The sequence below is a fragment of the Solitalea lacus genome, assembly GCF_022014595.1.
Classification (GTDB): Bacteria; Bacteroidota; Bacteroidia; order Sphingobacteriales; family Sphingobacteriaceae; genus Solitalea; species Solitalea lacus.
Genome location: NZ_CP091740.1, coordinates 2,249,187 through 2,306,857, shown reverse-complemented (window position 1 = coordinate 2,306,857; position 57,671 = coordinate 2,249,187). Strand labels below are relative to the sequence as shown.

49 protein-coding genes and 1 riboswitch (2 of these 50 cut by a window edge) are annotated in these 57,671 nt (G+C 36.2%); of the genes, 23 read left to right on the top strand and 26 right to left on the bottom strand.

Going from position 1 to position 57,671, the window contains the following annotated elements:
* From L2B55_RS09775 to L2B55_RS09765, 3 genes are all read right to left on the bottom strand, one after another.
* A protein-coding gene (locus L2B55_RS09775) for a GIN domain-containing protein (protein ID WP_237844504.1) crosses the window boundary here: on the bottom strand, positions 1–168 show its start. 528 nt of this gene lie to the left of the window's left edge; only the first 168 of its 696 coding nucleotides appear in the window; it begins with the start codon at positions 166–168; its stop codon lies off the left edge, out of view.
* A 271-nt stretch (positions 169–439) separates the two neighbouring features.
* The gene (locus L2B55_RS09770; protein WP_237844502.1) at positions 440–820 is read right to left on the bottom strand and encodes a GIN domain-containing protein; all 381 of its coding nucleotides are present in this window, start codon (positions 818–820) and stop codon (positions 440–442) included.
* 247 nt (positions 821–1,067) lie between these two features.
* On the bottom strand, positions 1,068–2,975 hold the full coding sequence (locus L2B55_RS09765) for a RecQ family ATP-dependent DNA helicase (protein ID WP_237844500.1): 1,908 nt from the start codon (positions 2,973–2,975) through the stop codon (positions 1,068–1,070).
* Positions 2,976–3,163: 188 nt separating this feature from the next.
* Here L2B55_RS09765 and L2B55_RS09760 point away from each other — a divergent pair, with 188 nt between their 5' ends.
* Both L2B55_RS09760 and L2B55_RS09755 read left to right on the top strand, forming a co-directional pair.
* On the top strand, positions 3,164–4,027 hold the full coding sequence (locus tag L2B55_RS09760; protein WP_237844498.1) for a fructosamine kinase family protein: 864 nt from the start codon (positions 3,164–3,166) through the stop codon (positions 4,025–4,027).
* A gap of 116 nt (positions 4,028–4,143) precedes the next feature.
* Positions 4,144–6,321, top strand: coding sequence for a bifunctional alpha,alpha-trehalose-phosphate synthase (UDP-forming)/trehalose-phosphatase (locus L2B55_RS09755; RefSeq protein WP_237844497.1), 2,178 nt, complete (start codon positions 4,144–4,146; stop codon positions 6,319–6,321).
* Positions 6,322–6,337: 16 nt separating this feature from the next.
* Here the strand turns inward: L2B55_RS09755 and L2B55_RS09750 are convergent, their stop codons facing one another.
* The 3 genes from L2B55_RS09750 to L2B55_RS09740 form a co-directional block, all read right to left on the bottom strand.
* Positions 6,338–8,116: a glycoside hydrolase family 15 protein gene (locus tag L2B55_RS09750; protein ID WP_237844495.1), complete on the bottom strand. Its 1,779-nt coding sequence runs from the start codon at positions 8,114–8,116 to the stop codon at positions 6,338–6,340.
* Between the two features lie 110 nt (positions 8,117–8,226).
* Positions 8,227–9,456, bottom strand: coding sequence for an MDR family MFS transporter (locus L2B55_RS09745; protein WP_237844493.1), 1,230 nt, complete (start codon positions 9,454–9,456; stop codon positions 8,227–8,229).
* A gap of 118 nt (positions 9,457–9,574) precedes the next feature.
* Positions 9,575–10,042, bottom strand: coding sequence for an Lrp/AsnC family transcriptional regulator (locus tag L2B55_RS09740; RefSeq protein WP_237844491.1), 468 nt, complete (start codon positions 10,040–10,042; stop codon positions 9,575–9,577).
* A gap of 148 nt (positions 10,043–10,190) precedes the next feature.
* Here L2B55_RS09740 and L2B55_RS09735 point away from each other — a divergent pair, with 148 nt between their 5' ends.
* Entirely contained in the window at positions 10,191–11,348 is a 1,158-nt protein-coding gene (locus L2B55_RS09735; protein WP_237844489.1) for a histidine decarboxylase, read from the top strand.
* A gap of 187 nt (positions 11,349–11,535) precedes the next feature.
* On the opposite strand, the gene argS is transcribed toward L2B55_RS09735, so the two are convergent.
* Positions 11,536–13,302 carry an arginine--tRNA ligase gene (gene argS, locus L2B55_RS09730; RefSeq protein WP_237844487.1) on the bottom strand — a complete coding sequence of 589 codons (1,767 nt, stop codon included), beginning with the start codon at positions 13,300–13,302 and terminating at the stop codon, positions 11,536–11,538.
* 284 nt (positions 13,303–13,586) lie between these two features.
* Between argS and L2B55_RS09725 the strand changes: the two genes are divergently transcribed.
* The 5 genes from L2B55_RS09725 to L2B55_RS09705 all read left to right on the top strand — a co-directional run bounded on the left by L2B55_RS09725 (position 13,587) and on the right by L2B55_RS09705 (position 19,666).
* A complete protein-coding gene (locus L2B55_RS09725; protein ID WP_237844485.1) occupies positions 13,587–15,044 on the top strand; it encodes an arginine deiminase family protein in 1,458 nt (485 codons plus the stop codon).
* An 85-nt stretch (positions 15,045–15,129) separates the two neighbouring features.
* Positions 15,130–16,044: a citrulline utilization hydrolase CtlX gene (gene ctlX / locus L2B55_RS09720; protein WP_237844483.1), complete on the top strand. Its 915-nt coding sequence runs from the start codon at positions 15,130–15,132 to the stop codon at positions 16,042–16,044.
* A gap of 202 nt (positions 16,045–16,246) precedes the next feature.
* Positions 16,247–17,635, top strand: a complete 1,389-nt coding sequence (locus tag L2B55_RS09715; RefSeq protein WP_237844481.1) for a type III PLP-dependent enzyme domain-containing protein — start codon at positions 16,247–16,249, stop codon at positions 17,633–17,635.
* Between the two features lie 160 nt (positions 17,636–17,795).
* Positions 17,796–18,251 carry a hypothetical protein gene (locus L2B55_RS09710; protein ID WP_237844479.1) on the top strand — a complete coding sequence of 152 codons (456 nt, stop codon included), beginning with the start codon at positions 17,796–17,798 and terminating at the stop codon, positions 18,249–18,251.
* An 86-nt stretch (positions 18,252–18,337) separates the two neighbouring features.
* Complete coding sequence (locus L2B55_RS09705; protein ID WP_237844477.1) at positions 18,338–19,666, top strand: alpha-L-fucosidase; 1,329 nt, start codon at positions 18,338–18,340, stop codon at positions 19,664–19,666.
* A gap of 55 nt (positions 19,667–19,721) precedes the next feature.
* Here L2B55_RS09705 and L2B55_RS09700 read toward each other — a convergent pair whose 3' ends face one another.
* The 5 genes from L2B55_RS09700 to gatB all read right to left on the bottom strand — a co-directional run bounded on the left by L2B55_RS09700 (position 19,722) and on the right by gatB (position 24,427).
* Positions 19,722–20,441 (bottom strand): RluA family pseudouridine synthase, encoded by a 720-nt coding sequence (locus tag L2B55_RS09700; RefSeq protein ID WP_237844475.1) that lies wholly within the window; start codon positions 20,439–20,441, stop codon positions 19,722–19,724.
* An 85-nt stretch (positions 20,442–20,526) separates the two neighbouring features.
* The gene (locus tag L2B55_RS09695) at positions 20,527–21,564 is read right to left on the bottom strand and encodes a sensor histidine kinase (protein WP_237844473.1); all 1,038 of its coding nucleotides are present in this window, start codon (positions 21,562–21,564) and stop codon (positions 20,527–20,529) included.
* On the bottom strand, positions 21,561–22,247 hold the full coding sequence (locus tag L2B55_RS09690) for a response regulator transcription factor (protein WP_237850284.1): 687 nt from the start codon (positions 22,245–22,247) through the stop codon (positions 21,561–21,563). Before L2B55_RS09690 ends, L2B55_RS09695 begins: the two co-directional genes overlap by 4 nt.
* Positions 22,248–22,348: 101 nt before the next feature.
* Complete coding sequence (locus L2B55_RS09685) at positions 22,349–22,885, bottom strand: TlpA family protein disulfide reductase (RefSeq protein ID WP_237844471.1); 537 nt, start codon at positions 22,883–22,885, stop codon at positions 22,349–22,351.
* A gap of 75 nt (positions 22,886–22,960) precedes the next feature.
* A complete protein-coding gene (gene gatB, locus L2B55_RS09680) occupies positions 22,961–24,427 on the bottom strand; it encodes an Asp-tRNA(Asn)/Glu-tRNA(Gln) amidotransferase subunit GatB (RefSeq protein WP_237844469.1) in 1,467 nt (488 codons plus the stop codon).
* 200 nt (positions 24,428–24,627) lie between these two features.
* On the opposite strand from gatB, the gene L2B55_RS09675 reads away from it, so the two are divergent.
* Both L2B55_RS09675 and L2B55_RS09670 read left to right on the top strand, forming a co-directional pair.
* Positions 24,628–25,965, top strand: coding sequence for a sensor histidine kinase (locus L2B55_RS09675; protein WP_237844467.1), 1,338 nt, complete (start codon positions 24,628–24,630; stop codon positions 25,963–25,965).
* 7 nt (positions 25,966–25,972) lie between these two features.
* Complete coding sequence (locus L2B55_RS09670) at positions 25,973–26,344, top strand: diacylglycerol kinase family protein (RefSeq protein WP_237844466.1); 372 nt, start codon at positions 25,973–25,975, stop codon at positions 26,342–26,344.
* A 43-nt stretch (positions 26,345–26,387) separates the two neighbouring features.
* Here L2B55_RS09670 and alaS read toward each other — a convergent pair whose 3' ends face one another.
* Positions 26,388–28,997, bottom strand: coding sequence for an alanine--tRNA ligase (gene alaS / locus L2B55_RS09665; protein WP_237844463.1), 2,610 nt, complete (start codon positions 28,995–28,997; stop codon positions 26,388–26,390).
* 375 nt (positions 28,998–29,372) lie between these two features.
* Between alaS and L2B55_RS09660 the strand changes: the two genes are divergently transcribed.
* From L2B55_RS09660 to L2B55_RS09650, 3 genes are all read left to right on the top strand, one after another.
* Positions 29,373–30,344, top strand: a complete 972-nt coding sequence (locus L2B55_RS09660; protein WP_237844461.1) for a M23 family metallopeptidase — start codon at positions 29,373–29,375, stop codon at positions 30,342–30,344.
* Between the two features lies 1 nt (position 30,345).
* Positions 30,346–30,690: a MerR family transcriptional regulator gene (locus L2B55_RS09655; RefSeq protein WP_237844459.1), complete on the top strand. Its 345-nt coding sequence runs from the start codon at positions 30,346–30,348 to the stop codon at positions 30,688–30,690.
* Positions 30,691–31,006: 316 nt separating this feature from the next.
* On the top strand, positions 31,007–31,477 hold the full coding sequence (locus tag L2B55_RS09650) for a hypothetical protein (RefSeq protein WP_237844457.1): 471 nt from the start codon (positions 31,007–31,009) through the stop codon (positions 31,475–31,477).
* Positions 31,478–31,791: 314 nt separating this feature from the next.
* Here the strand turns inward: L2B55_RS09650 and L2B55_RS09645 are convergent, their stop codons facing one another.
* On the bottom strand, positions 31,792–31,968 hold the full coding sequence (locus L2B55_RS09645) for a hypothetical protein (protein ID WP_237844456.1): 177 nt from the start codon (positions 31,966–31,968) through the stop codon (positions 31,792–31,794).
* A 251-nt stretch (positions 31,969–32,219) separates the two neighbouring features.
* Between L2B55_RS09645 and L2B55_RS09640 the strand changes: the two genes are divergently transcribed.
* A complete protein-coding gene (locus L2B55_RS09640) occupies positions 32,220–32,753 on the top strand; it encodes an outer membrane beta-barrel protein (protein WP_237844454.1) in 534 nt (177 codons plus the stop codon).
* 590 nt (positions 32,754–33,343) lie between these two features.
* Here the strand turns inward: L2B55_RS09640 and istB are convergent.
* The 3 genes from istB to L2B55_RS09625 form a co-directional block, all read right to left on the bottom strand.
* Positions 33,344–34,099, bottom strand: coding sequence for an IS21-like element helper ATPase IstB (istB, locus tag L2B55_RS09635; RefSeq protein WP_237844452.1), 756 nt, complete (start codon positions 34,097–34,099; stop codon positions 33,344–33,346).
* A gap of 6 nt (positions 34,100–34,105) precedes the next feature.
* A complete protein-coding gene (gene istA / locus L2B55_RS09630; RefSeq protein WP_237844450.1) occupies positions 34,106–35,614 on the bottom strand; it encodes an IS21 family transposase in 1,509 nt (502 codons plus the stop codon).
* A gap of 275 nt (positions 35,615–35,889) precedes the next feature.
* Positions 35,890–36,417, bottom strand: a complete 528-nt coding sequence (locus L2B55_RS09625) for a transposase (RefSeq protein ID WP_237844448.1) — start codon at positions 36,415–36,417, stop codon at positions 35,890–35,892.
* 618 nt (positions 36,418–37,035) lie between these two features.
* Here L2B55_RS09625 and L2B55_RS09620 point away from each other — a divergent pair.
* The 5 genes from L2B55_RS09620 to L2B55_RS09600 all read left to right on the top strand — a co-directional run bounded on the left by L2B55_RS09620 (position 37,036) and on the right by L2B55_RS09600 (position 44,747).
* Entirely contained in the window at positions 37,036–37,662 is a 627-nt protein-coding gene (locus tag L2B55_RS09620; RefSeq protein ID WP_237844446.1) for a hypothetical protein, read from the top strand.
* 50 nt (positions 37,663–37,712) lie between these two features.
* Positions 37,713–38,561: a hypothetical protein gene (locus tag L2B55_RS09615; RefSeq protein ID WP_237844444.1), complete on the top strand. Its 849-nt coding sequence runs from the start codon at positions 37,713–37,715 to the stop codon at positions 38,559–38,561.
* Positions 38,562–38,746: 185 nt separating this feature from the next.
* A complete protein-coding gene (locus L2B55_RS09610; RefSeq protein ID WP_237844441.1) occupies positions 38,747–41,143 on the top strand; it encodes a GAF domain-containing protein in 2,397 nt (798 codons plus the stop codon).
* 800 nt (positions 41,144–41,943) lie between these two features.
* Positions 41,944–43,485, top strand: coding sequence for a Fic family protein (locus tag L2B55_RS09605; RefSeq protein WP_237844439.1), 1,542 nt, complete (start codon positions 41,944–41,946; stop codon positions 43,483–43,485).
* 239 nt (positions 43,486–43,724) lie between these two features.
* Positions 43,725–44,747, top strand: coding sequence for an AraC family transcriptional regulator (locus L2B55_RS09600; RefSeq protein ID WP_237844436.1), 1,023 nt, complete (start codon positions 43,725–43,727; stop codon positions 44,745–44,747).
* 5 nt (positions 44,748–44,752) lie between these two features.
* On the opposite strand, the gene L2B55_RS09595 is transcribed toward L2B55_RS09600, so the two are convergent.
* The 3 genes from L2B55_RS09595 to L2B55_RS09585 form a co-directional block, all read right to left on the bottom strand.
* A complete protein-coding gene (locus L2B55_RS09595; RefSeq protein ID WP_237844434.1) occupies positions 44,753–45,646 on the bottom strand; it encodes a c-type cytochrome in 894 nt (297 codons plus the stop codon).
* Positions 45,633–46,373 (bottom strand): hypothetical protein, encoded by a 741-nt coding sequence (locus tag L2B55_RS09590; RefSeq protein WP_237844432.1) that lies wholly within the window; start codon positions 46,371–46,373, stop codon positions 45,633–45,635. The genes L2B55_RS09595 and L2B55_RS09590 overlap by 14 nt, the downstream gene beginning before the upstream one ends.
* A gap of 766 nt (positions 46,374–47,139) precedes the next feature.
* Complete coding sequence (locus L2B55_RS09585; RefSeq protein WP_237844430.1) at positions 47,140–47,685, bottom strand: hypothetical protein; 546 nt, start codon at positions 47,683–47,685, stop codon at positions 47,140–47,142.
* Between the two features lie 786 nt (positions 47,686–48,471).
* On the opposite strand from L2B55_RS09585, the gene L2B55_RS09580 reads away from it, so the two are divergent.
* Positions 48,472–49,248: an enoyl-CoA hydratase/isomerase family protein gene (locus L2B55_RS09580; protein WP_237844428.1), complete on the top strand. Its 777-nt coding sequence runs from the start codon at positions 48,472–48,474 to the stop codon at positions 49,246–49,248.
* A 71-nt stretch (positions 49,249–49,319) separates the two neighbouring features.
* A complete protein-coding gene (kdsB, locus tag L2B55_RS09575) occupies positions 49,320–50,045 on the top strand; it encodes a 3-deoxy-manno-octulosonate cytidylyltransferase (protein WP_237844426.1) in 726 nt (241 codons plus the stop codon).
* A 59-nt stretch (positions 50,046–50,104) separates the two neighbouring features.
* On the opposite strand, the gene L2B55_RS09570 is transcribed toward kdsB, so the two are convergent.
* From L2B55_RS09570 to L2B55_RS09555, 4 genes are all read right to left on the bottom strand, one after another.
* The gene (locus L2B55_RS09570) at positions 50,105–50,488 is read right to left on the bottom strand and encodes an acyl-CoA thioesterase (RefSeq protein WP_237850283.1); all 384 of its coding nucleotides are present in this window, start codon (positions 50,486–50,488) and stop codon (positions 50,105–50,107) included.
* Entirely contained in the window at positions 50,488–50,730 is a 243-nt protein-coding gene (locus L2B55_RS09565) for a cysteine-rich CWC family protein (protein ID WP_237844424.1), read from the bottom strand. The genes L2B55_RS09570 and L2B55_RS09565 overlap by 1 nt, the downstream gene beginning before the upstream one ends.
* Positions 50,730–51,218 (bottom strand): PAS domain-containing protein, encoded by a 489-nt coding sequence (locus L2B55_RS09560; RefSeq protein WP_237844422.1) that lies wholly within the window; start codon positions 51,216–51,218, stop codon positions 50,730–50,732. Before L2B55_RS09560 ends, L2B55_RS09565 begins: the two co-directional genes overlap by 1 nt.
* Before the next feature lie 107 nt (positions 51,219–51,325).
* Complete coding sequence (locus tag L2B55_RS09555; RefSeq protein ID WP_237844420.1) at positions 51,326–52,183, bottom strand: uroporphyrinogen decarboxylase/cobalamine-independent methonine synthase family protein; 858 nt, start codon at positions 52,181–52,183, stop codon at positions 51,326–51,328.
* 156 nt (positions 52,184–52,339) lie between these two features.
* A riboswitch (cobalamin riboswitch) is annotated at positions 52,340–52,537 on the bottom strand.
* A gap of 351 nt (positions 52,538–52,888) precedes the next feature.
* Between L2B55_RS09555 and L2B55_RS09550 the strand changes: the two genes are divergently transcribed.
* Both L2B55_RS09550 and yidC read left to right on the top strand, forming a co-directional pair.
* Positions 52,889–54,517: a CTP synthase gene (locus L2B55_RS09550; RefSeq protein ID WP_237844418.1), complete on the top strand. Its 1,629-nt coding sequence runs from the start codon at positions 52,889–52,891 to the stop codon at positions 54,515–54,517.
* A gap of 18 nt (positions 54,518–54,535) precedes the next feature.
* On the top strand, positions 54,536–56,317 hold the full coding sequence (gene yidC / locus L2B55_RS09545; protein WP_237844415.1) for a membrane protein insertase YidC: 1,782 nt from the start codon (positions 54,536–54,538) through the stop codon (positions 56,315–56,317).
* A 131-nt stretch (positions 56,318–56,448) separates the two neighbouring features.
* Here the strand turns inward: yidC and L2B55_RS09540 are convergent, their stop codons facing one another.
* Both L2B55_RS09540 and L2B55_RS09535 read right to left on the bottom strand, forming a co-directional pair.
* Positions 56,449–57,105: a CoA transferase subunit B gene (locus L2B55_RS09540; protein ID WP_237844414.1), complete on the bottom strand. Its 657-nt coding sequence runs from the start codon at positions 57,103–57,105 to the stop codon at positions 56,449–56,451.
* Positions 57,106–57,237: 132 nt separating this feature from the next.
* Positions 57,238–57,671 carry the 3' portion of a CoA transferase subunit A gene (locus L2B55_RS09535; protein ID WP_237844412.1) on the bottom strand. 265 nt of this gene lie beyond the right edge of the window, so the window shows 434 of its 699 coding nt (coding positions 266–699); the start codon falls outside the window, past its right edge; the stop codon is at positions 57,238–57,240.

The window sequence follows — 57,671 nt, the reverse complement described above, 5'->3', positions numbered from 1 at the left end:
GGTAATTACTACCCGGACATTACCTTGTACTTTTAGCTTTGAGAATTGTTTTAATTGTTGTGTGGTTTTAGAAGGTTTAACACAATTGTCTGCCATGGCATTACCTGCCCAGAAAAAGGTCATTGAAGTCACACAGGAAATGATAAATAATTTAGAGAGCGTTTTCATTGTTTTAGCGTTTTTTATGATTTTAAGTTTCAGACGTTAAATAGTTTTATCAGGTTACAGTTTGTTTTTTTATCACCTATAAACCAGTTATTTACCGACCCAAAATTGTTTAAAATATGATAACCTAAACAGCGTAATTATACCTAAAGTTGATCTCATACAAGGGAGTATTATTACGTTTAAGTAGGAGTAGTTTTGAAACTATTATTAAAAAAATGCCGTTAGAAGCAGCATTCCCAACGGCACCCGAGCATTTCATTTAGAGATGCGATTAGTTTTTAACTACCTTAACATCTCCGTAGGTACTGATGTTATGAATATCTTTTAATGTAATCCAAAGTGTAATTTTTTTCTTATTAACTCCATTGGTAAAAACATTCAATTCATTATCTACAATGAATGACTGCACCATACCATTTAACTCCTCAGGAGCATCAACTACTACCTTTTGCTCGTCACCTTGAGTCAAGATTACTTTAAAATTGCCACTCACTTTGACTATTTCAAAAGGAGCAACGTTCATATCTCTTTTAATTGCAGTTACTTCTTTCTTTTCTTTTTTAGACTTGATTTCGTCATTTAAAACTGTAAATGACATTAAGTTCATCGATAAAAGTACAACTGCTACAGCCGCACCTAGTTGTTTGATCATTTTTTTCATAATTTTCAGGTTAACGTGTTATAAGTCGATTATTTATTTTTTGTTTATGACTCAAATTGATAACCCAAAGTTGCAGATGAAACTGGGCAAAATTGTAACAATAGCAGTAACATGCTAACTACTTTGCTGTAAAAACGGGGCTACGGAGAAATAGAAAAATTACAGAGAGTTAAGATTTTTTAACATTTGGGAAAGATGCTATTAACAAAAATACTGTAATATGAAAAACAATCAGATACTAATAAAGTAGGGTCAAAACACCATTATCCTCCATATAAAGTGTGCCTTCATCTATTAGCAACCTTATATAATCTGTTAAGTTATCTTCAGAGATAGAATTAAATTGGGAACGAATAGCTGAAAACTGAACAGGACCAGCAGAAAGAATGGCAACAATCGAGTTACGAAACAACTCTAAATCAATCTCTTTTGTCTCCAGTTTTTTACGAACAATACAAATATCACACACACCACATTCACTAACCTCACTTTCATTAAAATATTTCCTTATAAAAACACTCCTACAAACAGACGTTTCTTCGGCATAATTCAACATTTGTTGAAGCTTATCCAAGAGATTCTCTTTCCGCTCCTCAATATAAACTTTATTAATGAACATTGTTTTAGCATCAGCACGGGGAGTGAGAAAAGTAACTCTGGGCCAATCGGATTGTGGCAGATAATGTATAATGCCCAATTCATCCAGCTTTTTCAAAAGTTGAACATAGGTGGAGTAGTCTGTATTGGTACGATAAGCCAATAATTTTTCATCTATTGGAACATACCCATCAAACAAACCACCATAAGAACGCAGAATAATTTTTAAAGGAATATCAAACTTAGCATTAGCTATTTGAAACTTATACAATTCTTCATTACTAATTAAAAAACGAATACGAGAAGGAAGAGAAACGCTTTCAGAAAAATTCAGGTATCCTTCTTTCTCCAAAAACTTTAAACAATTTAAAACATTTAAAGCCTTTAAGTTAAATCGAGAGCAAAACTCATTAACATTTAAATCATAACTTAAAAATTCTCCGGCACCAATTGCCAACTGAAAGTAATTACCTAAAGCCTGATAAGTCGCTCTTATATCTTCTGCTTCAGGAAAAGCAGCTAATTGCTTTTCAATCATTTCATTTTTATCAGCATTACAATACAGTAAAACTGCAAATGCTTTTTTTTCGTCACGACCTGCCCTTCCTGCTTCCTGGTAGTAAGACTCAATGCTATCTGACGGCTCAAAATGAATCACAAACCGGACATCAGGTTTATCGATACCCATCCCAAAAGCATTGGTAGCTACCATTACCCTAACCTTATTATTAATCCATGCTTGTTGTTTTTTAAACCTTTCGTTTGTAGGAACTCCAGCATGATAAAACTCAGCACTTACCTTATTCATCCAAAGAAACCGAGCAAGTTCTTGTGTTTCCCGTCGGTTACGAACATAAACGATTCCACTTCCAGGTACCTTTCTAACAATCTCAAGTAGTTTTTCGTGCTTATTTTCCGCATTTCTAACCACGTATGTCAAGTTCTTACGCTCAAAACTCCTTGTAAATACTTTTGAGTTCTTAAACAGGAGTTTCTCCTGGATATCTTGTTTTACTTTCTCTGTTGCTGTTGCCGTAAGTGCTAAAAACGGTTTACCTGGCAATAACTCCCTTAAACTGGCTATTGTTAAGTATGAAGGTCGAAAATCATAACCCCATTGCGAAATGCAGTGCGCTTCGTCAATAGCCACAAAGTTTACTTTCATTTTTCTTAACCGAACTTTCACAATTTCGGTTGATAAGCGCTCGGGAGAGAGATAAAGGAACTTAACATCGCCATAAATGCAATTATCAAGTGCTATATCAATTTCACGATAACTCATACCCGAAAATATAGCAACAGCTTTTATATCTCTTTTTTTCAGGTTTTCAACCTGATCTTTCATTAAAGCAATTAACGGAGTAACCACAATACAAACGCCTTCTTGCAATAATGCAGGAACTTGAAAACAAATAGATTTCCCACCACCGGTCGGCAAAAGTGCCAATGTATCAATACCATTCAAAATGGAATTAATAATCTCCTCTTGTAACGGTCTAAATGATAAGTGGCCCCAATAATGTTTTAATATTTCGTGGATGGTTTGCATTATGGCAACAATCTTTCTATTGACGATGAAAATACTGTTTAATCGTACTCAGTCCAACACTGAAAATTTCTTTGGTGTGCATTATACTGATAATATGAAACATAAATAATTCTGGTTTTTATATTGAAATACGAAAAGATTGGTTTCCAGATGCCTATGATACATAGGTATTTTTTATATTTAATAAAATGAAAAACACACTTCAACAAGCAGCAAGTCAGGCACTACATGAAGAAATACAGTTAATTAATATACATCCTGTCAATGGAGGTTCAATTAATAGTGCCGCTAAATTAATAACTAGCAACGGAATCTATTTTATAAAATGGAATGACGCGTCTGAGCACTTATTATTTGAAGCTGAAGCATTCGGATTAAAACTTTTGAAAAAAAACATCCCAGAATTAATTCCTGAATTAATTGGTTGGGGTGTGATAGATTATACTGTTTTTTTGATGCTAGAATGGATAGAACCTATTTCGCAACTTTCAAATTACTGGAAAGACTTTGCAGAAAAGCTATCAAAACTACACCGTTCATCAAATTCATTCTTTGGTCTCGATCATAATAATTTCATTGGTAGTTTACCACAGTTTAATAATGCCACTAATTCATGGGTTGATTTTTTCATAACCAACAGATTACAGACACAAACAGAATTGGCTTTCAATAATAACCTTCTGAATAACAATCATCTAAAATTAATTTATAACTTATATAGTAAACTTTACAACTTACTTCCAGAGGAACCTCCTGCTTTAGTGCACGGTGACTTATGGAATGGAAATGTATTATGTGGTAGCAATGGCTTGGCTAGAATTTTTGATCCATCGGTTTATTACGGTAATAGAGAAGTAGATTTAGCCATGACCACTTTATTTGGAGGATTTGATCCTGAATTTTATTCAGCTTACAATGAATACTATCCTTTACAACCTGATTATACCGAGCGCTTTCCAATTTACAACCTGTATCCATTATTGGTGCATTTGAACCTTTTTGGAAACAGTTATTTAAGTCCAATTGAGGAAATTTTAAAAAGATATGCCTAAACAACAAACGCAACAACGTAATTTTAATCAAATTTTCGAGTTATAAATATATCAAATCAACCTGATCAAGTATTCCTTGCATTTAACAATACCCTAACCTTTTAGAAATTAAGCTTATGAGCAATATCAAAACCATTATTGTCTCGAACCGTTTACCCATTAAAATTAGCATATCAGGGAATCAAATTAACTACCAAAGTAGTGAAGGTGGACTTGCCACAGGACTGGGAAGCATTTTTAAAAACGGCGACAATCTTTGGATTGGGTGGCCGGGAGCTTTTATTTCTTGTGAAGGTCAACAAGCCGAAGTGACTCAAAATTTGGCCGAACGAAATCTTATACCAATTTTTTTAAGTCAGGATGAGATTAACATGTATTATGAAGGGTTTTCTAATGAAACTTTATGGCCATTATTTCATTATTTCCCTTCTTATGCAACTTACAGTGAAGAAAATTGGGAAACATACAAAGCTGTAAATCAAAAATTTGCCAATACAATCATAAGTAATAGTAACCCAGACGATAAAATTTGGATTCATGATTATCAGTTAATGCTGGTACCGCAAATGGTGAGAACGAAGCTCCCAAAGGCAAAAATTGGTTTCTTTCTCCATATCCCTTTTCCTTCATTCGAAGTGTTCCGATTGTTACCATGGAGGGAAGAACTATTGCTTGGCGTATTAGGAGCAGACCTAATCGGGTTTCATACCTTTGACGATTCTAACTATTTCATTAATTCTTGCCAACGCGTTTTAGGAATAACTAGCATAAATAATCAAATATTACTTAATGATAAGCCAATTATTGTTGATGCGTTTCCGATCAGTATTGACTTTCAAAAATACCATAACCTTGCCTGTGACCCCTTACAAAAAAACCACGAGGAAAATATTGCAAAAAGAAAGGGAGCAGCCAAGCTTATGCTTTCTGTTGACAGACTGGATTACAGCAAAGGACTTATAAACCGATTAAAGGCTTTTGATATACTGCTTGATAAATTCTCTGAATACCTTGGTAAAGTGGTGTTTGTGCAACTTGTTGTTCCATCAAGAGATACAGTAAAACAATATAGTGAATTAAAAGAAGAGGTTGACAGATTGGTAAGCAATATCAATGCTAAATATGGAACCTTATCATGGCAACCTATTCAATACTTTTATCGGTCTTTTACAATTGATTTACTATCTGCATTATACAAAAATGCTGACATTGCCCTTGTTACTCCCATGCGTGATGGAATGAATTTGGTAAGCAAAGAATACGTTGCCAGCAAAATTGATGAAACAGGTGTACTTATTTTAAGTGAAATGGCTGGTGCCTCCCGAGAATTAAACGATGCGCTAATCATCAACCCTAATGATTTAGAACAATATGTAAATGCACTAGTAGAGGCTTTGGAGATGCCGAAAGAAGAACAAATTCGGCGAATGAGGGCTATGCGAGAAATCGTTTCAAAATTTAACATTCAACATTGGGTTAAAGTATTTATGCAAAGGCTGGATGATGTGAAGTATATTCAACTGAAACTTTCTGTTCGTGAAATCTCTCCAGTTATTAAGGACATGATTAAGGAGCGTTATTTAAATCAAGAAAAACGCCTTTTATTTTTAGATTATGACGGAACATTAGTTGACTTTCACAACAACCCACTTTTAGCTTGGCCCGATGCTGATTTATTTGAGCTGTTACAAAAGCTTATTAATGACCGCAAAAATACGGTTGTATTAATTAGCGGTAGAAAACATGAAACATTAGAGGAATGGTTTGGTCATCTGAACCTGAATATTGTTGCCGAGCATGGAGCATGGATTAAAAGAAAGGGAAAAAACTGGCAGCACCATGAGATTGAAACAAATTGGAAATCTGACGCTTACTCCATTATGCATACTTTTGACGAACGTACCCCCCGTTCATTTATTGAAGAAAAGAGTTATTCAATTGCTTGGCATTACAGAAATGTTGAGAACGACCTGGGAGAATTAAGAGCAAAAGAATTGGTCGAAAACTTAAAATATTTAACCGGTGATAAAGGGTTGCAGATTATGCAAGGCAACAAAGTTATTGAAGTAAAAAGTACTGAAGTAAATAAAGGAAAAGCAGCTAAGAAATGGATAGATCATCATCATTATGATTTTATTCTAGCCGTAGGTGACGATTATACAGATGAAGACACATTTAAAGCTATGCCTAAGCACGCTATCACAATTAAAGTAGGTGGCACAAGCTCCGAGGCTAGTTTTTACCTCCACTCTCCTACCAGTGTCAGAGAGCTCTTAAAGTCACTTTGCAGCTAAATGCTATAAAAACCAATTACAAAAAGTCGGGTTTATCAACTTTTCGTGAAATACGATAGGCTGCATTCATTAGTCCTACATGACTATATGCTTGTGGAAAGTTACCCCATTGACTACCGTCACTAGAAAGTACATCTTCGCTTAGTAATCCCAAATGATTGGTATATTTTAACAAACTTTCAAATTGCTGAACGGCCTCTTCAATCCTATTTACACATGCTAAAGCCTCAACATGCCAAAATGCAGTGATTAAAAAAGTAGTTTCAGGTACCCCAAAATCATCTTTATGCTTATACCTGTAAAATAGACCTCCCGGAGCTTTCAATTCCTTTTCGAGCTCCATTAAATGTTTCTTAGCTTTATCACTTTTGGGGTCTAGATAATTCATCACGATCAATTGCAATGTACTGGCATCCAAATGTGATACTCCTTCTGCCTGAGTATAAACTTGGCGAACAGGATCATAACACGCTTCAATATGCTTTTGGGCTCGCTCGGCTAGGGTAATAGCTATCTTTTCAAGGTGGAAGCTTTTAATATGCCTGGCAATTTTTATTGCTGCCTGACAACCAGCCCACTGAAACAGATTAGTGTAAGTATGACGTTGGGTCAAATGCCTAAACTCCCAAATACCAGCATCCTTCTCGTCTATAGTATTTTCAATCTTTCGTAATAAATATTCTAACCATCGTGCTGAGTCATGTCTTTCAGCATAAGTAAATCGCTTGTCTGTATAAAGAGGTAATAACGAAAGCAACATTTGTCCGTACGCATCATTTTGAATATGTTCTGAAGCCTGGTTACCTATACGAACAGGCTTATTACCCAAATACCCTTTAAGATCCACTTCTCGCTCAGTTAAATTGGCATCACCGGTTATGCTGAACAATGGCTGATAACGTCCTTTCTCATTCTCCGAAATATTAGCCAGATAATGAAAATAACGTTCCATCTCTTCAAAGTGCCCAATATTGTTAAATGCCTGCAAAATGTAATATGCATCCCTAAGCCAGCAGAAGCGATAGTCCCATGTCCGTCCACTTTTATGGTACTCCGGCAAACTGGTAGTACTGGCTGCAATTACAGCTCCGGTATCTTCGTACTGATGAATTTTCAGTGCTAATGAGGATCGGATTACTGACCCTTGATACATATTCCCAATACCAGTATTTTTTATCCATTGTTGCCAATACACTGTTGTACGACGCAAAAAATCCTCAACTGTACTTTCCAATGGTGCTTCCATTGGCCGACCATAAGTAAGAACAAGGTATTTTATTTCGTTTAAGGCCGAATATCTTCCTTCAAGTATATGACTTAACGGAAAATTGGTAGTCAGTCGAATAGGATTTTCTAACCCATAATATTGCAAATGATTACTACCGCTATAAACTTCGAGTTCTTTGTCTCCGTAATCTTTTGTTGGTCGACAAGTTACCTTCACCCTTGGATTGCCAGATAAGACCTGAACTTTACGAATCAAAATTAATGGACGATAATATCTTTCATATTGATAAAATCTGGGAGCAAAGTCTGTGATTCTATATATACCTTCCGTACATTCTACTTCAGTGCACAAAACATTGGTGTTTTCAATATAAAACTGTCGTGAGGTAAATGGGCCTTCTGGTAGAATGGTAAATGAGCCTCCTTTATCCTTATCAAGTAAACTTCCAAAAACAAAGCTACTATCGAACCTAGGCCAGCAAAGCCAAGATATATCTGTGTTAATGTTTACATGTGCAATAAATGCGCAATTACCGACAATACCTGATTGATAGGTGTGTTTCTGCATAAACAAGAACTTTTAGATAGAACAAAAGCATTTTAATAGTGAAAACGCTTTTGTATTAAGTTAAAGTATATTTAGCAGAAAACAGAGGAGAAAATTAAATAATGATTTTGCTAAACCGTTATCTTACTTGTGGAAATAGTTTTCTGGTTGAGCCAATAAAACCCGGAAAAAGTTAATATGCAGATACCTCCTACTGCATACCAAAGCACATTAAATCCATAAGTTTGAACCACACGGGAACCAAATGTTGGAGCAATTACTTGTGCTATGGAATAAGCGATAGTATATAAGGCAGCATACTGCCCCCTGTTATTATCAGCACTTCGATTAATCCAATAGCTATTCATAAATGGCATGGAAAGCATTTCACCAAAAGTAATCAGCAAAATAGAAAGTACTACTAGTTGTGGAGAAGGCCCAAAAAGATTAAACACAACAAAGGAAAGACCTGTAAACAAAACGCCTTTTGAGATATAATATAATGGATGATTTTTCCCTTCCAGTTTGAATACAAGAACCATTTCAACAAAAGCGATAACTAATCCATTAAGACCCATTACTAATCCAATTTGCCACTCATCTAACAGCACTACTTCTTTATAGTATACTGGCAGAATACTAAACATTTGAAAGAAACAAATAGCATTCAGAGCAACAAGAAAAATAAAGAACAGGTAATGTTTATCCTTATAAGCTGATTGATTAACATTCTTTTCTGGCTTCTCACTTTTTACATTATCTATTTTTTCAGTTTTAACGGGAGGCAAAAACGATTTGAGTAGCAATGCCGCTGCTATACAAGTAAAACCATCAACCCAAAACAAAAGGTTATAATCTATACTTGCCAATAAACCACCAACTGCGGGGCCAATTGCCCACCCTAAATTAACAGCAAGTCTATTTAGGGAATAAGAACGGGTCCGTTTTTCAGGCTCACTATAATAAACAACTGCGGCTGCATTAGCCGGCCTAAATGCCTCTCCAATAACACTTAAAACAAAAAAGCAAGCACCAATTGCCCATATTGATTGCATTTGTCCGAGGACAAAAAACATAAATCCATTCAAAAACAAACTCCAGAATTGTAACCTCGAAAATCCGAATTTGTCTGTCAGCTGTCCTCCGAAATAAGCCCCTATAATGGCTCCAGCACCAAAGCAAGCCATTACCATGCCGGCTTGTTCAATTGAGTAATGAAGATTTTGGGTAAGGTAAACCGTCATAAAAGGCAACACCATAGTTCCTGCGCGGTTTATAAGCATTACTAAAGCTAGTAACCATGTTGAGCGCGACAAGCCTCCATAGGCGTTTTTGTAAAGAGTTAAAATTGACGATGCCATACTTCAGGTTAGTATAGCGAATATGCTTATTTAAGTTTTAGGATAGGAATAAAAAGTCGTAAGGTATGAAGAATATTACAAGAAAATATTTGAAGCAAAAATGCGCTAACGGCAATTCTCACACTATTTCCAAAGCGGTTTCATGCTTAATTTCCTTTAAAACAAAACTACTTTGCAGATTGGCAATATTGGGAATTTTAGACAAGCGTGTAAGAACAAACGCATGATAATCATTCACATCACGCACAGCAATTTTCAATAAATAATCGTGGTTTCCTGCTAAACACAATACCTCAAGCACCTCTTTAAATTGTACAATTGCATCCTCAAAACTAATCAACGTTTCCATGGATTGTTGTTTTAACGTAACTGTACACAACACCAAAAGTTGCTTACCAACTTTTTCACGGTTAATCAGAGCCACGTACTTTTCTATATAGCCTTCTCGTTTTAACCGATTAATACGCTCATAGGTGGGAGATGAACTTAAACCTATAGCTGAAGAAACATCCTTTACGCTTAATGATCCGTCCTTTTGCAGGAGGTTAAGTATTTTAATATCCAATACATCCAGCTTTTCTGTCATCAGTTTTCCTGTTTAAAGTTGAAATATGCCAAAATTCAGAAAAATATATTAGACCCCAACACAAAATCGGGAATTATCCCCAAATTTATAAATTATCAAACAAAATATTTCACTATCATCTAATTTTGCAGAAAATTAACCTTTATTGATGATGTATAGTTTAAACACTGAAGATGCTACACAATTGCAAAATTACATGCAGAAAGCTGTAGAGCGTTCAAAGTATTTTTTAGGGTATCCAATTGCTACAGACTTTGATTATTCAGAGCTATTTCCATTGTTGGATTTGCCATTGAATAATGTTGGTGATCCTATGGTTGAATCAACTTATGACTTAAACTCTCGCTCATTAGAAAAAGAGGTATTACAGTTCTTTGCAGATTTGTTTAATGCCCCCAAGGATAATTGGTGGGGATATGTTACAAACGGTGGATCGGAAGGCAATTTATATGGATTATATGTTGCGCGCGAACTGTACCCTAACGGCATAGTATACTATTCAGAATCAACTCATTATAGCGTTCAGAAAAACATTCAATTGTTAAACCTGAGAAGTATTGTAATCCGAACGCAAGAAAACGGAGAGATTGATTATGATGATCTGAAACAAATGGTTCAAATGCATCGTGATCAGCCTGTAATTATGCTTGCCAATATTGGTACAACCATGACAGAAGCAAAGGATGATTTAAGTAAAATACAGCAGATTTTAAGAGGCTTGGCGATTAAAAGCCATTATATTCATTGCGATGCAGCTCTTGCAGGAACTTACAGTGCGTTACTTGAGTTAAAACCAGGTTTCGACTTTTCATACGGAGCAGACAGTATTGCAATAAGTGGACATAAATTCATTGGCTCACCTATTCCTTGTGGTTTAGTATTAGTTAAGAAAAACTATAAAGAACGTATTGGTCGCTCAATTCCGTACATAGGCACAGTTGATACTACCATTACCGGTAGCCGCAATGGTCATAGTCCAATTTTCTTATGGTATGCTATCAAGAAAATAGGAAAAAACGGTTTAAAACAACGTGCTTTGGAGAGTTCAGCAATGGCAAATTACACCATTGAACAAATGAGAGCAATGGGTGTAAAAGCTTGGCGCAATCCGGATGCTCTTACGGTTGTTTTTCCTCAACCCTCAAATGCTTTACGTCAAAAATGGCAAATAGCTACCGAAAACGGACAAAGCCATATTATTTGTATGCCGGGCGTACAAAAAGACAGAATTGATGCTTTTTTAGCGGATTTAAAAGCCGAGGTAAATGCATTTAAAGTTTCTGAAGAAATTCTAGAAACGGTTTAATTCTACCAATATTTAAATCTCCATATACGCAAGTAGTCGGTTGCTGATAACTCAGCAGCCGATTTTTATTGTAGGGCAGTTATTAACAATCAAAGCCTTTTAAGATAACAGGGTAAAAGTAAAAGAGCCCAGATTTAGAATTATCAATATTCTAAATCTGGGCTCTTCACACTTATATTACCCTAATTTACATACGCTCTGGAACCTCGATTCCTAACAAGTTAGAACCTCGTTTTAACACATCACCGGTTAAAGCCGATAAAGCCAAACGGAATTTTTTAACTTGTTCATCTTCATTTTTCAGAATTGGGTTATCATGATAAAATTTGTTATATCCTTTTGCCACTTCATATAAATAATTCGCCAAAGATGCTGGATTATATGTTTCAGCTGCATCATTAATAACAGACGGGAATTTATCTAACTGCTGGATTAATTCACGTTCATCTTTATTAATTACACTTGGTAAGGTACCCTCAAAACCAAATTGTTCACTTTTACGAATTACAGATTTGATACGAGCATAAGAATATTGAATAAAAGGCCCAGTATGGCCTTGAAAATCAATTGATTCATTCGGATCGAACATAATTCGTTTCTTAGGATCAACCTTTAGCAAATGATATTTTAATGCTCCCAAACCAATCTTTCGAAAAAGCTCAGTTTTCTCATCTTCAGTAAAATCTTCAACTTTACCTAGCTCCTCTGTGTGCTGACGAGCTGTGTCCATCATCTCCTGAATCAAATCATCCGCATCAACAACAGTTCCTTCACGTGATTTCATTTTACCGCTTGGAAGGTCAACCATTCCGTACGAAAGATGGAACAACCCTTTTGCCCAACTTTTACCAAGTTTCTCCAAAATGAGGAACAAAACCTTGAAGTGATAATCTTGTTCATTACCAACCACATACACTGATTTATCCATATGAAAATCATTGTATTTCAATTCTGCTGTTCCTAAATCTTGTGTCATATAAACCGAAGTCCCATCTGAACGCAAAACAAGCTTTTCATCCAAACCATCGGCAGTTAAATCAATCCATACAGAGCTATCTGGCTTGCGAAAGAAAACACCTTTAGCCAATCCTTCTTCAATAAGATCTTTTCCTAACAAATAAGTATTCGACTCGTAATAATATTTATCGAAGTCAACTCCCAAGTTTTTATAGGTTACATCAAAACCGGCATACACCCAACTGTTCATCATCTTCCACAAATCTATAACTGCAGAATCTCCCTCTTCCCATTGCTTTAACATTTGTTGTGCTTCAAGCATTAAAGGAGCTTTTTTCTTTGCCTCATCTTCAGCCAGTCCTTGAAGCTTTAGTTCATCAACCTCTTTTTTATATTCTTTATCAAAAATCACATAGTATTTACCAACCAAATGATCTCCTTTCAGACCACTTGTTTCAGGAGTTTCTCCATTGCCAAACTTTTGCCATGCCAACATCGATTTGCAAATATGAATCCCTCTGTCATTCACCAAATTCGCCTTAACTATTTCATAACCGGCAGCACCAATAATTTGTGCTACTGAATAACCCAATAAGTTATTACGAACATGACCTAAGTGTAATGGCTTGTTGGTATTAGGTGACGAGTATTCAACCATTACTTTTTTTCCATTGGCAGCAGAAAAACCAAAGTTTGCAGTTTTAGAACTATCAGCGTAACGATTAATCCAGAAGTTATCGTCAATAACAATATTTAAAAAGCCTTTAATCACATTAAAATCAGCAATTTCAGCAACGTTTTGCTTTAAATATTCACCAATTTCCTGAGCTGTAACATCAGGTGATTTTTTTGAAAGTCGCGTAAACGGAAACACCACCAATGTTACATCACCTGCAAACTCTTTGCGGGTTTCTTGTAATGTTATATCTGAAGAAGTAATACTTTGATTGTAGAGTGTTTGAACCGCATCAACGGTTTTCTGAATAATAAATTCCATGCGCCAAAATTATCAAATCCGTTTGAATTACGATATGGTGATTACTATTCATTTTTAAATTCAACGGATGTGGTACAAACACAGTATCGATTAAAGTTTTTAAAAAATTTTGCCATTATTTTTTCTATTAGGGATTTCGATATTAAAACATAGTTTAAATGATTTAAACTCATAAAATGAACCGAAAGTCAATGCAATTTAATTTAGCAATTGGCCCTGAGGCTATCAAAATGGCTTTTTTATATCATTTTTTGATATAGCTTTGCATATCAAAAACCCTTTTTATGATTTCAAATAATGTAGAAAATAGTATAAATGTAACATCCGAAATTGGCACATTGCGCCGTTTACTAATCCACAGCCCCGACAGTGGATTAGGTAAAGTTGTACCCTCAAAAGCTCAAGATTGGTTATTCGAAGATATTGTGCACTTAGAGACAATCCGTAAAAAGGAGTACGACTATTATGTTAAAATCTTACTTTATTTTCTAGATCCACAAAAAATCAAGGGTAAATTAGCCCAAATTAATGCAGAATCATCAAACCGTAATTTCTTTAAACCTGAAAAGCCAGAGTTCCATAACTCTGACAAAGTAATAGAGCTTCAGGTTTTACTTACCGACATTCTGGAAATTAATGATATTAAACTCAAAATTGTAGCCTCTGTTTGTGCATTAGAAAACTGTACTTACGATCTACAAAATGAATTGATGGATCTATCTGAGGTTGATTTGGCCAAAACACTAATTTCAGGTTCCATGGACGAAGACCGAATGATTTTCGCTCCTATCCCTAACTTCATCTTTACTCGTGATATAGGTATTACCATCAATAATTATATTTTACTTAACAAGGCGGCCAAACAAGCACGCGCTCGAGAATCCGTACTGTCAAAATACATCTTCTTCCACCATCCAATTTTCGCTGATTATAGAGATAATATTATAGAAATACCAGAACATTTTCACCATTTCTTGTTACCGAATGAAGAAAATCAGGATCGGAAAATAACACTTGAAGGTGGTGATGTTATGGTGGTAAGCAAAGACCATTTGGTAATAGGTTGCAGTGAAAGAACCTCACTTTATGCCTGTAATCAGGTAGTAAAAACTTTATTTAAAAAGGAAGTTGTTAAAAAGGTTACGGTTGTAAAAATCCCTAAAAAACGTGATTTCATGCACATTGATACTGTTTTCACGCAGGTTAAACGAAATGTATGGGTGATGTTGGGAACTTTAGGGCGAAAATCGGATGCTATTAACGTTCGAATGACTGAAATAATTGAGGAAATGAAAGACATCCGTAAGGAAGATAAAACTCAAATTATGCAGTTTAAAATTGAAAATCCATTAGAGCCTACTTATTTTGAGTACCTTGAGGATTTGCTGGATGATATTAGCCGAAATGATTTAGGAAGCACTGAAGAAACCAAATTTATCTACTCAGGTAACAATAAATTTCCATATGATGCTCGCGAACAATGGACAGATTCATGTAACTTAGTATGTATAAAAGAAGGAGTGGTTTTAGGCTATGATCGTAACGATAAAACCGTTGAAGCCTTTAAAGAAAACGGATTTGAGACTATACATGCTCATGATTTGGTTGAAAAGCTAGAAAACGGAGAGATTGACACTGAAACTATTGCCGATACCATTATTTTAATGCCTTCTGCCGAACTTTCTCGTGCTCGTGGCGGTTTTCACTGTATGAGTATGCCAATTTTAAGAGACAACGTATAAACTATTAAATTATGAATGGTGGTAAATGGCTTTCCTTTTGTTGGCCCTTCATAATTTAAAATTCATCATCCTTAATTTAAACAAAATGCAAACTACCAATCACATATTAATGATTCGTCCTGTTCGTTTCGGTTTTAATGCTGAAACGGCTGTAAATAATTCTTTTCAAAATCCTCACGCTCAAGCTGCCAATACTCAGGAACAAGCACAACAGGAATTCGATAATTTCGTTCATGTTTTGGAGGAAAACGGAGTAGATGTAACCGTAGTTGAAGATACCGATACACCGCATACCCCAGATTCAATTTTCCCGAATAATTGGATTTCGTTTCATAATGATGGAAACATCTGTTTATATCCTATGCAAGCTGAAAACCGTCGTTTAGAGCGCAGGAAAGACATTCCTGAACTGTTGAAACTAAAGGGTTTCGAAGTCAACAACATAATCGACTTTAGTGACTACGAAAAACAGGAAAAATTTTTAGAAGGAACCGGCAGTATGGTACTTGACCGAATTGATCGAGTTGCCTACGCCTGTCTGTCACCACGCACGGATATGACTGTTCTGGAGGAGTTTTGCAAAAAGATGGATTATGAATTCATTGCGTTTGATGCAGTTGACAAAGCCGGAAAAGCAATTTATCATACCAATGTGATGATGTGTATTGGAACTGATTATGCCGTAATCTGCCTTGATTCAATTCCGAACGCAGATGAACGTGAAACAGTTGCTAATTCATTAAATGCCTCAGGCAAAGAGATTATTGAAATCACCCTGGAGCAAATGAATGAATTTGCGGGTAATATGCTTGAGTTAAAAAATAACAAAGGAGAAAGTTTACTGGTAATGTCGGAGCAAGCTTACAAATCCTTAGCAACTTCGCAGGTCGAAAAACTTAGTGAACATAGTAAGATAATTTATGCTCCAATTTATACAATTGAAGCTAATGGAGGAGGCAGTGCAAGATGCATGATTGCCGAAGTGCATTTACCGCTCTAAAATCACTAAAAAATCAGTCAGTTTGAGAGAAATTACCTTTTTCTATTTTAAGCCATTAACTAACTGACAAACAGATAGTTGCAAAATTGAATCTGCAATAAAAAAGTCAGTCTTTTTTGAAATTGTACCAAAGTAAAAAAAAACTGACTTTTGCTTAATTTTTTTACTCCAAAAATTACATTTTTGCAAAAAATTATAATAGATGCAGAGCTACCAGGAATTTCTTGACTTAAGCGTGGGTTTTCCACAAGATGGTTTTGATATTATCGATGATGAATTATTCTTTCATGATATCAACCTAATGGAATTAATTGAAACTTATGGCACGCCACTACGCTTCACTTATGTCCCTCTAATTTCTAAGAAAATTCAACAGGCCAAATTGTTATTTCAAAAGGCAATAATCAACAATAATTACAGAGGCCAATACATTTATTGTTACTGTACCAAAAGTTCTCATTTTAGGCATGTAGTTGAAGAGGCCCTTAAGAATGATATCCACCTCGAAACTTCTTCGGCATTCGATATGCCTATGATTGATTCATTGGAAAAAAGAGGCATTGTTAACAAAAACGTTTATGTAATTTGTAACGGTTACAAAACCACTCAATATAAACAATACATTGTTGACATGATTCATGATGGATTTAAAAACATCATGCCAGTTCTAGATAATAAAGAAGAATTTTTCTTTTACGACGATGAGTTGGAAGAAGAATGTAACTTAGGTATACGCATTGCATCGGAAGAACAACCTGATTCACAATTCTACACTAGTCGTTTAGGGATCCGTGCTGAGGATGTGATTGATTTTTATCACCAGCGTGTTGAAAAGAATCCAAATTTCAACATCAAAATGCTGCACTTCTTTATCAACTCTGGTATTCAAGATTCTCCGTATTACTGGAACGAGTTAGAGAAGCACGTAACCTTATACTGTAAATTCAAGAAAATTAATCCTTCCTTGACTATGCTTGATATTGGAGGAGGGTTTCCGTTTAAAGATTCATTGGTATTTGATTTTGACTATGAATACATGACCAATGAAATCATCAAGCGTATTAAAGAGATTTGTGCTGAACACGAAGTTGAAGTACCTGACATCGTTACCGAATTCGGTAAATATACTGTTGCTGAAGCCTCTGGTATTATTTACAAGGTTTTGGGCCGTAAACAGCAAAACGATCGTGAAAAATGGTTAATGTTAGACGGAAGTTTCATTACCAACCTACCTGATGTTTGGGCACTCAACCAAAAATACATCTTATTACCAATTAATAACTGGGACGCAGAATATGAACGAGTAAACCTTGGTGGTATTACCTGTGATGGTCAGGATTACTACAACCAGGAAGCTCATATGAACTCAGTTTATATGCCTAAAACACGTAAAGTTCAGTATTTGGGCTTTTTCCATACCGGAGCGTATCAGGAAGTATTAAGTGGCTATGGTGGTATTCATCATTGCTTAATGCCTACTCCAAAGCATATTTTGATTCGTAGAAACCGTGATGAAACGTTTAACTATGAGGTATTTGGAGAGGAACAAAACTCTAAACAAGTTTTAAAACTATTAGGATATGTACAGTAGATAGCTAATTGCTACTCAAAATACTTATAGTTAGCGCCCGATAATTATCGGGCGTTTTTATTATCAAGAAGCACATTTTAATATTTAGAAAAAGAATAAATCATCTTTTTTTCATAATTCATCTTTATCTTTCGCCCAACCAAATTAAGCAACCAAACAAATGAATAAAATTATTCTTATTGCCGTTAGTGGTATTTTTTTAAGTGCTTGTACAGAAACGGTTTATGTTGAATCTCATAAAAAACATGGCCCTCCACCCCATGCCAAAGCTTGGGGTCATAAAAAGAAGTATAGAGACTATTACTATTACTACCCAGGTGCTAATGTTTATTTCGATATTTCTTTTGGAAAGTATGTTTACCTAAGCGGTGGAAGTTGGATTAGAGTAAGCTCACTTCCTTCATCAATCGTAATTTCTAACTCTGAACGTGTAAGAATTGATTATACGGAAGATGATGTATATCGCTATAATTCTGATCACCGTTCAAAATACAAATCAATTCCTCCGGGTCAAGCTAAGAAGATGAGTTACAGTGAGGGGAATGGAAATGGAAATGGTAATGGCAACGGTAATGGTAATGGAAAAGGTAAGGGAAAAGGTAAAGGCAAAAATTAGATAACGTTCTAACGCAGTACCGATTTTGGTTCAATGATAAAAAATGCGCATTTTCAATGCGTAATTTTAAACCTAAATATTTAATCATGAAAAAATCGGTACTGTTTATTTTATTATTACTTTCCTTTTCTACCTTAAAAGCACAAACAGACTACCACCCTACTCCAGAGAATATCAAAGCACGTCAATGGTTTGAACAGGCTCGCTTTGGCATGTTTATTCATTGGGGAGCTTCGAGTGTTCTTGGTGATGGTGAATGGGTAATGAATAATCGAAATATTAAAGTTGAAGATTATAAGCGATTGATAAAGTTTTTCAACCCTGTTGATTTTAATGCGGCGAAATGGGTAAGCACTGCAAAATCAGCTGGGATGAAATACATCACCATAATTACCCGCCATCATGATAGCTTCAGCAATTGGGATACTCAACAATCAGACTGGAAAATCACCAATACCCCATATGGTAAAGATGTTTTAAAACAATTAGCCGACGAATGCCATAAACAAGGAGTTAAACTTTGCTTTTATTATTCAATTTTAGACTGGTTCCGCGACGATTATCAATATGAAACCGGTAGAACTGGAAAAGGTACCGGAAGAACAAAAAAAGAAGATTGGAATAATTATATCAACTTTATGAAAGCTCAGCTTACTGAGCTGCTTACCAATTATGGGGAAGTGACCACTATATGGTTTGACGGACATTGGGATCAACTTGACAATGACAAGGATAAAGCCCAAAAATCTAAAGTTGACTGGCATTACGATGAAATTTATAGTTTAATTCATAAGCTACAACCTCAATGTCTTGTGGGAAACAACCATCATTTGAGTCCTTTGCCCGGAGAGGATTTCCAGATGTTTGAGCGTGATCTACCTGGCGAAAATAAAGCGGGATTGAGCGGTCAATCCGTATCAAGATTACCATTAGAAACTTGTGAAACTCTAAACGGTAGCTGGGGATTCAACATCACCGATAAAAAGTACAAATCAACAAAAGAGATTGTCCACCTTTTGGTGCGTGCTGCTGGTTACGGATCTAACTTATTGCTTAATATAGGTCCAATGCCAAATGGCGAAATTCAACCCGAATTTATTGATCGTTTACAACAAACAGGTAATTGGTTGAACACCTATGGTGAAACCGTCTATAACACATCAGGAGGGTTTGTAAAGCCACAAGAATGGGGTGCAGTAACCCAAAATGGATCTAAAACATATATCCATTTATTAAACCCTAAAGAAGATCATATTGCTTTAACTTTACCTGATAAAGTAAAAAAAGTTTATTGGTTTGATAATAAGCAACCAATAAAGTACAAGAAAGAAAAGTCAGGCTCGATAACGTTTGATATAACTCAAAGAAATCAAGAGAGCATAGATAATATTATTGTGATGGAAATGGCGAAATAATAGCTACAAAAAAGTCCCGCAAGTTGCGGGACTTTTTTATTTAATTTCGTTGATATTAACTGTCAAACTTATCAAGCAGCTTTAAAAAAGTCGCGAAATCTTTTGGGTAATCAGCGCTAATTGTGGTTTCCTCTCCATTTAATAACTTAAAAGTAACTTCTCGAGCATGCAAGGCAAATCGTCGAATTAAAGGCTGCTCTTCTTCATTTTTCGACAATCGATATCCTTTTTTAAAGGTTGACAAAAACGGATATTTTCCTCCATACATTTCATCGGCAACAATTGATGCTCTTTGCGTTGCCAGGTGAATCCGGATTTGATGCATTCTGCCTGTTTTTGGCTGGCACTCAACCAGAGTAAAATGCTTGTAAAATTTAATGGAATTAAATATGGTTTCTGCACGTTTGCCCTCGTACTTATCAATTATCACATTACCTTTTCCGAAGTTGGCGATAGGTAAATCCACCATTTTCTCTTCAAAATTATGAGTGCCATCAATTACTGCATGGTATATTTTTTTTATCTGCCTATGCTCAAACTGCATTGAAATTGATCGATAAGCTTCAGGAGTTTTGGCAAAAATTAACGCACCGGATGTTTCTTTGTCTAACCTATGACAAATTTGAGCATCTTCCCAATAACTCTTGGCTAAACGCAACATATTGGGTTCGTTTCCTGAACGTTCATCAACAGAAGCAATAAATGGTGGTTTATTCACCACAATTACTTCATCATTTTCAAAAAGTATAAGGTCTTTAAAAGAAGGTAATTTCATGAAATAATCTGTCGCTCGTATATAAAGTCGACAAAAATACAAAAAAGTAGAGTGTGAATGCTTAATAATGCACAGATAATGCCTATTAACCTTTTCTCAAAGTAAACCCAAATGTTGTTCCTACGCCAATACTGCTTCTAACATTAATGGTTTGGTTATGTGCCTCAATAATATGTTTAACAATAGCTAAGCCTAAACCTGTTCCACCTTCAGCTCTTGATCGACTCCTATCAACACGGTAAAAACGCTCAAACAAACGAGGCAAGTGTTCCGGTGGAACTCCTATCCCATCGTCAGTTATTTCAACCAAAATGTTCTCGTCCATATCATAAAGTCCTACAATCGTATGCCCATTAGGATTTCCATACTTTATAGAGTTAGAGATAAGGTTCACCAAAACCTGTCTGATACGCGACTTGTCGGCCTCAACAATAAACGGCACATCTGTACCGGCTTTAAAACCGAATGAAATACCCTTATCATTGGCCATAAATTCCATTGAATCAAAAACATCCTTTACTAAATCATAAATATCGAATGTCTCCATTTCCATAGTCAGATAGCCTGATTCTAACTGAGAAATCGATTCAAGATCTTCCACCAAAGCCGCCAACCTATCTGTACTCCTACCTGCCTTGGTTAAAAAGTGTAAATTAACATCCGGGTCATCAAGTGCGCCATCAAGTAACGTATTGATATAACCTTGAATGTTAAAAATGGGTGTTTTCAGCTCATGCGAAACATTTCCTAGAAACTCTTTCCTAAACATTTCGTTTTTACGCAGCTGCTCAATTTCCACGGTTTGATCTTGTGCCCATTTTATAACATCCTGAGTCACTTCTGAAATAGGGTTTTCTGATCCTCCAAATAAAGGGGGAAAATCAGGGTCTGCTTTACCTGTTTTTAGGTGATGAATGCTCTTATAAATAAGTTTTATTTTTCTGTAGATGAAAAATTCCAGAGCATACAGTGTTAAAACAAAAGAAAAACCAAAGTTTAGCGCAACTTCTAAAACAACCTCCCAAATTGAGGACTTAAATAAAATTGATACCAGCCCTACAGCACAGGTTAAAATAGTAGCAGTTAAAAAAGCAATTACACGAGGTGTAGGGTTTTTTATCATAATTCAAATTTGTATCCAACCCCTTTTACGGTTGAAACATAGTCATCTCCTAACTTTTCTCTTAATTTTCTAATGTGTACATCAATAGTGCGGTTAGTAACAACTACTGAGTCTTCCCAAATGTTTTTAAGAATGATTTCTCGTGTATAAACTTTACCAGGTTTTGAAGCTAATAAATAAAGCAGTTCAAATTCCTTTTTAGCCAATATAACTTTTTTACCTTGCTGATAAACAACGAAAGCTTCACGATCAATAACCAGATCACCTATTTCAAGTTTATTTTCATAGTTATCATCGCTATACACATTGCGGCGTAAAATCGCATTGATACGGCTAATTAAGGCTCTTGGCTTAATTGGTTTGGCAATATAATCATCAGCGCCAACATTAAAACCGGCTATTTCTGAATACTCTTCACTCCTTGCGGTTAAAAACACCATGAATGTATTTTTAAACTCCGGCATACTGCGCATTAAACGACAAGCTTCAATGCCATCCATTTTAGGCATCATTATATCCAAAATGATCAAATCAGGCTGTACTTTCTTGGCAACTGTTACTGCTTCCTGACCATTATTAGCTAAGAATACTTGATAACCCTCTTTTTTTAAATTGTATTCTATTAACTCTAAAATATCCGGCTCGTCGTCAACAATTAGAATTTTTTGTTTTGGTGTTGTCATATCTGAATTTTCCATAAAAGTAAATTGCTAATTGAACGAATTTGTTAATCCTATATTAAGAATTTGTTAAGAAGTAAAAAAGAGTTAATATCAGTTAATAATTAATTGAACAATTTCTTTAAAAAACCCTCCAATTCAGCCCCATGAAGATTTTTGGCAATAATTTTCCCTTCCTTATCCAAAATAAAGTTGGTCGGAATGGATTCCACTCCATAGCTATCTAAAGGTTCTGAATCCCATTTTTTAAGATCAGAAACATGAACCCACTGCATTTGGTTATCCGTAACAGCCGATTGCCAACGTTCCTTATTCCTATCAAGCGAAACACCGTAAATTTCAAATCCTTTATGCTTGTAAGTACCGTATAGCTTTGTCAATTCTGGCACTTCGGCCATACAAGGAGAACACCAGGAAGCCCAAAAATCAACCATTACATATTTTCCCTGCAATGATGACAATGCCACAGGCTCACCTGTTATCGATGGCAATGAAATTTCAGGAGCCATAAATCCTTCTGCATTACCTATAGGCATTCCATTTTTTGCAACAGTAACTTTTACTGATTCTTGTTTCTTACCCGAATTGCATGAAACAACAAACAAGGCACAAACTGCCAAAATGAAAACTTTAAACTTCATAATTCAAAAATAAAAAGACTTTCTAAGCTTTACCACTTAAAAAGTCTTTATTTAATATAATGAATTAAATTAACGTTATTTATATCTTTCGAGACGCTCTATCACTAATTTATTAGCCGATTTAGGATCAATTTTACCTTTCGACAATTTCATAACATCTCCCATAAACAAACCAACCAGATTTTTTTTCCCTTTATGGTATTCCCTTACTTTTTCAGGGTATTTAGAAAGTACTTCATCAATAAAACCTAAAACATCGTCATCATTTGTCTCAATTAATACACCCAATTCTTGAGCCAGGAGTTCAACTTCCTTCTCTGGGTTTTCAATAAGAAGCGGGAATATTTTCTGTGCTGCTACAGAATTATTCACTTTTCCTCCATCAATTAAATTAATTAAAGCAGCAATTTGATTAGGTTTTACTACAAACTCATAAATTTCAATAACCTTATCATTCAGATATGATTTTAAAGCTCCCATCATCCAGTTGGCTGCAGCTTTATAATTTGAAGTATGCTTTATTAATTCTTCAAAATACTCGGCAAACTGTCGGTTTTCCGTTAAAACTGTGGCATCATAAACAGAAAGTCCGAAAGTTGAAGTATATTTTTGAATCAGTTTTTCTGGTAATTGCGGTAAACCAGCTTTAACATTTTCAATATAAGCATCTGTTAAAACCACCGGCAATAAATCAGGTTCAGGGAAATAACGGTAGTCATTAGCCATTTCTTTGGTTCGCAATACTGATGTTTCGCCAGTATTGGCATCAAAGTTTAATGTATTTTGAATAATTATTCCTCCTGCCTCAATCACCTCAACCTGACGTTTAAACTCAAATTCTATGGCTCGTTGTACGTTTTTAATGGAGTTCATGTTTTTGACCTCACAACGGGTCCCATATTCAGTCGCTCCTTTTAAACGTACCGAAATATTAGCATCACAGCGCATACTCCCCTCTTCCATATTACCATCACAAATGTCAAGGTAGCGCAATAACTTTCGCATTTCTGTAAGGTATTGAGCTGCTTGTTCAGAACTTCGTATATCAGGTTCAGAAACAATTTCAAGTAAAGGAATTCCTGCACGATTCAAGTCGATATAAGAGTTAAACGGATCCTGATCGTGCATACTTTTACCTGCATCTTCTTCCATATGGATATGATGCAAGTTTATATGGGTACGAGATCCATCCTTTAGCCCAATTTCTACATAACCTCCCACACTAATCGGCTTTGCATCCTGACTGATCTGATACCCTTTGGGTAAATCGGCGTAAAAATAATTTTTGCGGTCAAATGCATTATACTTATTAATTGCGCCATTGGTTGCTAAACCTAACTTAACCGCATATTCAACTACGCGCTCGTTTAATTTAGGTAAAGTACCCGGATGACCCAATGAAACGGCACTTATATTACGATTAGGCTGCGCTCCAAATGCAGCGGAATCCGCACAAAAAATTTTTGTTTGAGTGGATAACTGGGCATGTATTTCCAAACCCACCACAAGTTCGTATTTGTCGTAAATAGTTGTTGACCTCATAGCTATTCACAAAAATATAAGAATTTATTAAATTAATAACAAAATTTAATATTTGTAATTATTTTAATAACAAAATCAATATTTCATAAAGATATTATTAACACAAACTCTGATTTAATTTCATTGCGAACAACATTGCTAATTAGCTGCAGAATAATGTTTATATTGCCGCAACTATCTAATAATGCTTTGCAATCTACATGCTTAAACAAATTACAAACAGGTTATTAATTGCCATTACTGGGGATAGTAGTAGGTTTTCACTGGAAAACCGAATATTCAATCTCACATGCATTGTTACAATATTTATAGCTTTTATCGGAGTCCTGATTAATACCTATAACAATCTAGACCCTCGCTTAAACCTTGTAATTATTATTGCCGAAACAATAATGCTGATTCTATATTATTTTTCGCGGTTTAAACAGCAATTCCAATCAACCCTAGTCATCTTCATTTTTAACAGTTATCTTGCTTTAGGAGTTATCTGGTTTTTCAATGCCGGCAGTGAAGGTCCGGTTGTTTATATTATCACCTTCTTTCTTATTGTATTTATTTCGATTATCCGGGTAGAGTACCAGTACTTTTGGATTTTCACCTGCATACTCTTCACTATATCACTTTTTACAATAGAATATTACAATCCTGATTTAATTGTTCCGTATAGCACAAGGGAAGGGAAATTTATTGATCTTATTGGTTCATATATTCTAGTAACAATAAGCATTGTTACAATTGTGCTTTCAATACGAAACAATTATGAATCCGAACGCAATAAAGCTATTCGGCATAAATCGGAAATCACCAAACAAAATGAATTAATCAGCACACAATACAAAAAACTTGAAAATCAAGACCTTATAAAGATAAAGGTTTTCTCAATCATCTCACATGATTTGCGGGGTCCATTAACTTCATTACAAGGCTTGTTAAATCTGTTTAATGATAGATTAATTGGAACCGAAGAGTTTAAGGATCTTTCAGCCGAGGTGACTGAACGGGTGGGGCAAAACTTGCAATTATTAGATAACTTGTTATACTGGTCTAACAGCCAGATGCTAGGGTTAAAGGTTGACGCAACTGAAATTTCATTATCGAGCTTAATGGATGAATTTCTCCATTTATTAAGACCTGAAGTCGAAAGCAAGCATATAACCATCGAAAACAGTGTTGGAAACAATCTAATTGCCTACGCAGACATAAACATGATCAAAGTGGTTATCAGAAACCTTCTGTCAAATGCTATAAAATTTACACGACCATTTGGACGTATTAAAATCAGTGGCCGTATTGATAATAAAGCTATTATTTTCTCTGTAGAAGATAATGGTGTTGGTATTAGTCATGAAAACCAGATGAAACTTTTCAGTATGGATCATTTCTCAACTAAAGGAACGGCCAATGAAATAGGAACTGGTTTAGGCTTAATATTGTGCAAAGATTTTGTTGAACGTAATGGCGGTAAAATTTGGACAATAAGTGATTTGGGCAAAGGAAGTGTATTCAGCTTTTCATTACCACTTTATCAAGTTATTTAGAACTAAGATGAGCCATTCGAATAAAAATTTATTTAGAACCCTCTCAACTAGCTTTAGTTATGCTATCAATGGAATAATGCAATGTTTTTCAAGTGAATTAAATTTCAAAATTCATTTAATTGTTACACTACTTGTTTGTCTTGCAGGGCTTATGTTAAAAATCAATTCTATAGAATGGTGCATCATTATGCTGTCTATTGGCTTTACCCTGGCTATGGAATTAATTAACACGGCTATTGAGAAACTGGCAGATACAATTAACCCAGAATTTGACAGCAGAATAGGAATTGTAAAAGATATTGCTGCAGGAGCAGTATTGATAACTGCCATAAGCGCTGTTATAGTTGGTTTGATAATATTCCTTCCTAAAATAATATAGCCCGATGGAATTTCCATCGGGCTATATTTCACCATTACTTTAGTTATTGTATGAATTGCCTTGCTTTATCAAGAGCACGTTGCAAGCCGGACACATCCTTTCCTCCTGCTGTGGCATAAAAAGGTTGACCTCCGCCTCCACCCTGGATTTCTTTTCCTAACTCACGTACAATCTGCGATGCATTCATTTTTTTGTCTTGCACCAGATTGTCTGAAATAATTACCGAAATGCTGGGTTTACCGTCTATTTCAGCGCCAATCACCAGGAACAAATCTGTAAGTTTCTCCCGCATTTCGAACGAAAGATTCTTAATTGCTTCAGCTGAAGGAATATCAACTTTAACAGCAATAAAATTAACTCCGTTAACTAATTCAACCTGCTTAACCAAATCATCCTTCAACATTGATGCTTTTTGGATAATCATTTGCTCCAGTTCTTTTCTCAAACGGTTATTCTCTTCTAAAACCGATTCTAATCCTTTAACAACATCCTTAGGGTTTTTCAACAGGGTTTTCACCTCATTTACTATAGCTTGTTGCTGATTATACAATTCTTCGGCTTTTGTTGCTGTAATTGCCTCAATACGACGAACACCCGCAGCTACAGCACTTTCTGCTACAACTTTAAACGAACCGATTTGTCCCGTTGCAGGAACATGAATACCACCGCAAAGCTCATTTGAATAAGTTGGATCAAATGTAATAACGCGAACAAAATCACCGTATTTTTCACCAAACAAAGCGGTAACGCCTGAATCAATTGCTTGTTGATATGGAACTTTACGTTGTTCGATTAACTTAATATTCTCACGAATTTTCTCGTTTACTATTCTCTCAATCGCTGCAATTTCCTCATCCGTAACTTTGGCAAAATGAGAAAAGTCGAAACGCAAGTATTCATTATTTACCAATGAACCTTTTTGATTTACATGGTCACCTAACACTTGTTTTAAAGCAGCATGCAATAAATGTGTTGCAGAGTGATTATTAGCTGTATCCCTACGTTTATCCGAATCAACTTGAGCAACAAACACTTTGGAAGGATCATCTGGCAAATGATCAACAAAATGAACTATAAGGTTATTTTCTTTCTTAGTATCTGTAATATGGATGATTTCGTTTGCGTTTTCCAACACACCGGTATCTCCAACTTGCCCACCACCTTCAGCATAAAAAGGAGTTTTGTTCAACACTAACTGATATTGTTCTTTTCCTTTAGCTTTAATTTTACGATATTTTACAACCTGTACTTCACTTTCCAGTCGATCATATCCTAAAAACTCAGTTTCTGTGTCCTCCCCTACCAAAATCCAATCACCGGTATCAATTGCTGTAGCAGCTCGAGAACGCTCCTTTTGTTGTGCAAGACATTTATTAAAGCCGTCCATGTCAACTATCAGCTTATTTTCGCGAGCTAAAAGCTGAGTTAAGTCGATTGGGAAGCCGTATGTATCATATAATTCAAATGCAAACTCTCCTTCAATTTCTTTATGATCAGCAATATAACGCTCAAAACGCTGTATACCACTCGCTAAGGTCCGTAAGAAAGAGGATTCTTCTTCTTTAACGACTTTCTCAACAAATGATTTTTGTTCCTTAAGTTCTGAGAATACTCCGTCAAATTGATCAACTAAAAGAGCAACTAATTTATAAAGGAATGGCTCTTTTAAGTTGAGGAAGGTATATGCATAACGTACAGCACGACGCAAAATACGGCGAATTACGTATCCTGCACCTGTATTTGAAGGCAACTGACCATCAGTAATTGTAAAGGCGATAGCGCGAATATGATCAGCCATAACACGCATGGCAATATCAGTTTTTTCTTCTTTACCGTAAGGAATTCCACATTGCCCGGCAATGAACTGAATCATTGGTTGAAAAACATCTGTGTCGTAGTTAGAACGTTTACCTTGCAAGGCCATGCACAAACGCTCAAAACCCATTCCTGTATCAACGTGTTTAGCAGGCAATTTTTCCAACGAGCCATCGGCTTTACGGTTAAACTCCATAAATACGTTGTTCCAAATCTCAACAACTTGCGGATGATCATTGTTTACCAACTCTTTGCCATCCTTTATGGCACGTTCTTCTTCAGTACGTAAGTCAATATGAATTTCGGAACATGGACCGCATGGACCTTGATCACCCATTTCCCAGAAATTATCCTTTTTGTTTCCGTAAAGAATACGATCCTCGGCTATAAATTTCCTCCAGATCTCCTTAGCATCGTTATCTGGAGCAAGGTTATCCTTAGTGTCCCCCTCAAAGACGGTAACGTATAAACGATCTTTCGGCAATTTGTAAACATCTGTCAACAATTCCCAGGCCCACTCAATAGCTTCAGTTTTAAAATAATCACCAAAACTCCAGTTACCCAACATTTCAAACATGGTATGGTGATAAGTATCAATACCTACCTCCTCCAAATCATTATGTTTACCAGAAACGCGGAGACATTTTTGCGTATCGGCCACACGAGAGTATTTAATTGGAGAAACGCCAAGAAAAATATCTTTAAACGGTGCCATTCCCGAGTTAATAAACATTAGGGTTGGATCATTTTTTACCACCAAAGGGGCCGACGGAACAATTTTATGTTGCTTGCTCTCAAAAAAATCTAAAAATGCTTTACGAATCGATTTGGAATCCATTTATAAAATACTGAGTACTAAGTGAAATATTTAAAGCTGAAGTAATCTCAAAAAGAGGTTCCTTCAAACTACATTAACTAAATGTTTATAAGGAGCCAAAAATAAGGGTTTGAATTGTAAGGAGAAAAGAAATAACGTTTAATTTGATCCAAAGGCAGTCATTGTTTCACTGTAAAAGAACTTACAACATTTATTGAATTAAAAGTTTAATTATCAGCAACATAAAACAACTTAACAAATACAATTGCAATTGCATTAGCTCTTAACGTAACCTATCATAATAAAAAATCGTACAAAATTGCGAGCCAAACCATTAAGCCAACCAGCTACCGTGCTCAGCTTATTAATTAACCATTCTATTGATTTGCCTCTATTATGGCGAAAAAGGTAAAGTATTTTTATAACTCCAATACGCTTAAGTACGAAAAGGTAGAGCTTTCATTAAAAAAGAAAGCATTACGTGTACTGGGTTATTTGGCAACGGTAACGGTGTTTTCTGTTGTTACGGTAACTATTGCCTATAATGTAATCGATTCGCCCAAGGAAAAGAAACTTAAAAGGGAAATTGAACAATTAAGCCTTCAATATGATATCTTAAGAAAAAGGATAAAACAATTAGATGCTGTTGTTACAGATTTACAAGAGCGGGATAATAACATTTATAGAGTAATCTTTGAGTCGGAACCAATCACTTCAGATGAGTGGCAAACAGGTTTTGCCGGGATACATCATTATAAGGCGCTGGAATCTTCCAATTACTCTGCTTTAATGATTGAAACTACACGCAAACTTGATGAGTTAGCAAAAAAAATGTTCATTCAATCCAAATCATACGATTTCTTAGTTAAGGAAGTTAAGAATAAAGATAAAATGCTGGCTTCGGTACCTGCTATTCAACCGGTTTCTAATAGAGATTTAACCCGAATGGCATCTGGTTACGGTTATCGCATTCATCCTATTTATAAAACTCGTAAATTTCATGCCGGAATGGACTTTACTTCGCAGACCGGCACACCTATTTATGCAACCGGAGATGGCGTAGTAACCACTGCTGGCATTGAAAGAGGTTACGGCAATGAAGTAGTAATAAATCATGGTTACGGATATTCTACCTTATATGGACATATGAGTAAAATTGCCACACGAGTTGGTCAAAGGGTTAAAAGAGGTGAAGTAATAGGCTATGTAGGAAATACAGGTGCTTCCACTGGTCCACACTTACATTATGAAGTGCATAAAGGAGGTAAACCGGTAAACCCAATTAATTATTACTTTAACGATTTAAGCCCGGCCGAATACGAAAAAATGTTAGAACTCTCATCACGTAATAACCAGTCATTTGATTAACATGCCATACAAAGAGCGGGAAATAAAGAAACTTTACTATACGATTGGAGAAGTAGCAGAAATGTTTAATGTCAGCACTTCGCATATTCGCTTTTGGGAAAAGGAGTTTGATATACTTCAACCTAAGAAAAATAAAAAAGGTAATCGATTATTTTCTCCTGAAGATATTGAGAACCTAAAAATCATCTATCATTTGGTAAAAGAAAAAGGCTATACCCTGCAAGGAGCCAAAGATTATTTAAGAGGTAATAAAAATATAGAGGCCGATAAACAACAGGTTATAGAGTCATTATCCAATTTAAAATCCTTTTTACTGAAACTAGGTGATGAGTTAAAAGGTTCATAAACTCTGATTTAACCGTATTGTTTAATATTTTTATTTAAAAAGTTAGGAGTTTTAAAGTTTTTTTGTAATTTAACAATTACAATAACATCTTCCCTTTTATACATGATCAGAAAAATCATCTGGGTGTTTTGTCCATGTACCTCATTTGCGCAAAGGTGTATGGACAAAACTATTTTATGAGCTCTTACTCAGTACTTTAAGTATTTCTATCTCACCTTTTTATTAACCAATAAATTTTTACTCTCTTGCTATTTTAGTCTTAATTCAGGGCACTTTATCTCACTTTTAACCTCTCCCCCCCTTTTAAAACGGCTTAATGGCAATTGTAGATCATGAAAACGAAAAATGGATTGAAATAAAACTACGTGCAAGTCAAATAAGACATACTGTTCACATAAGTGAAGTCAAACCAGAAGATTTCAAGAAAATAACGACAAAAAGATATGCCTTTAATTATGGTTCAAAAATTCTATACCTAGAAGGTGATGCTATTATGAAGACTGAAAAAAAATTTATGAACCTAAAACCAGAGCAAATTTTAGAGTCTTATATAATCCCTTCTGAATTAAATGAAAAAGAAAGAAAAGAAGAAATAAGTGCATTTTTGAAATTGAGAGATAGACGAATTTCATCACAAAGTCCAGAAATGGTACTTAAGTTCAAATTGATGCAATTTAAAATTCACTTAGAAGACTATCTAAAAAGTGATAAATATATACCTGAATACAACTTTAGTTATTTTTTAAAGAATTATCTTGAAATAATCAATATCAATCAAATGATATAGATGTTAGCAAATATCAATTAAATCACTACTTAAATAACAGAAGAGAGCCAAATGAAAGCTTCATGGTAAGACTCGAAATTCATTCAAATAACAATATTTCTGCATTAAATTGGTTGAAAATAGTTGAGAAAGAGAGAGAGAGCATTTATTAGTTACTAATAAATCATTGAGAAAAGATGAAAACAAACATGTTTCTAATAAACTTGAGATTGTGCTTTAATTCAAATAGAGTTTATTAAGGTAGTATAGTAAATTAGATCCGAGCAAATAACTCGGATCTTCTAATTTTTTTGCAACTCACAATTATACTCAACTTAAGTAATCTCAAAAATAAAGTTATATAAATAGGATGCACTTGTATAAGCTGCATACATTTGATAATCATCATTTTTTTCTTCATTAGCAAAATCCGATAAAGATTTGGTTGAAAATGCTAACGGCTGTGGTTTAGAACAATTACAAGCTGCATAGAATACAGCATAAGTTTCCATATCAATTCCAATAAGTTTCCTTGAATGGCCTTGGATCTCATCTATTAGTTTTGAATCTTTTCAACTAACTAGAGACGGATTTTGAGATTAATGAGAATCAGCTTTTAAAGGTGATATATATTGCGTAAATTTTAATGTTATAAGCAAGCCATAGGGAAAACAAATTTTAATCAAGATAAAACATATCCAACTTATTGACTATCAATTAAAAAAAACGAATTTAAATAATGTTTAACTTAAAGTAAGTCATTATGAAAATAATTCGACAATTTTTGCTCAGCTTATTCCTTATAATAATCTGCAGCACAACCCTTAAGGCACAACAATTTGGAGTTAGAGGAGGATTGAATTTCTCTAAGGTCACTGGTGGAGACTTGCCTAATAAAGACAATAATAATGGATGGTACATTGGTGCTACTTATGAAATACCATTCATAATAAAAGACCTACTTTATTTGGTGCCGGAATTGCAGTATTCACAACAGGGTTTTGGAGATGTTACTCTTGATTATATAAATGTTCCAATACTAGCAAAAATATATATCGTTAAAATAATAAGCCTGGAATTAGGTCCGCAATTTGGTTTCAATATAGGTGACAGCGGTCCGGATTTAGGTTATAATTACAGCAGTTTCGATCCGGCTTTGGCAGTCGGATTGGGTATCAATTTACCTTTTAGACTTTCCATTACCGGACGCTATATAGGCAGCTTTAGCGAAGTTGTTGAAGGTTCCGATTCTAAAAACATGGTATTTCAGGCTGGTTTAGCTTTTAGATTTAAGTAATCACAGTGCATAACCTTGAAAAAAAGTTTTCGTGTTTTAACCGAAGACTTTTTTGTTTATGAATTTGCGACAAGATGCAACAACTTATTTTCTGCATAAAAGAATCCATTGATTCTTCTGCGATCATTTATAAGGACATTATAAGCTACATATACCTTTTAATAAGTAAATGCTTAAGGCTTGGTGTCTAAAACGGCAGTCAATGGGCCAGCCATTACGGTGATACCGGGCCAGTCATAACGGGAATCATTGGGCCAAAAAGATAGCCGTTATTACGGAGGTCATTGGGCCAAAAGCAATGTCGCTCCTAAAAGCAAAACGGAGGTCATTGGGCCAAAATAGTACCAGGGATTCCTTGCTTAAAATGGAAGTCATCGGGCCACTTTTCATGATTTTTAATAGCCTTGTATCTGAACTCAATGGATGCATGGCAGGACAACGAATTGATATCATGGAATTACGCAGTTTAATTTCCCTTAAACTTATGTCAATGGAAAGTAGCAATGTACCAATAGTGGAAAATAAGGATGTACCACTGTTTTTAACAGATCGGAAAACAAGGATGTACGATCTGCACCAAATATAAGAGGCTATTCTGAAGTTTCAAAGATTGATTTTCTGTTCTGCATGCGGTAGCTCTGGCCTCCGAGCTGGATGATCTCACAACGGTAAAGTAAGCGGTCCAAGAGTGCTGTAGTGATCACTTCATCACCCAATACTTCCACCCATTGTTTAGGCGATTTATTGGTGGTAATCACAAAAGATGTCTTTTCATGCAGAGCATTTATGAAGTGGAAGAAAGCGTTCGCTTCGACTTTGGTTTCGGAAATGATCATGATGTCATCAATCACAATGAGCTGCGCTTTTGATAACCGCCTGTACTCTGCTTTAGCCAGGGTGGAGATGTCTTTATTCCTTAACATGGTCATGAGCTGTTCCATCGTTCTGAAATAAGCCCGGTACCCATTTTTAAGGGCATGATGACATAATCCGGCCGAGAGAAAAGTTTTCCCGGTTCCACTTGGCCCCATTAGGATGATGTTATAGTTTTGATCCAGCCAGCTCAGTTCTTTGAGCTGCTCCAGGCGCACTTTAGGTAAGCTTTCAGCTGACGTACTGTCATAAAGTTCGAGTTGATGGCGGGAAGGCAATTTCGCTGCTTTTTCCCTTCGTTCCATATCGCGCAGCTTTCTGTTATCTAGTTCCAACTCAAGCAGCTTCCTGGCAAATTCCAGGTAGCTGATTCCCTCGACAGCGGCACGGTCTGCCAGCTGTTCTACGCCCGGAGTTACTGCGCCCAGGCGCAGTAACTGACATTGTTTTTTAATGGTTTCTATCGTATTCATTGCTTATTAGGGTTTATTGTTAAAAAGGGATTCATACAGGTTGATGTCGCTGGAAGCTGGCCTGGTTTCTGCTTTTTGCAAATGGGATGGATCCAACAGCTTGATGATCGCTTGTGGTGCAGCCATGTCCGCAGAAGACTTAGCATGTTTTTTTAGTACCTGTTTAAACGTGCCGGCATCAAAAAATGCATTACCCATGCATTCTTCTATGGCTGATTCTATAGTTGCCGGATTGGTTTCTCTTACCGCATCACGAATCGATAAAAGCTGATCACGGACGTACCGCGGCTTGAGTTCTTTTACTTTTAACAGGTAGCGCTCCGCTTTATCTGTATCTGGAAACAGTGCCGCAGTTTGGATGATTAGCTCACTAATTTTACCCGACTTGTCCCGCTTATGATCTGTATTTATAATCAGGTTGCCTTTGTTAAACGGCACCTTATGCCTGCAAAGCAGCTCTTCATTCGGACTGTAAACCTGTAGCATATCATCATCCAGACGAAGCTTCACATAATTTGCCTTTTTGCCAGTATAGGTTCCCAAGGGAAGTGAATAGGTATTCCCACAATAATTGAAGGTGTTGTTTTTCAGTACACTGCTCATCAGCCAGTCCGGCAGCAGGCTTACAGGTGCCCAGCTGGAAAGATGCGGTTTTTCGATCTGCCATTCCTTTTCCGGGACTTTTCCTGTGGCACCATGAACCATTGCATTGCCGGTCCGCGCCAGCCAGGATATGGCCTGTAACTGCAGGGTTTGGATATCATGGTAAACTCTGCCATACAGAAAGTTCTTTTTGATATAGCCGATAACATTCTCAATCTTCCCCTTGCTTTCAGGATCACTTTTCCGGCAAAAATACAACCGGTAATCCCGCTCCGTTACATAGGTCTTAAACTCCCTGGTCAAAAGCAGGTTCCCCAGGTTTTCATCGACTAGAAACAACCGGTCCTGATCATAAACCAGTTCCAGGGGAATACCCTCAAAGAATTTGAAAGCGGCTTCATGGGCCTCTACTGCTGTTTTGGTGGTAAAGGAACGGTCGGAAAAGTAAACAAACTTGTATCGGCTGCGCGATAGCACCATACTGAAGAAATACACTTTTTTTCTGCCCTGGTCGCACCTGAGGGTATACTGACCAAAATCAACCTGGCCTTGAGCCCCATAAGGTAGTTCTTCAACAGGAAAATAATCCCTGAGTTTAGGCTCCTGTAGAATGTGGTATTTTTGCCGTACCCAAATCACGAAGTTATATACGGTGCGAGAGCCAGTCTGGGGGAAATCAGGGTGGTGTTCTTTTAACCAGTCATGCAGTTGAGCGGCACTGGCAGAGGGAACCTGCAGCAGTTTCTCCTTTACAAAGGATTCATAGGGTGTTAGCAGCTTACGACGCTCCTCCTTCTGGCACAGGAAGGCCTCGTACTCCTGTTCGTTCATTTCTGCATATTTCCTGATCGTCCTGCGGTCCAGGCCGGTGAAGGTAGAAATCTGCCTGAGGGAAGATCCCTCGATTAGCATTTTGTGAATTTGGTGATACATGATCCAGTTAGTAATGGTTTTTTTATCCATCTTTGGTCAGCTAAATTGTTGTTAAACCTGACCGTAATTTGGCACTTTTTCAATGCGGGGCATGCCCCGCATTGAAAATTGATCATACATCCTTATTTTCCGAATTCACGGAAATGGTACATTCTTATTTTCCTTTTTGGTGCATTGCTATTTTCCGAAACTGGTACATTGTTATTTTCCGATTACAACTTAAAGGCTTAAGCAACCGCAAGGTAGCAGATTTTTTAAAAGTTAACCGTAAAACGGTTGACAGTTATACCAGTCGTTTCAAAGCACTGAACCTCTCTTACCAGGAGCTCATAGAGCTCGGAGAGGCTGATCTTAGGGATTTGTTTACCGAAAACAGCCAGACTGAAAAAGCCCGTTACGAGATCCTCAGCCCATTCTCTTCGTTTCATGGCCAGCGACAGTTTTAGGATTTTCTGGCTGCCGTTTTTTACCATATACCCGCCAATGGCAAACACTTTGTAGCGTAATGTTTTCAGGCGTTGTTCTACTTGGGTATTGAGCACGACCTGCCTGAAAAGGCTAATAAAGTTATAGGCCATCATCACCCAGTTCAGGGCCGCTTCGGTGGCATCAAAGTTTTTAAGATTGAAGCTGTCTGCCCCAAAATCGTATTTCAGTTCTTTGATCTGGTTTCGCAATTGGCTCTTTGCCGGTACAGATTCCACATCTGAAGTGCCGGCAGGGTTAAATCGGTGACAAAACAACTGTAGCGGTATTTTTTTTTCAAATACCCTCGTCTTCAAATAGTTACAGCGTTTTTTCCGTTGCACAGGGGCGTTCGCTTATCTGCTGGCGGATCATGACCAGCCGTTTTGAGTGGCCCAGTATCGCCGTTATAGACAGTTTGGACAGTAAATTTGCAAGGGTATATAAAAAGGCCTAGAAATTTACTGTCCGAGATGTTTGACCTTTGAAAGTTAACCCAACCCAAAGCAGTACGGGAAGCTATTCATTAGATAGCTTCCTGAAAATATTTTAAATATTAAAATATTTTTACACTTCCTTTCCCTGTTTTTAATGCTAAAACCTATCTTGATGAATTTGAAAGAGGAGTAATCTCATCAGCAGAAGTTAAATCTTTCATTAATATGATCCTTTTCCAACAGTTGAACACTACGAAATGTAAAAACAATAGCTAACATTATTGCACTAAAGAGCAAGCACCAAACTGATTTGTACAACCAAGAAGATTAGTCATAAATTAAACATTTTCTATATGCCGTTTTGGGAAATTCCTTTTACTGGCGATTTGTAAATAATTCCCCTGCCCAAGCGACGTGCAGGTTGGTTCTTCTAATAAATTAACTTATTAAAGAAATTATTGATAAATAAATACCGTAGCATTCTAACAAAAAACAGTAATGGTAATTAAAACAACACTCCTATTAGGACTGACGCTGCTCCTTTCATGTGAACAGCAAACAAATAAAAGTGAGACTGTCCTGACAAAAACAAAATCAGAAAAGAACTTAATCGCAGAGACGGCAAACCTAGATTCGACCATTTCACCATATCAACAAGAGGTGAATAAAGCACTCGCCGACCCAACGATTGACAACTATTACAAAGAAATTTATCGACAAGAAAAACTGATTATTAGGGATGACAACAAAATGCTTTCAATTACGAAGAACCTGTTTACGAAAGATAATAACAAAGACCTGTTTTACTTTATTGTCTTCACAAAATCAATGAATGGATCGGACGGTTTTTATTCGGAAGCAGTTGGACTTTCAGCTTTTGAATTTGTAACAAACTATACTGAGCAGTTCGCTGACTATTTCAATGTAGCTCCGAAATTAACAGACCACGACATGGACAATTGGGCAAATTATATTTACGGAGAAATACAAATATCACGAGAGAAGCAAGAAAATCAAGCGATTAAAGAACTTGAAAATCAACTACTTGAAAATGTAAAATTATCAAGACCAGAATATAAAGTTGTAATTGAACGATTTATAAAGAAAATACAGGCCCGAAATTAGATCGACACTTGCGCAAGTAGAAAAAGTAAAGGATAGAACAAATCATAACAATGGAAAATACTTTTAAAATAGAACAAATCACGCATTTAGTATTGGCACAGTACCATCGTTGGTATCAGGTTTATGAAATACCTTTTACTGATAATACAATTGCTAATCAAAAAGACATCTTAAGTGATGATGTAGAAATCATTTCACAAGCAGGGACATCAAAAGGCAAAAATGGTTTAGAAGAACGTTTAAAGGTTTTTACAGGTTGGAGAAACGCTCATCACGTTCAAAAAACCGAAATTAAATTGTTAGAAGATGGCAATTTATCTTTGGAAGCAGATATTCTTTATCAAAATATCAGACCTGATAATAGTAAGTATAGCTATAAACTTCACTATTCCACAATATTAAGACAAAGGGCAAATGATTTACCTGTATTTACCTTGGTTAGCTTACAGCCGACAGACCTTGTGGAAGAATTTAAATTTGATGAAGCATATACAGAAAATAGGGTTAAATCATTTATGCACTATTGGTTATACTTGATGGAATGCCCAAATTATGAAAAGTTTAAAGAATTGTTAGATCGTAATTTTGAACTCAATTTAAGTTCTGATGAACGAATTTCTGATTTTGAAACTTTTAAGACTTGGATAGATTCTCCTTTGAAAATTAAAACGAGTTCTCATATATATAAAAACTTAAAAATTGTAGAAAACAATGATGATACTATCGGTGTAAGCGTAAGCTTTGATTGGAAAGGTATTGATATTAATAACCAACAAATGATTGCTGAAACACGTCACGAATGGCAGTTGTCAAATAACATCGAAGAACGTTTTGCAAGAATGAAACAAATGAAGGTAACTACAATTAAACCCTTTCAAATAGTGGAGAATTTTAAATAAACTAACACAACGAACTAATGTGAAGTTGCTTTGACCCTATTTGCAATTCTTACATATTGGATTGTTTTTTTTAAACACATTGCCCTCATAAACAAACAATTAGATAAATAATTGATTGTCTTTTCAAGCTGTATATCAGTAACTTTATATGAGTTTTGTTTAGATTAAAATAAACCTTATATAGCATGGAAGATGTATTCGTTTCCGAATTGAGGGATCGTAGGAAGTTCAGACTATTATATCCTGAGCCTGATGTGGCGTGCGAACTACCAAATATTCCCGGTAAACTTACGTTCTTGCCTTTTATCAACTTTTTAAAGGAACGGCTTTCGACTACTTCCGACATTCAGGCCCAATTTTATAGGCACCTTATTAAACGCTTTGAAGCTCAACCTGCTTTGTTGCAAACTATTGAAGACCCAGCAATACTGGATGCAAACGAAGATTTAATTGAATTGCTGACCTTCGCCATTTTTCCAGTTGTGGGTGAAAAGGACAAAAGCATATACACCCTTGCCATTCCCAACCGTTCTGGATTTTTCTGCTATTCTGATCCTTTCAAAAAGCTTTTTCTTGATGAAAAGGAAGAGTTTGTTAAACTCCCTGCAGACATTCCCATAGACAGGTTGAGAGATAATTTTCTTGCAGCTATTTATGAATCGGCTTTCAGGAAGTATTACGGCATCCACTTAAATAATTCAGCTGGCCTGATTTGTTCGTTTACGGATCCTTCCACTGATTTAATTCGTTACTATCGTCTTTGCGAAGACCGACGATTCGTCGATGTACAATTGAATGGCGACTTGCCGAAACTTGAACATTGTGGCATTTGCTTAAATACCTTCCGCATTTTGGACATTGAGAAGTTAATGAAACAAATGCCTCTTGAAATGCTATCCCTTGAGGGATTTTCTATCTTAACCGCTGAGGATGTTACTACTGATGAATCTGTTGAGGAAATTAAGAAAATACTCCTAAGCCATGATTCTTACGAAACAACTTATCTTGAAGATTTAAAGCAGGCCGTACGGACATTGGTAGGGTTAAATGATTTGGAAGTAGGCTTAATGCCTTTTGTAAAGATCAATGATCAGTTTGTGCTGGAAGAAGAATACACTTCCCAAAGTTTGCTAGGTAAAAGATTGCATGCCAACGAGGCGGATACGGCTTTATACAATATGCTGATTGAATTTCTTAGTAATCAACACCCTGAACCTGTTGCTATAGCCAATGTGACCGAAGATTTAATTCACGACATTCCTTTCTTGTCGTCTCTTAAAGCTGATGGGGTAAAGAGTTACATAGTTTATCCGATGCAAAATAGTGATGGTTTGCTGGGTTTATTGGAATTGGCCTCTAAAGTTCCTCATCAACTTAATTTCGAGATATTAACTAGGCTCGAGCCCATCATTCCGCTCTTGTCGCTTGCGATGTGTAAAAATAAAGAACAATTTACCGGTAAGATTGAACGGCTGATCAAAGACAACTTTACAGCATTGCAGCCATCTGTACATTGGAAATTTGAAGAAGTTGCTTGGGAGTATTTAAGGAATAAGGCGGAGGATGCTTCTGTTCTTACAGGAAATGTAGTGTTTGATAATGTACATCCTTTATACGGGGCAATCGACATTCGAAATTCATCAGTAGAGCGGAACCATGCCATACAAAGAGACCTGAAGGAACAACTGAATTTAATTGGTCAAACACTCGACAAACTGGACGTACTTGTTCAACTTCCATTGTTAGAAGGATTGAAATTCAAAAACCAGGCTTTTCAAAAGGCTATTGAAGACGTGCTACTAGCTGAGGATGAAGTAAGAATTAACGAGTTCTTGGAAAATGAGGTGGAGCCTATACTTCAGCACTTGCAAAAAAGTAATAGCCAGGCCCAAGTTGTAGTTGAAAATTATTATGGCTTGTTGAATCCGCATGATGGACATTTGTATCAGTTCAGGCGTGAATATGAAGAAACACTGGCCCAAATAAACGATGCCGTAATTCGTTACCTCGAAGAAGAGGAAGAAAATATTCAGCAGTCATACCCGCATTATTTTGAAAAGTATCGGACAGATGGGGTGGAGTACAACATCTATATTGGTCAATCTATTGCTCCGCAAAAACCCTTTGACTCGCTATACTTGAAAAACCTGCGTTTATGGCAACTAAAATCAATGGCTGAAATCGCCCGGATCACCCATCATTTGGCACCTTCCTTAAAGGTGCCGTTGCAAACCACCCAGCTGATCCTTATCCATAGCCAGCCGATTGCCATAAGTTTCAGGAAAGATGAACGACGTTTTGATGTGGAAGGCTCTTATAATATTCGTTATGAGATCATGAAAAAACGCATTGATAAGGTGCATCTGAAGGATAGTACAGAACGTTTGACGCAGCCGGGAAAATTAGCCTTGGTCTATTTCAATCAGAAAGAAACTGATGAGTACCAACAATACATTAACTTTTTGCAAAGCAAAGAGATCTTAAAGTCCGGAATTGAATTTTTGGAATTGGAAGAATTGCAGGGAGTTAAAGGATTGAAAGCAATGCGTGTCGATGTCAATTTGGAAGGGATAAGAACATAGTTTTAGTTTGAAATGGAAAAAAAGGCTTGCTTTTTATTCCAATATCTGTGGCTTACTATAGTCTTAAGGATCATATATTACATACCTTTCAAAACGGCTCCAAAAACCCGAAATTTAAATTCCATTTAATTACGATAGGAATTTTCTTACCATCTCACCTTCTAAAACAAAAAACCAGGGCAAGCGTAGATGCTGACTGTGCCGATAAAGTTTTTACGGATCATATTGTCCCTATATGATAAAACACTTTAGATTTCAAAAGATAACAGATTCAAACCTAATTGACTTGATCAAAAAGGAATACCACCTGAAGTAAAATATGCACAACGCATAACATCGCATTGCCCAAAGTCAGGGTGAGACATTGAAACTTGCACTTCAACAACATTGCTGCAGTGGTTTTCTTAAATCAGAATAAATCATGGAATATTTTTTATGTATACTGAAACGATAAGGATAGCAAACCATCTCTCCTCCCATAATAAAGATTTGAAAAAAGAGTCAATTTATTCTGAATATTTTCCATTTATGCACAAGTTGAACATTCACTAGACTCTAAAAGCCGGAGCCATTAATGTTTGTTCATTTCGGGGTATGCCAATTTCTGAGTGTTCAAGCAATTCTATATCGGGCCAAGTTAATAAAATGTTCGATTCCACTCCCTGAGAAGTATTCAATAAATCTCAATGTTTCAAGTATTTTTAATCATTTTTCACCAAAAAAATCTAAAAATATATATTTTTCACAAGATATAATTATTTTTCACGTATATTTATCATAACTCTTTTTCACATGTGTTTATGAAAAAAAAGCATTTTTCACAATCAATAAGCACTTTTCACGAAAGAACGGCCCCTGAGGTCGGGAATCTTGTAGGATATGGTGCTATTATAGATTCCTTGGATTTAACTGTGCCCATACCACGTCAATTGGCGTTAATCAGTGAAAAACGAAGGCAATATGTTACAGAAGAATGGCTAGTTTTCACTCCAAGACACCAGCCTCATGAAAACCTCTATGACCATTTAGTTTTTGCCTTAAAATATGAAGGCATCAATTTATTGTTTTTCAAAAAACTTTTTGAAAAACTAGAACCTAAAATCATAGAACAGTGGATTACCAATGAACCGCAAAGCCGGTACAGTCGAAAGATTTGGTTTCTATATGAATGGTTGATGCAAAAGCCGCTTGAGGTACCTGATTTAAAGGAGGGTAATTATATTTCTCTTGTAAATGAGGAGTTACAGTTTGCAAGTCCGGTAAGTAGTAATTCGAATCGTCATCGCATTAAAAACAATTTGCCTGGAACGGTTGATTTTTGTCCGCTGGTTCACAAAACGCCCAAATTGGAAAACTATATTCGGGAAAACCTTTCTGAAAAAACTAATTCGGTTATAAAGGGAGTTCATAAAGATATTTTGCATCGTGCATCTGCTTTTCTATTATTAAAAGATTCTAAAGCATCATTTACTATAGAAGGAGAAAATCCCACACAAAATAGAACAATTCGCTGGGGTAGAGCCATCGGACAAGCAGGAAGTACCCCACTGAATAAGGAAGAGTTGCTTCGCTTGCAGCAAATAGTTATTGAAAATAGTCGTTTTATTAAAATGGGCTATCGTACTGAAGGTGGTTTTATTGGCGAACATGATCGAAACACAGGTGAACCTATACCCGAGCATATCTCAGCGCGCTGGCAAGATGTGGAATCATTAATGAGTGGATTATTAAGTTCTACCCGACAAATGGAGGATAGCGGATTTCATCCAGTTTTAACTGCTTCCAAAATAGCATTTGGTTTCGTTTTTATCCATCCCTTTGTGGATGGAAACGGAAGACTCCATCGTTATCTGATCCATCATTTGCTAGCTAAAATGAAATTCACGCCACAGGGTATTATTTTCCCTGTTTCTGCAGCCATTTTAGAGCGAATAGACGATTACCGAAAAGTATTAGAAAATTACTCCTATCCCCTGCTTGATTTTATTGACTGGAAAAAAACATCCGGCAATAATATTGAGGTATTGAATCAAACTATTGATTATTATCGTTTTTTTGATGCTACAGCACAAGCTGAATTTTTGTACGATTGTGTCAATCACACTATCAACACAATCATACCTCAAGAAGTTTCATATTTGCAGAGGTATGATTCAATGAAGACTTGGCTAGACGATCGATTTCAGATGCCCGACAAAACTGTTGCATTACTGATTCGATTTTTAGAACAAAACGATGGCGCTTTGTCTAAAAGAGCCCGAGAAAGAGAGTTTGCAGAATTAACCGATGAGGAAGTAAAAGAAATTGAAGAGAATTATAAAGAAGTGATGTCCGAATCGTAATATGTTTTGGATGTTCAAAATTGGTTCAGCACTGTTTAAATCCTTTCAAGTGTTCAAATAATTTCTTATCAGGCCTAATGACAATAAAACACTACTTTTCTAAGTAGTCTTCCTCGATGCCCAGATATATAGCGATATCAAAAGGTGGCTTTGTTGTTATTTGCATAGGCAGTGATTATCTTAGAAACCTAGCTTCTTGTTAAGACGAGGAAATTGTTTCCAGTGCAACGATTTTTTATATGTCCACAGACTTTTGGGTCAGTATGCCCATTATCAGAAATATTGTTTTAGGTATAGACTGTAGCAATGCGCAGATCGAAAGCATTTGCCAGGCCGGTGGAATTTCTCCCCAAGAACTGGAGGATGCCGGCTACAGGCTGTCCCTGGAACAAAACTGTGCTATTATGGAAGCGGCATTGACCATTTCGGGAAAAAGGAACCTGGGGCTGGAAATTGGAAGAAAAACAACTTCAGTTGTACTGGGCATTACGGGTCATTTAATGCAGACAAGTAAAGATGTTTTAACGGCGCTTGAAAGCCTGCAGCAGTTCACCGCTGCTTTTACCCGCTTGTACAATTTCTATATTGAAGTGAAGAACCAAGATCTCTATTATTATTGTGAGCCCTTACAGGTATGGAACGATATATCGCCCGAAACCGCAAGGCATAGTGTAGATATGGCCTATGCCGGAACATTGCATGTGTTATATCTTTTAACAGGTAAGCTGTTTTCATTGAAAAAGGTGATGTACCGATATTCCAGGGTCAGTGATACAAGTTTGCATGAGCAGCTATTCAAGTGCCGGCCCACCTTCAATGAATCATGCAATTGCATTGTATTTTCCATGGTAGATATGAAAACAACTGTTATTGGCTATAATAAAGAACTGAATGAGGTTTTCAAAACATTGTTGGAAAAAGAGATGGACAAGGAAAGGAATGTGGGCGACTTTAGTGGCGAGGTGAGACAAAGCATTCTTAAGCATTTTAATTATACGTTTCCACAGTTGGAAGAAATAGCAGCACATCTGCGCTTAACGCCCCGAACATTGCAGCGTAAACTAAAAATAGAAAACACCAGCTTCAGGAAATTGAGTGATAACATTAAGCATGAGCTGGCGTGTAGTTTGTTGCGCAGCGAAAAACTTACAATTGCTCAAATTTCCTATAAGCTGGGTTATACTGAACCAAGCACCTTTCAAAGGGCCTTTCGCGAATGGACAGGCACATCGCCTAACGCTTATCGAAAAGCATTAAATTAATGGCATTAATGCTTATCCGAAAGTTTTTGCAGGTACATAAAAATCGATTTAAGCTCTTCGTCAGTAAAATGGCCAATTGATTTCCAGGGCATATAATTATTATTCAATTCTTTTCCCTCAGGTGTTTTCCCATTTCTAATGGTAGCAATGAATGCTTGCTCGTTCCAGTTTCCTACATTTCCATCGCCGGTAATATTGGGTACAGGTGGATAACCTGGAGCCAAAGGGCCGCCTCCTTTCATGTCGGGCCGGTGACAACCCTGGCAGCCCAAAGACAAATATTGCCCATAAGCTGCACCCGTTTTTTCTTCCAACTTTTCTGTATGGATGGCACTGTGATCAATCTTTTCTGCCGGTAGTACAGCAACCTGGTTCATGACCAATAACAGCCGTCCTATTGGACCTATCGAATGAAGTTTTTCCTGCGAAGTGGCAACAGGCTCCAATTGGTTGCAATAAGCAATCAGGTTAGCCAAGTCCTCATTGGTAAGGTTGGTGACCTCATGAGATGGCATCATATATAATGACCTGCCGTTTTTGTCTACACCATGCCTAAGCACACGCAGCCAGTCGACCGTTTTAAAATCTGCAATTCCGCTATTGCCTTTCGTTAAGTTTGGTGCCGTAAGTTGCATTAACATTTTATTGTCCATAAACAGCCTGCCTTCTCCCCTTTCTCCATGACAATCCTGGCAGCTTCTAATTTTATAAAGATGTTTTCCTTTTGCTATCGATAAAGAATCGGTGGGAATGTTGATCGCTGCATCTGTATAGGAATATTTCTTTTGAATCCGTTGTTGACTCAGTATATAGATGACAAGATAGGCGAATGCAAGCACCAGCAATAGAGTGATAACAGTGATTTTTGACCACTTCAACAATTTCTTAAGCAGTTTCATTAGTAATATATTGTAAAGAATGGTGAAGAGAATCAGAAGGTTGTTTCATCGATTTTTTTAGGAGGAATATACCAATGATGATTGGCCATATTATTCCAAGTATCAGGTATAGGTTCACGCCTATTTCGGATAGAATAGTTAGGTTAAACATATTACCCAATGCATCTGATAAAGTACTTATTCCAGCAATAAACGTTAGTACTCCCAGGCTCTTGTTTTCGCTGTAGATCAGTTTGCCTAAACCCATCCACCATAAAGCTGCAAATAGAACTTCCAGAATGTTCCACATGCCCACAGTAACCATGGTTGTAATAGCTTTGAACAGGTTGCTGATAATCATTTTGTTTTCAGGGTTAGCCGATGCGTAATCAGTTAATAAACTGGGCCAAACAGCTGCAAGAATAGCTGCTCCAATTGCGCCTGTTAGTACATATGCTAAACCCGAAAATGTGATTAGAGGAGACCACGGTGTTCTATACCTGTATTGCTGATGGAAATAGAATATCAAGGGCAGAAGCAAAAGGTAATAACCCAGCATATCAAGCAAATTGAACCATTTTACCAGTTGCATATTGTTTGCATACAGAATGGTGAGGGCAGGGTCGGAAAATGCTTCAAAATGATAGTTTACTGCCATCATCCCAACTAGCAGGCAGGCTAGTGAAAGCAACCCGGCTACAATGCTAATTGCGCCAATTGCAAAGCGGTACTGAAAGAAATTTTTCATGTTATATTTTTAAGCAAAAATCGAGGAAGCGGCATTTTAATCGGTTAACAGATGACGACAAAAAGCTGATATTTTGCGCCATACAGCCGAATGAGTAGAGGCGATTTGCTCCGCCCGTGCGTTTGTAATGCATGCGAAATACTGAACAGCGTATGTAACTCACCAACTACCCGTGTGCCCCTAGTTCTGAAGCCCTTAGCGGTACTTAAAAAGTGGTTTTAATGACTTGCTTAATGAAAGAAAATGATAGTTTAAGGCTACATGATCGGGAATTGTATTTGGGATAACTTTCTTCCCACAATTTGGTTTTTCACCATGTCTTTGCCTTTATAATTCTGATCGGGTTGAGGTCGCACCTTAAATACCAGTTCTTAAAACGAGCTCTGATTCAGTCGTATATTTTTCGTTAGGGCAATATTTCTTTACCACAGTAACAACAAAGAAATGCTTCCACTCTTGTTGGAGACCTAACTTCTCTTCTAAATATTTTACTCTTTTGCTCTAATCTTCCTTAATAGCTTTATAAATGTTTGATCCCCTTCCCTCCGGCTCTACTGTATGGAAAATGATACCTTTTCCCCTTTAAATATTGGCTTTTATTAATTCTACAATACTCAAAATGCCATTCAAGTGTTCAAATAATTTCTCATCAGGGCTACAAATGCAAAGAAAGGCTTTTAGAGATCCTCTAAGAGCCTTTCTTTTTCTTTGAGCCTTTTCAATGATCACTCAACTTTCGTCCTGACAAAGTGTAAAAAAGAGCTCCTTAAAATTGCTTAACAAAACCTTTTGCGAATATCGCTACGGCTTTCCCTTCTTGTTTTAATGTTCTAGGAGATGTAGCTTTCAGTTGACCAAGAGTGTTTATCGGGACAAACGTATTATACTTTTGTCTTGTTCCCATATTTGCTTGGTTTCCAATATTTGCAACGAAAACGTAATCATTGTCACCATTAATCAAATTTATTTTAACATTCTTAATTATAAAATTCGTTGAGTCGATTGTTAAAGTCGAATAGTTTATAGCCAATAATGCATCAATATGTGTATATCGAATGGTGTCAGAAAAGGATTGTTCCTTTGCATTTTTCCAAGCTTCTGTGTTTGTACTAGGTAGTCCCCACTCTCTCACAGCTAATTCTTTAGATGGAGATTCATTAATCTCCATAATACTTGATTTATTTAATGTTAAATCATCTGTTGATACAATATTGGCTTCGTTAAGCTTTGTTTTTTGGGCATCTTTTGATTCACAACTAAAAACTAGAAGTGCTAATGCTGAAAGTAAAACAGAAAGTAAATTTTTATTCATAAATATTTTAAAATTAAATCACTAAGATATAAATTTTCATTTAATGAAAATTGTTCGCTCAAATTGTCTGCAAAGTCTTCTTATGATATTCCAACGATTCGAATAATAATAATCTCCTATATGGTTCAAGAGATGACTTACACCTGTATACTTGAAGCTATCTAAGCTTTACTTTGGCCGTTCATTATTTCCAATCGATAAAAAACAATTCTAGTTACAGTAATATTCAAAGAATGCTCCCCACTTAGAAAAAAGAAAAATTTCAAAATTATATTGATTCAATTTCAACTGTTTTAACCTATTGCTAACTGGTCATGAATATGAAGAATTGTTACGATTACAAACGTGTCAATTAACCCTCGACAGATTACTATTTTACTTTATTTTGGGTGTTGTTTATAAAATTAATCTATTACTTTCGATAAAGTATTATTATAAACTTACTGTCTGTTTAATATCTTCTGCTACCTAAATCAATTTAGTAATTAAAAATTGAACAAAATCAGATTGAAAAACACAAAAAGTTTGTACAATACTATTTTGCTTTTGATGAGGATTCCGCATCACATGGCTTCTGGGTTATTGTGCAGTACAATCAATTACAATCGACATATAATCATTTCAATCACCTTGTCTTGTCAAACACAAAAATTATCTACAGTTTTATGGAGTCCGAATACGGATTATGACTGAAATTTTCGTTCGTTTCAATCTAGTGTGGAGCAGTAAATGTAAAAAATGCGAAAAACTGGACACCAATCAACTACCATAAAAATTGATATTTAAATGGAAAAACTTGTAAAATATACTGTAAAAGAACGCATAGCCTATATCACTATTAATCGGCCCGAAAAGCGAAATGCACTAAATGAATCTTTGGTTCAGCAGCTAAAGACTACTTTTTACAAGGCAGAAAAAGATCATAACGCCAAAGTGATTGTTTTGGAAGCCGAAGGTGAGGTTTTTAGTGCAGGAGCCGATTTAGCTTACCTTCAGAAATTGCAGGCAAACACGGCTAATGAAAATCTTGCCGACAGTCATCAATTACGCGAATTATTCAGTGCGATTTATTTTTCAGAAAAAATAACCATCGCAAAAGTTCAGGGCCATGCTATTGCCGGAGGTTGTGGATTAGTTACAGTTTGTGATTTTGCATTTACTCAAACTGAAGCAAAATTTGGCTATACTGAAGTGAAAATTGGATTTGTACCAGCTCTAGTCGCATTATTTTTGATCAGGAAGATAGGTGAAGGAAAAGCCAAAGACCTCTTACTAAGCGGAAGATTAATTTCCGCCGATGAAGCACTTTCTTTAGGACTCGTCAATAAAATAATTGCAGTCGAACAGCTTGATGAGGAAGTTAATCAATTCGCCAAACAGCTTTGTATCGAGACCTCAGCCAACGCTGTGGCAATAACCAAAAACCTGATTCAAAAAGTGCAGACAATGAATAGTGAAGATGCATTAATTTTTGCAGCTAAAACCAATGCACAGGTAAGAAGTACTGAAGACTTCAAAAAAGGGGTAGACTCATTTTTGACCAAAACAAAATTGACCTGGTAAAAGATTTTTTTAATTATTAAACAAAAACAATTTAGGTAGTTAAAATTACCTTTGTGTACTTATATAAATAGATGAAATTTTTAGGCGTTATACCTTCTCGTTATCAATCAACTCGTTTCCCGGGTAAACCCCTTGTTGACATCAAAGGCAAATCCATGGTTCAACGGGTATATGAACAATGTTTACTCTGCACTGATTTAGACGAAGTGATTGTTGCCACCGATGATCAACGAATCTTTGACCATGTGTTATCTTTTGGAGGGAAGGTTATGATGACCTCTGCTGATCATATTAACGGCACTTCACGTTGTGCAGAAGTCGCCCAAGCCCAACCTGGGTTTGAGGGCATAATCAATATTCAGGGGGATGAACCTTTTATCTCACCAGAACAAATTAGTGATTTGATTCATTGCTTTGATGAGCCCAACACTCAAATTGCCAGCATGTTTAAGAAAATAAAAAAAGAAGAGGAATTATTTAGTCCTAACGTGGTAAAGGTTGTTTTAAACCAGCAATTCGAAGCTATGTATTTCAGCAGATCTCCGATTCCGTTTATCAGAAATGAACAGAAAGAAAACTGGCTAAATGCTTATAACTTTTACCATCATGTTGGAATTTATGGATTCAGAAATGATTTTTTGATGCAATTAAATCAGCTTACAGCAAGCTCCCTTGAACTGGCCGAATCATTGGAACAGTTGCGGTGGCTTGAAAATGGCTTCAAAATTAAAATGGCAGAAACATCTTTCGAAACCATAGCCATTGATACCCCAGAAGATCTTGCTAAAATTTTATAAATAATAAATCCCCTTCGGTTATAGTAAGGGGATTTAACTTATTCTTTCGAAATAGTTTTTTAAACTACTTTTACAGGCTTTTTATGCTCGTCGATTGCCACAAAAGTAAATGTACCTGAAATGGCCTTTTCACGATGGGCGGAATACATTTGTTCAATATAAATATCAACACTTACCTTTAGGCTGGTATTGCCTATATGCACCACTTTACCAACTAGTTCAATAATGGTTCCTGCGGGAATAGGTTTTGAAAAATCGATTCGGTCTGATGATACAGTAACCATGCGTTTCCGGGCAAACCGTGTAGCCGTAATGAATGCCACTTCATCCATTAAGTGCATAGCTGTGCCACCAAATAATGTATCATAATGATTGGTAGTATTTGGAAAAACAGCTTTAAAAATTCGGGTTTCTGACTGACTAATCTTCTCTTCTAAATTTATCATCGGGTTTTAAGTAGTATATTTATTTGTTCTTGTTTCTCTATTAACGATCGGTATTTTATTTCTTGTTTAATTTCTAATAAACAATTCCGGCATAAACAGTCACTAAAACTACGCGCAATAATTTCCTTTTCATCTTCATTAAAGTTAATACCGTAACATTGGCATTGTACAATTGTTCCAGTTTTGCACTCAAAGAGATTATTACAGCGCTGACAGCTTTTCGGTTCGTGTGTTGCCATTATATTATTTTTTTGAAAACCACAAGATTGACTAATTCCTTTTGTTTATTAAATACTGCAAAACCATTGATTTCACAATTGTACTTTGTTCTGTTTTTTCTGTAATTCACAATAATTGCCTTAAACGGCTCCACCATACTGATGGCATCCTGAGTCAAAGATTTAATATTCGGATCGATTTTAATACCCTGAAATAAATTTAGAGGTTTACCAATTAACTCGTCAGGCAGATAACCGTTTATTGCAGTTATGTTCCTGCTTACAAATACAATATTTAAACCAGTATCTGCTATAATGACACAACGGTTATGCTTGCAAAGTTCTGTTTCAAAATCAAAATCATGTTGCCATTTATGTTCACAAGCGAACTTTTTTAATGCAGTAACGTCTTTCAATTTTGATGAGAGTCTAAAATAACCTTCCATAAAAACATCCCAGCTGTTAAGCGGAGTTCCTAAAACAGTTCTCGCATTATAGCGATTTAGCATTTTGTAGTATTCGTCTCGAACAGGCCTTTAGTAATTTTGGTACTTTAATATTGTTGACCAATACAATAACATAATTTTGATGAACAAAAAACCCTTAATAAAGCGAATTAGCTTAGGCATTCTAGGTGCTTAGGCGCCCGAACCAAATCAATATGCAAAGCCTCATTTTGAAGCTTTGTAGCGAACTCAATATTGTCTCGTAAACCTTCAAAATAAGTTGTGAGCAAAATTTTTATTCCAAAACATTTCTTCTTTATCTCATTATATGCCCATTCAAATGCTTGTTTTTCAGCTGAAGTAAAAGCAAGAGCCAGAAACGGCTCTTCAAGTTGAACCCATACAGCTCCCAGACTCTTTAGTTTATTCAAGATTTCGATATAAACCGGAACTAGTTGCTTAATAAGTTCAATCTTTTGAAAGCCGTTTTCTTTCTCTTTTCCGAGTAGTAGGTAGGATACGGGGCCAATGATTACGGGTTTTGCTTTTTCGCCTAATAGTTGCTTGGCGAAAGTATATTCACTGAATAGTTTGTTAGAAAATAATTTAAATGACTGATCAGCGGTAAACTCAGGAACAACGTAATGAAAATCAGTATCAAACCACTTGATCATTTCCATTGCTTTAATGTCTAATCCGTCTTTCTGATAACCCCTAGCCATAGCAAAATACAGGTCGAGTTCTGTATTGCCTTTTATGTCAGTAAGAATTGGTGTGTACCGTGATGGAATTACTCCCAACAACAATGACATATCCAAAACATGATCATAATAACTAAAATCGTTACAAGGAATTAAATCTATACCCGCTTGAAGTTGTAACTGCCAGTTTTGATACCGCAGATGTTGTACAGTTTGCTCAAGGTGGAACTTATCGGATTTACCTCCCCAATATTCCTCACAAGCTTTTTTAAGTTCACGCTTGGATTCCTTGAGTGGGAAACCAGGATTGTTTTTTAGCATACGCATAAAACATTGTTGAAACATTAAATAAATTAATGTTCCTTACAGTTTTCGGTATGCTTTCGGGAATTTGTGTAGATTAATTAAAATGAGCTTAAGCTGATACTTGCTTTATCAACAGAACACATCTTTTTATGACTACTGCTTTATACCGCGAAAGCATTTGTCTTACATAGTGAGGCAAGTATCCTGGCTTGTAACATTGTTATCGCCCTTCTCATTCTTTCTAAAGAACAATGGGTATGAGATTATAATAACAATTTTTACGTTACTTACAGTTGCGCGACAGCCCATGATTTGCACATGGTTCCTTATTTAATGCCAACCTAATGGTTAGTAACCTTCCTATCGAAACAAAAATGTAAAGAACTACGGAGGCAAATATAATTAGAATATGATTGACAATGGCATCATTTGACATAATAATAATAATTAGATAGTTTGATCATAGATCCTTTTAAATATTGAGTATGATTATGTATAGAAAGACCCCAAAAAAAGTTGGCAAAACCACCCTTCTTTGGGGTCTTTTTTTCCACCAATCAAGAGCAACTTTCAATAAAAGTGGGTTCACAATGCTCAAAATCCCTGCTTTAGTGCTTTAGCAGCAATACTTTATCACAATATGAACTGAATTTAAATTCAGGCAGTCATCATCCCATTATTTTTCGTACTTTTGCAACCCGTAACCAGCAGGCATCATTTGAGATTATGACTAAATACGTTTTTGTTACGGGGGGTGTTACCTCTTCGTTAGGGAAAGGAATTATTTCAGCTTCATTAGCTAAATTATTACAATCGAGGGGATACAGGGTAACCATCCAAAAGCTTGACCCATACATTAATATTGATCCGGGAACATTGAATCCTTATGAACACGGAGAATGTTATGTAACTGAAGATGGCGCAGAAACTGACCTAGACCTTGGTCACTATGAACGTTTTTTGAACGTTCCAACCTCACAGGCCAACAACGTTACTACCGGCCGCATTTATCAAAATGTAATTAACAAAGAGCGTCGTGGAGATTATTTGGGAAAAACCGTACAGGTGGTTCCTCATATCACCGATGAAATTAAAGCCAATATTCAGCGCTTAGGTGATACTGGAGAGTACGACATTGTGATCACCGAATTAGGTGGAACCGTTGGCGACATCGAGTCATTACCATACATCGAGGCTGTTCGTCAGTTCCGTTGGGAACACGGCTCTACCAATACGTTGGTAATTCACCTTACCTTGTTACCTTACTTAGCTGCTGCTGGTGAATTAAAAACCAAACCAACGCAACACTCTGTTAAAATGCTGATGGAGTATGGTGTACACCCTGATATATTAGTATGCCGTACAGAGCATCGTATGACCCAGGAGATACGTAAAAAAATCGCTTTATTCTGCAACGTAAACGTAAACGCGGTAATTGAATCAGCCGATGCTTCAACTATTTACGACGTTCCGTTGTTGATGCTGAAAGAGCAATTAGACCGCATTGTATTAACCAAGCTAAAACTTCCAATGAAGGATGAGCCTAATCTTGATTCATGGAAAGAGTTTTTAGGTAAGCTAAAAAATCCAACATCTGAAGTTAAGATTGGGTTGGTTGGTAAATATGTTGAATTACCTGATGCTTACAAATCAATTTGTGAGTCGTTTATTCATGCTGGAGCTAAAAACGAGTGTAAAGTAAACTTACAGTACATCCATTCAGAACACATCAATGAAAGCAATGTGGAAGAGAAACTGAATGGTTTAGATGGTGTTTTGGTTGCCCCTGGCTTTGGAAACCGTGGTATTGAGGGTAAAATCGATGCTATTAAATACGTTCGTGAGAACAATATTCCATTCTTTGGAATTTGTTTAGGTATGCAATGTGCCGTGGTGGAATTCGCTCGCAACGTCCTTAACTTAGATGGTGCTCACTCTATTGAAATGAATGCCGAGACTAATTATCCGGTTATCAACCTCATGGAAGAGCAGAAGGAAATTACAAACATGGGCGGAACAATGCGTTTGGGATCGTATCCTTGTGAAATCAAGAAAGGCACCAAAGCATTTAATGCATATGGTAAATCTCGTATTTCTGAACGCCATCGTCATCGTTATGAGTTCAACAATGCTTACTTACAGCAATATAATGATGCCGGAATGATAACTTCAGGTATTAACCCTGACTCAAACTTGGTTGAAATTATTGAATTAAAAAATCACCCATATTTTGTTGGTGGCCAGTTTCACCCTGAATTAAAAAGTACGGTAGCAAATCCACATCCTTTATTTGTTAAGTTTGTAGAGGCTGCTAAAACATATCATTACGAGAATAATCCAAAGAAATCTAAATAAGTATTTAAAAACCGATAAATGGATAGAAACACCCTTACCGGTATGTTGTTGATTGCTGCCATCATGCTTGGATGGAGCTACTTTATGAAGCCAAATGAGGCTGAATTAAAGCAATATCAGCACCAAACCGATTCGATTAAAAATGCTAAGGCCGGCATTAAGACAGCTCCAGTTACAGCAAACAAAACTGTAAAGTTTGCTGACTCGGCTGCTCTTCAGGAGCAATTTATTACTCTTGAAAACGAAAAAGTTAAAATAACGCTTTCAACCAAAGGTGGTCGTGTTTACTCAACCGAACTTAAAGGTCAGAAAACATGGAACGGCAAACCGATAATATTATTTAATGGCGATGAAAACCGTTTTGGTTTAAAACTGCCATTAACTACTAAAAATGTAAATACGACTGATGAACTTTTCCAACCAATCGGTTCGTCATTCAGTGTGGCCGGTAAAGATTCAAACAGCGTAACAATGCGTTTGGCATTTTCAGCTACGCAATATGTTGATTATGTGTATTCGCTTAAAGGTGATAGTTACTTGTTAAATTTCGGCGTTAAAATGGCCGGAATGAATCAATTATTGAATCCAAGTGCAAAAACCTTAAACCTAGAGTGGAAAAGTGATCTGATTCAACAAGAAAAAGATAAGAAAAACGAACAAACCTATACAACTGTTTTTTACCAAAAGGAAAATGGTGATGTAGATTACTTATCAGAGAGTAAAGACAAAGAAGAAAAACTTGAAGAGCCAATAAAATGGATTTCTTTTAAGCAGCACTTCTTCTCTACGGTACTAATTGCTCAAAACAAATTCCAAACTGGAACATTAAGCACTGTTACCGACCTTACCAAATCGAATCTTAAGAACTTATCAGCTGACTTGGTTGTTCCAATTCAATCAAAACCTGATGAGCAATTAAACTTTACATTTTACTTCGGTCCAAATCACTTTACCACATTGAAAAATGTAGGTTATGACTTGCAAAGCCAAATTAAATTAGGCTGGGGACCTTTAGGATGGATTAACCGTTGGGCGGTAATTCCTTTATTCAACTTCCTGGACAACTTCAATTTAAACTATGGTATTATCATCCTTATTTTAACAGTTGTGTTAAAATTGGTTTTATTACCGATAACTTATAGTTCATATTTGTCTCAGGCCAAAATGCGTGCATTAAAACCTGAAATGGATGCAATTAAAGCTAAAGTTGGTGAAGAAGATCAAACCAAGTTACAACAGGAATACCTGAAGTTATACAAACAAGCTGGAGTAAACCCATTAGCTGGTTGTATTCCATTGTTGCTTCAAATGCCAATATTACTGGCGTTCTTCCGTTTCTTCCCTGCTTCTTTTGAGTTACGTCAACAACCATTCTTATGGATGAATGACCTTTCAACTTATGATTCAGTGATTAATTTTGGAGTGAACATACCGTTCCTTGGAAACCACTTAAGCTTAATGTGTGTATTAATGACTATATCGACATTAATTTACACGTGGATGAACAACCGAATTTCGGGAGTTACAGGTCAAATGAAATACATTGGTTACATTATGCCGGTTGTATTTTTAGGAGCATTAAATAGTTTTCCAGCAGGCTTGAACTTCTATTACTTCTGTGCGAACATTATCACTTTCTTACAACAATTTATCATCCGTAAGTTTGTTAATGATGATGCAATTCATGCTAAGATTCAGGAAAATAAAAAGCGTCCTGGAGCTAGTCAGAAGTCTAAATGGCAAATGCGTTTAGAAGAAATGACAAAACAACAACAAGCTGCTCAACAACGTAAAAAATAAAGTTCTTCCTTTTAATAAAACAACAAACGCCGTATCAGAACATGATACGGCGTTTGTTTTATGGTGAATTTGTATGAATAAAAGGGGCATAAGAACGAACTCATGCCCCTTTTTAAATCTTGAAGATTGCTTTATAATACCATTTCTGGAATTTCACCTTCAATAATTAATTTACCAGCGGTTGAATTTATAATATGTTCAACAGAAACTCCAGGTGCTCGCTCTAATAATTTAAAACCACCTTCTGGCAGTACATCGAACACACCCAATTCCGTTACAATCTTTTTAACACAGCGAGTTCCTGTTAAAGGCAATGTACATGAAGGCAGCAGTTTAGACTCCCCAGCTTTATTTACGTGCTGCATAGCAACAATAATATTTTTTGCAGAGGCCACCAAATCCATCGCTCCACCCATTCCTTTTACCATTTTACCAGGTATTTTCCAGTTGGCAATGTCACCATTTTCTGATACTTCCATCGCGCCTAATATTGTCAGGTCAACTTTTCCCGCACGTATCATTCCAAAACTTAGTGCAGAGTCAAAAATTGAGCTTCCAGGTAACGTTGTAATGGTTTGCTTACCTGCGTTGATCAAATCAGGATCTTCCTCACCTTCAAACGGAAAAGGCCCCATACCCAATAAACCATTTTCCGACTGAAGAGTAACTGAAATACCATCAGGAATATAATTGGCCACTAATGTTGGAATTCCGATTCCTAGGTTTACATAGTAACCATCCTTTAATTCTTTTGCTATACGTTTAGCTATGCCGTTTTTATCTAACATTTCTTTATTTCTTAAATCTATTGATTAGAATTCCGTTAAAATACACTAGAAGTATCGACTCAACCATCTAAACTCTATCAAATGATTACTTTAAACTTAATTGGCTTAATTTGACAATGAAACATACTTTGATTAACCTCTGCTTCTAACAGTACGTTGCTCAATACGTTTTTCATAGTTTTTACCTTCGAAAATTCGATGCACGTAAATTCCAGGGGTATGAATCTGATCAGGATCAAGTTCACCTACTGGAACTAATTCCTCAACCTCTGCAATAGTAATTTTACCGCCCATGGCCATTAATGGATTAAAGTTTCTTGAAGTGGACCGGTAAATTAAATTGCCATGAGCATCTCCCTTCCACGCTTTAACAATAGCAAAATCCGCATCAAAAGCATATTCCATCAAATAATCTTTACCATTGAAATTGCGCACTTCTTTACCTTCAGCAACTTCTGTTCCTACACCGGCAGGGGTAAATATAGCCGGCATACCATAGCCTGCAGCCATACAACGGGTAGCCAATGTTCCTTGCGGGATTAGTTCTACTTCTAGCTCTCCGCTAA

Coding starts and splice junctions, on each gene's coding strand:
- L2B55_RS09725 (WP_237844485.1), top strand. CDS start 13,587: ATGATTTCAAATAATGTAGAAAATAGTATAAATGTAACATCCGAAATT.
- L2B55_RS09735 (WP_237844489.1), top strand. CDS start 10,191: ATGATGTATAGTTTAAACACTGAAGATGCTACACAATTGCAAAATTAC.
- L2B55_RS09685 (WP_237844471.1), bottom strand. CDS start 22,885: ATGAAGTTTAAAGTTTTCATTTTGGCAGTTTGTGCCTTGTTTGTTGTT.
- L2B55_RS09585 (WP_237844430.1), bottom strand. CDS start 47,685: ATGAATAAAAATTTACTTTCTGTTTTACTTTCAGCATTAGCACTTCTA.
- L2B55_RS09660 (WP_237844461.1), top strand. CDS start 29,373: ATGGCGAAAAAGGTAAAGTATTTTTATAACTCCAATACGCTTAAGTAC.
- L2B55_RS09740 (WP_237844491.1), bottom strand. CDS start 10,042: ATGACAGAAAAGCTGGATGTATTGGATATTAAAATACTTAACCTCCTG.
- L2B55_RS09745 (WP_237844493.1), bottom strand. CDS start 9,456: ATGGCATCGTCAATTTTAACTCTTTACAAAAACGCCTATGGAGGCTTG.
- L2B55_RS09760 (WP_237844498.1), top strand. CDS start 3,164: ATGAAAAACACACTTCAACAAGCAGCAAGTCAGGCACTACATGAAGAA.
- gatB (WP_237844469.1), bottom strand. CDS start 24,427: ATGAGGTCAACAACTATTTACGACAAATACGAACTTGTGGTGGGTTTG.
- L2B55_RS09580 (WP_237844428.1), top strand. CDS start 48,472: ATGGAAAAACTTGTAAAATATACTGTAAAAGAACGCATAGCCTATATC.
- L2B55_RS09560 (WP_237844422.1), bottom strand. CDS start 51,218: ATGCTAAATCGCTATAATGCGAGAACTGTTTTAGGAACTCCGCTTAAC.
- L2B55_RS09690 (WP_237850284.1), bottom strand. CDS start 22,247: ATGACAACACCAAAACAAAAAATTCTAATTGTTGACGACGAGCCGGAT.
- L2B55_RS09765 (WP_237844500.1), bottom strand. CDS start 2,975: ATGCAAACCATCCACGAAATATTAAAACATTATTGGGGCCACTTATCA.
- argS (WP_237844487.1), bottom strand. CDS start 13,302: ATGGAATTTATTATTCAGAAAACCGTTGATGCGGTTCAAACACTCTAC.
- L2B55_RS09615 (WP_237844444.1), top strand. CDS start 37,713: ATGGAAAATACTTTTAAAATAGAACAAATCACGCATTTAGTATTGGCA.
- istA (WP_237844450.1), bottom strand. CDS start 35,614: ATGCTAATCGAGGGATCTTCCCTCAGGCAGATTTCTACCTTCACCGGC.
- L2B55_RS09620 (WP_237844446.1), top strand. CDS start 37,036: ATGGTAATTAAAACAACACTCCTATTAGGACTGACGCTGCTCCTTTCA.
- L2B55_RS09595 (WP_237844434.1), bottom strand. CDS start 45,646: ATGAAACTGCTTAAGAAATTGTTGAAGTGGTCAAAAATCACTGTTATC.
- L2B55_RS09640 (WP_237844454.1), top strand. CDS start 32,220: ATGAAAATAATTCGACAATTTTTGCTCAGCTTATTCCTTATAATAATC.
- kdsB (WP_237844426.1), top strand. CDS start 49,320: ATGAAATTTTTAGGCGTTATACCTTCTCGTTATCAATCAACTCGTTTC.
- L2B55_RS09715 (WP_237844481.1), top strand. CDS start 16,247: ATGCAGAGCTACCAGGAATTTCTTGACTTAAGCGTGGGTTTTCCACAA.
- L2B55_RS09610 (WP_237844441.1), top strand. CDS start 38,747: ATGGAAGATGTATTCGTTTCCGAATTGAGGGATCGTAGGAAGTTCAGA.
- L2B55_RS09605 (WP_237844439.1), top strand. CDS start 41,944: ATGAAAAAAAAGCATTTTTCACAATCAATAAGCACTTTTCACGAAAGA.
- L2B55_RS09565 (WP_237844424.1), bottom strand. CDS start 50,730: ATGGCAACACACGAACCGAAAAGCTGTCAGCGCTGTAATAATCTCTTT.
- yidC (WP_237844415.1), top strand. CDS start 54,536: ATGGATAGAAACACCCTTACCGGTATGTTGTTGATTGCTGCCATCATG.
- L2B55_RS09755 (WP_237844497.1), top strand. CDS start 4,144: ATGAGCAATATCAAAACCATTATTGTCTCGAACCGTTTACCCATTAAA.
- L2B55_RS09600 (WP_237844436.1), top strand. CDS start 43,725: ATGTCCACAGACTTTTGGGTCAGTATGCCCATTATCAGAAATATTGTT.
- L2B55_RS09670 (WP_237844466.1), top strand. CDS start 25,973: ATGAGCCATTCGAATAAAAATTTATTTAGAACCCTCTCAACTAGCTTT.
- istB (WP_237844452.1), bottom strand. CDS start 34,099: ATGAATACGATAGAAACCATTAAAAAACAATGTCAGTTACTGCGCCTG.
- L2B55_RS09555 (WP_237844420.1), bottom strand. CDS start 52,183: ATGCGTATGCTAAAAAACAATCCTGGTTTCCCACTCAAGGAATCCAAG.
- L2B55_RS09655 (WP_237844459.1), top strand. CDS start 30,346: ATGCCATACAAAGAGCGGGAAATAAAGAAACTTTACTATACGATTGGA.
- L2B55_RS09770 (WP_237844502.1), bottom strand. CDS start 820: ATGATCAAACAACTAGGTGCGGCTGTAGCAGTTGTACTTTTATCGATG.
- alaS (WP_237844463.1), bottom strand. CDS start 28,997: ATGGATTCCAAATCGATTCGTAAAGCATTTTTAGATTTTTTTGAGAGC.
- L2B55_RS09540 (WP_237844414.1), bottom strand. CDS start 57,105: ATGTTAGATAAAAACGGCATAGCTAAACGTATAGCAAAAGAATTAAAG.
- L2B55_RS09700 (WP_237844475.1), bottom strand. CDS start 20,441: ATGAAATTACCTTCTTTTAAAGACCTTATACTTTTTGAAAATGATGAA.
- L2B55_RS09710 (WP_237844479.1), top strand. CDS start 17,796: ATGAATAAAATTATTCTTATTGCCGTTAGTGGTATTTTTTTAAGTGCT.
- L2B55_RS09645 (WP_237844456.1), bottom strand. CDS start 31,968: ATGGAAACTTATGCTGTATTCTATGCAGCTTGTAATTGTTCTAAACCA.
- L2B55_RS09650 (WP_237844457.1), top strand. CDS start 31,007: ATGGCAATTGTAGATCATGAAAACGAAAAATGGATTGAAATAAAACTA.
- L2B55_RS09750 (WP_237844495.1), bottom strand. CDS start 8,116: ATGCAGAAACACACCTATCAATCAGGTATTGTCGGTAATTGCGCATTT.
- L2B55_RS09705 (WP_237844477.1), top strand. CDS start 18,338: ATGAAAAAATCGGTACTGTTTATTTTATTATTACTTTCCTTTTCTACC.
- L2B55_RS09590 (WP_237844432.1), bottom strand. CDS start 46,373: ATGAAAAATTTCTTTCAGTACCGCTTTGCAATTGGCGCAATTAGCATT.
- L2B55_RS09675 (WP_237844467.1), top strand. CDS start 24,628: ATGCTTAAACAAATTACAAACAGGTTATTAATTGCCATTACTGGGGAT.
- L2B55_RS09550 (WP_237844418.1), top strand. CDS start 52,889: ATGACTAAATACGTTTTTGTTACGGGGGGTGTTACCTCTTCGTTAGGG.
- L2B55_RS09695 (WP_237844473.1), bottom strand. CDS start 21,564: ATGATAAAAAACCCTACACCTCGTGTAATTGCTTTTTTAACTGCTACT.
- ctlX (WP_237844483.1), top strand. CDS start 15,130: ATGCAAACTACCAATCACATATTAATGATTCGTCCTGTTCGTTTCGGT.